The organism is Rhodococcus sp. ARC_M6, assembly GCF_022810305.1.
Classification (GTDB): domain Bacteria; phylum Actinomycetota; class Actinomycetes; order Mycobacteriales; family Mycobacteriaceae; genus Rhodococcus_F.
This window is the reverse complement of record NZ_JALGQH010000004.1, coordinates 230686-288356: the sequence shown is the minus strand read 5'-3', so window position 1 is coordinate 288356 and position 57671 is coordinate 230686. Positions and strand designations below refer to the sequence as shown.

Below are 57671 nucleotides of genomic sequence, written 5' to 3'. Positions count from 1 at the left end.
ATACTGCAGGGCCGCCTTCAAGACGGCTCGTTGGGTAGAGAGCGCCGGGTCGTTGGGGCGAGGCCTCGAGATGCCGATCGGCAGCGCCAAAGCGTCGTCGCTCGGTTCCGCGATAACTTGACGACGCTTGGGTGCGGGCGACGAACCACGCATGGCTGCCCGCTTGCGAGCTTCGTCACGTACGCGTCGGCGCACGGATGGAAGATCGTCCCAACCGACCCACCCGCACAGGAGGTTCGCGTAGCTGTCTCGCAGTGTCGATTCCTTGATCTGCGCGACGACGGGAACAGTCCGACGCAAGGCCTCGACGCGACCTTCGGCGGTCTCGAGATCGTGTTCGGTGAGGATGGATTTGACGACGAATTCGAACATCGGGGTGCGGCGCGCTACAAGGTCACGGACGGCCGCGTCGCCGGATGCAAGACGGAGATCGCACGGATCCATTCCGTCCGGGGCGACGGCGACAAAGGTCTGCCCGGCCATCTTCTGGTCGCCCTCGAAGGCCTTCATCGCAGCAGCTTGTCCCGCGGCGTCGCCGTCGAAGGTGTAGATGATCTCGCCACGAAAGTAGCTGTCGTCCATCAGGAGTCGGCGCAGCATCGCAAGATGCTCCTCACCGAATGCGGTGCCGCAGGATGCGACGGCGGTCTTGACGCCGGCCAGATGCATCGCCATCACATCGGTGTATCCCTCGACGACGACCGCCTGGTGGCCCTTGGCGATATCACGTTTGGCTAGATCGAGACCGAATAGGACCTGAGACTTCTTGTACAGGATGGTTTCCGGGGTGTTGACGTATTTGCCCGGCATGGTGTCGTCGTCAAATAGTTTGCGCGCACCGAAGCCGATGACGTCGCCGGCGACACTGCGGATAGGCCACAGCAGACGACGATGGAATCGGTCGATCGGGCCGCGTCGACCTTCCTTGGACAACCCGGCAGCTTCGAGCTCTTTGAACTCGAATCCCTTGGCCATCAAGTGTTTTGTAAGAATATCCCAGCCGTCGGGCGCGTAACCGCAGCCGAATTGCAGGGCAGCCGCACCGTCGAAATTTCGCTCGGTCAGGTAATCGCGCGCAGCTTGCGCGTCGGGTTCCTTCAACCTGGCAGCGTAGAACTCCTGAGCGGCCGCATTGGCTGCGATCAATCGTGCCCGCGTCCCGCGATCGCGCTGAACCGAGGGACCGCCGCCCTCGTAGGAAATCGAGTAGTTCAGTCGGTCGGCCAACTGTTCGACGGCCTCGACGAAACTGATGTGATCCATCTTCTGAAGGAACGAGTAGACGTCGCCGCCCTCACCGCAGCCGAAGCAGTGGTAGAGCCCGTGGTTGGGACGCACGTGGAACGACGGGGACTTCTCGTCGTGGAACGGGCACAGACCTTTGATGGAATCGCCACCAGCGCGCTTGAGCGAGACGTACTCACCGACGATGTCTTCGATTCGTGTGCGTTCGCGAATGGCCGCGATGTCTCTGTCAGAAATTCGGCCCGCCACGCCACCAGTCTAGGTGGTCCGGCGATACCGCCGGACAACGATATGTTGAATGCTCATTCCGAACGGGAGCGATGAGACCGACAATGACACAGAGTGGCGACAACTCCCCTGACAACCGTGTGGGCACGCACTTCGGAGTGTACGAACTACGCCGGCTACTGGGCCGCGGCCGTACCAGCGAGGTCTACGAGGCTTACGACACATCCAAGAGTCGGGTGGTCGCACTCAAACTCCTGAACGGGCAGGCCGCCGACAATCCGGAAATTGTCGAGCGATTTCTCGCTTCGGCCCGATCGAGCGCCGGCGTGAGCGACCCGCACGTCATCCCGGTCCACGAATCCGGGACCGTCAGCGGTGTCCCTTTCATGGATATGCGTCTGATCGAGGGGCACACTCTGAGCAGCGAGTTGGCCACGAACGGCCGAATCGAACCTGCCCGCGCCGTGCACATCGTTTCCCAACTCGCCGAAGCATTGGATGCGGCACGCGCGGCTGGTCTCATCCATCGGACCGTCACACCGCACGACGTCATCATCACGTCGACGGATTTCGTGTATCTCGCTGATTTCGGTATCCCCGATTCGACCGGGGAGAACATCGCCCACGTCACCGCACTGGCTGCAGTCTTGAACGAATCGCTGACCGGAACGACATTTTCGGAAGAATCGCCACCGAGTTCCGTTATTCGCTCGCTCCCACGGCATTTCGACACAGTCGTCGCCCGAGGAATGTCCGTCGACCCCACCCGACGCTATTCGTCGGCTCGCGAGTTCACTCAGGACGCGACTCGGGCGCTCTCGATGCCCGATGCTCCGGAGCAATTGGTGCCGATAGCTCCACGCCCGATGCAACCCCCGCCGCCGGCGCCTCCTCGCGAGCCTGTTCGATTCACCACCCTTCCCCCGCCGCCACCGGTAGCGCCGGCAACCCGGCGCACAGTGCCGATCATTCTCGGCGCTGCCGCGGCTGCTGTCCTACTGGCCGCCGGAGGCACCGCGATCTGGCTGATGTCGCGATCCTCCGAGGAAGCTCCGACTGCTGTTGCCGCGGTGGCAACAACCACCACGCCGGCAACTACAACCACCCCAGCACCGACTACAAGCCGAGTAACAACACCGAGAGCCACCGCCGCACCGCTCACCACCACCGCACCGCTCACCACCACGGTGGCCGCAGTCGCCCGGTTCGGGGACCTCGGATTGAGTGAGTTGATGACGGTTCCGTCGTGCAACGGTTCCGGAATTGTCGTGCTGGCCAATGCCACTGATCCAGCAACGTATGCGAATGACATCCAGCGTTATCTCGACATGTTTCCGGGTTCGCAGTACCTGCGCACCGACCAGTCCTGCTCGTCGTTGCGCCAGGTTTCGGACTCCGGCACAGCAATCTATGCAGTCTTTCGCCCCTCGGGAACCACACGTGCTGAGATCTGCGCCGACGTTCAGGCCGCCGACGGCGATGCCTACGGCAAGTGGCTGGACCGCTCGACCGATCCGAGCAGCTTCATCACCTGCTGAAGCGTCAGCCCCAGCTTGCTTGGGCGCCGAGGCTGGCTTTGTCGACGCGCTCGAGGCGACTTTCCGTGTACGACGCGATCTGATCCACGACCACTCGGGTGCGGGCGCTGTCGCTGTCGGCGTGTTCCCAGGCCGGAACCAGGATCGGGTCCAATCCCGCCGGCGCAGTTGCCAGTAGCCATTCCGCGACTCGGTGTACTCGGTCACGTTGACGGTCTTGGCGTGCTTTGTGCCCGGCGTCGGACATGACGTAATACAGCGCAACGGTTTTGAGGAGCGCGACTTCGGAGGCAACGGCTTCGGGAACGTCGAGATCTGCTTGGTAGCGAGTGAGCGGACGATCCCCGTTGGTCAACCGAGTCTCGGCGATGGCCGCCGTTGCGAAGCGTCCAACCAGTTCGCTGGTCAAGTTCTTCAGTGCGACGGAACTGTGCAGGGTCCCGTCGTAGCTTCCGACGCCTTGGACTACAGGCAGTTCCGACAGGCGTTGCGCCGCTTCGATCAGATCATCGACGACGAGGCCCCGAAACTCCGACGCACCCAATTCGGCGAGAGCCCGCTGTTCAATCGGGTCGGCGAGTGAACGCAGGTCGATACGGCCGGCAATAACGCCGTCTTCGACGTCGTGCACTGAATAGGCGACATCGTCTGCCCAGTCCATGACCTGCGCTTCCAGTGCTTGCCGACGCTCGGGGGCGCCTTCGCGTACCCAGGCCAACACGTCGGCGTCGTCGTCGTAGGCACCGAATTTGGCGCCGGGTTCGGGCCTCGTCCATGGATATTTGATCGCGGCGTCGAGGGCCGCGCGGGTGAGGTTGAGGCCGGCGCTGAACCCGTCGGGTCGCAGAATCTTGGGTTCGAGGCGGGTGAGAATGCGCAGGTTCTGGGCGTTGCCTTCGAAACCGCCGCAACTGTGAGCGACTTCGTCGAGCGCCTTCTCACCGTTGTGTCCGTATGGCGGATGCCCGATGTCGTGTGCCAGACCCGCAAGGTCGACGAGGTCAGGATCGCAGCCGAGTCCATCGGCGATCCCGCGGCCGATCTGGGCAACTTCCATCGAGTGTGTGAGTCGGGTGCGTGGGGTGTCGCCGTCGCGAGGTCCGACGACCTGCGTCTTGTCGGCGAGGCGTCGTAGCGCTGCGGAGTGCTGCACGCGGGCGCGGTCGCGCGAGAAGTCCGAACGGTGTTGCGCCGCAGCGATCTGCGAGCCCGGTAGCCCCGCTCGTTTCGGAGTTTCGACGACGCGACGTTCCAGATCGTGCTCGGAGTAGGTTCCGCCGCCGTAGGTGGTGTGTGCCGTCATGATGGATGCTCCTATTGCCCTGCCGTGTAGGGGAAGTCAGCGGAGAAATGTGTGAGCTGGTACCAGAGCAGCGCGCCGGTTTCGCGGGCGATTCCGTGCAGCTGAGATTCGCGGGTGAATACAGCGGGGCCTTGCCTGGTGGGAGCTGTCCAGGCCTCGAGGCCGGTGTCGCGGGCCATCGTTCGGGTGCGTAGCGAATGCCAGGGGTCACTGACCAGAACTGCGGAATTGATTCCCTGTGAAGACATTTCGGCACTGACGGCGTCGATACTGAGCAGGGTATCGGAACCCGTTTCGACTGCGGTGATCGCGCTGGACGGTATCCCCCGGTCGCTCAGATACATCTTGCCCGAGGCAGCTTCGGTGTACTCGTCACCTTCCTGCTTGCCGCCGACGGTGATGATCTGGGGAGCGACGCCTCGCTTGTACAGCTTGTACGCCTGCTCGAGCCTGGCTTCGAATACCGACGACGGAGTTCCCGAATACTGGGCCGCCCCGAGAACGACAATCGCGTCGGCGGGGGTGGTGTCGTCGATTCGTGCAACCTGCCACACCCGCGCCGCCGTCCCACCGATCAGAACAAACGTCATGAGGATGGCCCCGACGATGAACCGTCGGGTCCATCGCGCCAAACCCTCACCGAAGCCGCCACCGGCCCGTGAGGACGTGGAGTTGCGGGATCGGTTGCCGAAAGCTGGTTTCACTCCCGCAATTGTGCCAGTTCGCATCGGTCACCTGCGCTGCCGACTCGCCACAACGGTTAGATTTGCGTCATGGCCTTCGCAGCACACATCGAGCAGTCGTCCCCGACGGATCGCGGCCGGGCGTATCTCCGTCCGATTCGGCGCTGGGGCGCTATGTCAGCAGTCGCGGCGCTCTTCGCCATTCTCGCGCTGATTTTCAGCCCGGCGGCCGCGTCGGCAGATCCGCCGTTGGTGCTTCCCAACCAGATCACCGATACGTCCGGCGTGTTGAACAGTGGTCAGAAGAACGACATCCAGACTGCAATCGACCAACTCAGCGAAGACCATCAAATCGATCTGTGGGTCGCATTCGTTCCCGATTTCAACGAGATGGGCGGTCAGGCCTGGGCGGAGCAGACAGCCACCAAGTCGACTCTTCGCAACAATGCCGTACTGCTCGCAGTCGCAACAACGGAACGCGCCTACTACCTCGATGTTCCACCGGGATTGAAGAACATCACACAGTCCGACATCGACTCCATCACGGGTGACGCCTTGGAACCCGCTCTCGCCGACGGCGATTGGGCCGGCGCAGCGATCGCCACCGCCGGCGCCCTCGGTGACGCGAACTCCAAGAGCGGCGGCATGTCCGCGAGCACACTCCTCATCGCCGGTGGTGCGGTAATCGTTGGAACCGGCGGCGTGGTTCTGTACTCACGCAAACGCAAGTCCGATCACAACAAGGCAAGCCTCGAGGCCGCCAAGCACATCGCGCCCGACGACATTGCCGGACTGAATGCACTTCCCTTGCCGACGCTCGACGACCGGGCCAAGGCGATTCTCGTCGAGACCGACAATGCGATCTCGGCTAGCCAGGAAGAACTCGAACTTGCACGGAGCGAATTCGGTGACGCCGCCGTCGCACCTTTTGCCCAGGCGTTCGACAAAGCCAGGTCGACGCTCGCCGGGGCCTTCGGGATCAGGCAGAAGCTTGACGACGCCATCCCGGAGTCACCGGAGCAGCGGCGTCAGATGCTGATCGACATCATTTCTTCCTGTGGTCGTGCCGACCAAGAATTGGAAGCGCGGGTCGAAGAGTTCGACGCAATGCGTGACCTCCTTATCAATGCGCCCGCGAGGTTGGACGCTCTGACACAAAGCGTCGTAGCACTCAGTGTCCGTCTGCCTGAGTCCGAGGCAGTCCTGACAACTCTCAAGAGCCAATTCCCCGCTCCGACGCTGGCGCCGGTGGTCGGCAACGTGACGATGGCCGGTGAACGGTTGACTCTTGCCGAACAATCCATCGAGGCTGGTCGCGACGCCGTCGCCTTGCCGGCCGGCAAGCAGGGCGGCGCTGTCACAGCGATTCGGACTGCTGAAGCCGCACTGGATCAGGCGCGCAAGCTGCTCGACGGTGTGGATCACGCGGCCGACGACATCCGCAATGCCATCGCAACCTTGCCTGCCGCCATGGAAGATGTGCAGCAGGGAATCACGGCGGCGGATTCGTATCTGGCCCAGGGCGGGGAGCAGTTGGCCTCAGCGAAGGCCGCGGCGCAGGCAGCGCTGGCTCATGCCCAGGCGTCGAAGGACTCCGACCCGCTCGGGGCCTTCAACCAGGTCGTGGCGGCAGACGCACAGTTGGACGCACTTCTCGCAGCAGCCCAGGAACAGAAACAGCAACTCGAACGTGCGCAGCAGCGGCTCGCGCAGGACATGTTGGCTGCGCAGGCCCAGATCACCGCTGCCGGCGACTTCCTCAATACCCGTCGCGGTGCGATCGGCGCCGAGGCACGTACTCGTTACGCCGAGGCTCAGCGCCACCTGCAAGCGGCTCAGCAGTTGCAGGCCTCCGATCCGTCGACGGCCCTGCAACATGCGCAGGCGGCTACCACGCTGGCTACACATGCTTTGCGTGCCGCTCAGAACGACGTCAGCGCCTGGGAAGCGAGCCAGCGCCCCCGCGGCGGGGGTGGCGGCAACAACGCTGCCGGCGCGATCCTCGGCGGAATTCTGATCAACAGTGTTCTGCGCGGTGGCGGCGGCGGTCCGCGGTCGTACGGTGGCCCGAGCAGTAGCGGTCGAGGCGGCGGATTCGGCGGCGGCGGGGGCGGCGGACGGGGCAGTCGCGGGGGCGGCGGCGGCGGCCGGTTCTGAGGCCAGCACTCGAGGTAGTAAAATTCTGACTTTGTTCGCGACCGACCTCGTCGTACGCTCCATCCGGCAAGTCGGGATCACAGATCATACGAAGGTGTTATGAACAGCGTTGCCCCGCAGATAACCGTGGTTGTACCGACGTACAACGAGCGTGAGAACCTGCCCAAGCTCGTCGATCGCCTTGCCGCGTTGAAGATCCCGAACCTGCATGTCCTCGTGGTGGACGACAACTCTCCCGATGGAACGGGTGACGTTGCGGACAAATTGGGCATCGATGGACCCATCCCGGTAGGTGTTCTGCATCGCACCGTCAAGGACGGACTCGGCCGCGCCTACGTCGCCGGAATGACCCGCGCTCTCGCCGAGAACGCGGACATCGTCATTCAGATGGACGCCGATCTCTCGCATCCGTCCGAGGTAATCCCCTCGATGATCGAGATCCTCACCACAACGGACGCTGCTGTCGTGCTCGGGTCACGCTACGTCGAGGGCGGCGCAGTGGCCGGAGACTGGCCGTGGCACCGCAAGGCACTTTCGGCGTGGGCCAACTTCTACGTCAACGCGATCCTGCGACTGCACGTCAAGGACGCGACTGCCGGATTCAAGGCATGGCATGCAAAGACTTTGCGTGCCATCGACGTGGAATCGGTACAGAGCAACGGCTACGCATTCCAGGTCGAAATGAACTACCGAGTTGTGCAGCGCGGCATGAAGATCGCCGAAACTCCGATTCGTTTCGAGGAGCGCACCGAGGGTGTCTCCAAGATGAGCCTGAGCGTTCAGATCGAGTCGGCACTGGTTCCGTGGAAGCTGAAGTTCGGCAAGAAGTCCCGGTAGATCTAACCGACAGATCTGAAGAACTCTGCGGTCGCGGGATCCGAGGGATAGAAAGACTCGATCGCGATCTCGGCCAAGGTGACGTCGCGCGGCGTACCGAACACGGTGGTGGTACTGAACATCGCCAGTTCGGTATCGCCGGCGCGAATCCGCAACGGCACCAGCAGTGAACTCATCTCGTCTTCATGCCATTCGCCCCCGCTGGGGTAGGTCCGTAGTTCTTCGAGCAACCCGCCCAGTTGCGCGTCCGCCGTCACCTCGACTTCGCGTCGTAGCCTGGCAATCACATGGGTTCGCCATTGCGCCAAGTTCACAATGCGCGGCGCCATCCCCTCGGGATGCAAGCTCAGACGCAGCACATTCACCGGTGGTTCCAGGAGAAACGGCGCCGACCCCTCGGTCAGGATGCCGACTGCACGATTGCCGGCGATCAAATCCCAATGGTGATCGACCACGACGGCAGGAAATGGGTCGTGCGCGTCGATAATGCGATTGATGGCATCGCTGACCGCAGCCATCGGCGCCTCGGCCAATGCGCTCTGCGAGTATGCCGGCGCATGACCGCCGGCCAATAGCAACGAATTTCTTTGACGTAGTGGCACATCCAGACATTCGGACAGATGAATGATCATGTCCTTACTGGGCTTCGATCGGCCGGTTTCGATGAAACTCAGATGCCTCGTCGAAACGCCGGCCGCCGACGAAAGCCCCAACTGGGTAAGTCTCCGCCTCTCGCGCCACGCTTTGAGTTGCGTTCCCACATCTACTTTCTGCGTCATGTACCCAACATATCGACCGGCGGTACTGCCCGGCCATGACCTCTGAGGTAATCGACTGGCTCTGATTCCAGCTGCACAGTTGTCTCAGCCGGAAACAACACCGGACACCTCAGAGACAGGATTTAATCATGAGCGACTTCGACGCCATCGCCTCTGCCTACATCGATCTGTGGAACGAGACGGACTCCAACGCGCGCAAGAGTCGGATCGAGCAACTGTTCACCGTCGACGGCCGCTACACCGATCCCCTCGCCGACGTATCAGGCCACGACCAGATCGACGCGATGATCAATGCTGTGCAGCAACAGTTTCCGGGAATGGTCTTCACGCTCGCAGGCCCCGTCGATGCACACCATCAGCAGGCTCGATTCGGCTGGACACTGGGACCGGCCGGGTCCGAATCCCTGATCGACGGTTTCGATGTGGTCGAGCGTAACGACGACGGCCGGGTAACCCTCGTTCTCGGCTTCCTCGATAAAGTTCCGTCTGCGTGAACGATGCCGCACCGGCGGCGCCTTGCCGGGGCGCTGTCGGTGGCGTGTGCAATGATTTTTGTCGATGAACGCACACGAATGCACTTGGTCCACACCGGTTCCTGAACCCGAGGGTGCGGAATACGGCGCGCATACCCTGACAGTCAACGGGGCGAGCGCGGTGTTTCGAATCGCTAAAACCACGCCCACCAAGCTCGGCCAGTTCGTGACACTGTGGCGTCGTTCCGACGCCGGGCCCATCCGCCCGTTCGATACCAGCGACGGCGTCGAGATATTCATCGTACGGGTCAGCGACGGAGAACAGTTCGGGCACTTCATCTTTCCCGTCGGCTCTCTCGTGAAGCACGGCGTGGTGTCCACAAATTTTGTGGGCGGTAAGCGTGCCATCCGCGTGTACCCGCCGTGGGTCACCACTACCAGCGCCCAAGCATCAAGAACGCAAAAATGGCAGGTCGAGCACTTCACACCAGCTGATACGTCGCGATGATGACTCCCGTTGTGGTGGAGACACTTTCGGTCAGGGTGAACTGAGCCAGGGCTGACCCGTCGGGAAACAACTTTCGTCCCGTCCCGAGCACCAACGGATGAATGAGCAGTATGTAGGTGTCGATGAGGCGGCGGCGCGCCAACGCCGAAATCAGTTCCCCACTACCGAGAATCACCACATTCGGGCCGGGAGCTTCCTTCAAAGCCGCGACCGTATCGCCCGCGTCGCCGTACAGGAGGGTGGAGTTCTTCCACGGCAACGGTTCCGTCAAGGTGCGTGACGCAACGTACTTACGGGTGTTGTCGAGTACCTCGGTAAACGGATTGTCGTTCTGGAACGGCCAATACGATGCAAACTGCTCGTAGGTGCGACGCCCGAAAAGCAGATCCGATTTCGCGGCGATACCCTCCCCCATTTTTCGGGCCATCACCAGATCGCTGAACGGCGCTGCCCAGCCGCCATGTTCGAAGCCGCAGCGACGGTCCTCTTCGGGTCCGCCGGGCGCTTGCATCACGCCGTCGAGAGTCACGCTGTTGGTCACAGACAGATTTCTCATACTTCGATCCTGCGCCACCTCGACCCGCCGCGCCAGGAAACGGAAACGGGCGGCCTCCCTCGGCAAGAGGAAGGCCGCCCGGATTACACCTACGGCTAGGAGCCGATCAGACGTGCTGCCAGGTAGCTTTCGACCTGATCGAGTGCGACGCGTTCCTGTGCCATGGAATCGCGCTCACGCACGGTGACGGCATGGTCTTCGAGGGTGTCGAAGTCGACCGTGATGCAGAACGGCGTACCGATCTCGTCCTGGCGACGGTAACGACGACCGATAGCACCGGCGTCGTCGAATTCGACGTTCCAGTTCTGACGCAGCTGCGCCGCAAGGTCTTTCGCCTTCGGCGTGAGGTCAGCGTTACGCGAGAGCGGCAACACTGCAGCCTTGACCGGAGCCAGACGGCGGTCCAGACGCAGCACGGTGCGCTTGTCGACGCCGCCCTTGGCGTTGGGTGCCTCGTCCTCGGTGTACGCGTCGACCAGGAAGGCCATCAGCGAACGGGTGAGGCCGGCTGCGGGCTCGATGACGTACGGCGTGTAGCGCTCGCCGGTCGTCTGGTCGTAGTAGTTCAGATCCGTGCCCGAGTGCTTGGAGTGCGTCGAGAGATCGAAGTCGGTGCGGTTGGCAATGCCTTCGAGTTCGCCCCATTCGCTGCCCTGGAAGTGGAAGCGGTACTCGATGTCGGTTGTGCCCTTGGAGTAGTGCGAAAGCTTCTCCTGCGCATGCTTGTACAGACGCAGGTTCTCCGGGTTGATGCCCAGGCCGGTGTACCAGTCCATGCGGTAGTCGATCCAGTACTGGTGCCATTCGTCGTCTTCACCGGGCTTGACGAAGAATTCCATCTCCATCTGCTCGAACTCGCGGGTGCGGAAGATGAAGTTGCCGGGCGTGATCTCGTTGCGGAAGCTCTTGCCGATCTGGCCGATGCCGAAAGGCGGCTTCTTGCGCGACGTGGTCAGTACGTTTGCGAAGTTCACGAAGATGCCCTGCGCGGTTTCGGGACGCAGGTAATGCATGCCCTCTTCCGTCTCGACGGGGCCGAGGTGCGTCTTGAGCATCATGTTGAAGTCACGCGGTTCGGTCCACTGACCGATGGTGCCGCAATCGGGACAACCGACGAGGTCCATCGTGACGTCGTCCGGGTTGTCCATCTTCTTCTTTGCCGCGTACGCCTCCTGCAGGTGATCCTGACGGTGACGCTTGTGGCAGTTCAGGCACTCGACCAGCGGGTCGTTGAAGACACCGACGTGACCGGAAGCGACCCACACCTCGCGGGGCAGGATGACGGAGGAGTCGAGGCCGACGACGTCTTCGCGGCTGGTGACCATGTTGCGCCACCACTGACGCTTGATGTTGTCCTTGAGCTCGACACCCAATGGGCCGTAGTCCCATGCGGACTTTGTACCGCCGTAGATCTCACCGCACGGGTAGACCAGGCCCCGCCGCTTGGCGAGATTGACGACGGCTTCGATCTTGGACTTCGGTGCCACTGGATTGCTCTCCATCTGGGTAATAGATGCACGGTTTTCCTGCGCTTTTTGCCTACCTAGACTAACTGGCCGCAGAACTGGCCCTCGCGCCACGGTTGACATGCGTACTTATGCATATCAAAATGAATGTGATTTGCAATAGTGTGGTCTGATGGCCACACCGGAACGTCGTGACAGATCCCTCGAAGGAGCCTCGCTGTGAGCATTGCGGATACCGGCGATCTCCACAACACCAAGGATCATCCCGATCTCGGACACCCACACAGTCCCTTCGACGCCATCCCGCCGGCGGTAGTCCCCCCGAAGGAAACCCTGGCTGCAGCAGGCGAGATCCTGCGCGCCCTCGCCGCCCCCGTGCGCATCGCCATCGTGCTCCAGCTCCAGGAATCGCAGCGCTGTGTTCATGAACTCGTAGGCGCACTCGGCGTTACTCAACCGCTCATCAGTCAGCATCTCCGCGTCCTCAAAGCTGCCGGAGTAGTCCGCGGCGAGCGGCATGGCCGTGAAGTTCTCTACCGACTAGCCGACGACCACCTTGCTCACATCGTCGTCGATGCCGTCGCTCACGCAGAAGAAGGATGATCACCACCACCATGACCAACATCGGACCGACAGCAGTCAAGCGCAGCTCTGCCACCGTCGGCATTCGCTCCACCAAGCAGCGCAGCGCGATCTCCGCTCTGCTCGACGACATCGACGAGTTCAAGTCGGCCCAGGAGCTTCACGACGAACTGCGTAAGCGCGGTGAGGGCATCGGACTGACCACCGTCTACCGAACTCTGCAAGCCCTTTCCGACGCCGGAACCATCGACGTTTTGCGTACCGACAGCGGTGAATCCGTTTATCGCCGTTGCTCTTCCGGCCATCACCACCATTTGGTCTGCCGCACCTGCGGGTTCACCGTGGAGGTCGAGGGCCCGATCGTCGAGCAGTGGTCACAGACCATCGCCGACGACAACGGTTTCACCGACGTCAGTCACACAGTCGAGATTTTCGGTACCTGCCGCGACTGCGCTGCTGCCCTTTAAGGAAGTAGTCCCTGCCGGGCTGTGTCGGCTCCGGTGAGCGCCAACAGCAGCATCGTGGTGAGTGCCTCGTCGGCCAACCCGGCTGCCGGAAAGGTATAGCGCAGAATCACATCGGCCAGGCTGCCATGCGCGAAGACGGCAATCGAACCGAACTGGATGGTGCGATTGCGCTCGGCCACCTTGCGATGCAGCGCAGCGCTGACGGGGCGATCCCACGCCAGTACACAGGTCATCGACAAAACATCGAGGCCTTCGGAAAGATTCATCGCCTGGACGGAGCACAAGGCACCGGAGTACTGGAAACCCAGTGAGCCGTCGTCGGCTACGTCGACGGTCACAAAATGCGACAGCGCTTCGGCAGCACGTTCTTGTAATCGCGCGGCATTGTCGGTTGTCTCGGTCATGTCTTCACCTGTCATTTCACGCTCTGTCATTTCACGCCACCGAATCGGCGGTCGCGGGATGCGTATTCAACACACGCAGCCCAGAGGTCACGGCGGTCGAAATCCGGGAAGAGCTTGTCCTGGTACACCATTTCGGCGTAAGCGGACTGCCAGATCAAGAAGTTCGACGTCCGCTGCTCCCCCGACGGACGCAGGAACAAATCGACGTCGGGCATGTCGGGTTCGTCGAGATACTTGGCAACTGTTGCCTCGGTGATCTTTTCGGGATTAATCTGTCCGGCGGCGACGCGTCGAGCGATTTCCTTGACTGCATCGGCGATTTCGGCTCGTCCGCCGTAGTTGACGCACATCGTCAGGTTCATCACCGTGTTGTTTTTGGTGAGTTCTTCGGCGATTTCGAGTTCCTTGATGACGCTCGCCCACAACCGCGGCTTCCGGCCGGCCCAGCGGACCCGCACGCCCATCTCGTTCATCTCATCGCGTCGGCGACGGATGACGTCACGGTTGAAGCCCATGAGGAAACGCACCTCGTCGGGGCTTCGCTTCCAGTTCTCGGTGGAGAAGGCGTATGCGGAGAGCCACTCGACGCCCATTTCGATGCACCCGTTGACGGAGTCCATCAGGACGGCTTCACCGCGCTCGTGACCGGCGGTTCGCGGTAGTCCGCGTTCTTGCGCCCAGCGCCCGTTGCCGTCCATCACCAGCGCGATGTGGCGCGGGATCAGTTCGGTTTGCAGGATCGGCGGTGTGGCTCCGGAGGGATGGGGGTCCGGGGGCCGGATCACCCGATCTGCGGAGGAGTCAGGCAGAGTGCGCGGTTCGCGTCGTCGAATCACGCGTTCCATCCTGCCCCACTGCCGCGGCAACCTCGACTGCCGCATGCGGCCTGGATCGTTCGATGAGCGGTAACGTGCGCAATTGCCGCTCGAGATGCCATTGCAAATGCGCTGCGACAAGGCCACTGGCCTGGGTTCGCAGCGACATCGGGGCCTCGTCGGTCCCCTCCCATTCACCGCGTACGAGCGCGTCCATGAGATCAAGAACACCGGGCGACGGCGTCGCCGAACCTGGTGGTCGGCAGTACGTGCAGACTGCTCCACCGGCCGCGACGTGGAACGCACGGTGCGGACCCGGAGCCGAACACTTGGCACATTCTTCGAGGGCGGGCGCCCACCCGGCGTAGCCCATGGCTCGGAGTAAGAAAGCATCGAGAACAAACTCGACGGGACGACCCTGCTCGGCTATCGCCCGCAAGGCGCCGACAGTAAGTCGCTGAAGTTGAGGCGCCGGCGCACGTTCTTCGCCGGCCAACCGCTCCGCAGTCTCGAGGATCGCGCATGCCGTGGTGTAGCGGCTGTAATCGTCGACGATGTCGGTGGCAAAAGCGTCGACCGTCTGTACCTGCGTGATGATGTCCAGGTTTCTACCCGGCAATAGTTGGACGTCGACGTGGGCAAAGGGCTCGAGCCTGGCACCGAACTTGGAGGTGGTTCTACGGACACCTTTTGCCACGGCACGCACCAACCCGAACTGGTTGGTGAGCAACGTGACGATGTGGTCAGCTTCGCCCAGCTTATGCAGGCGTAGCACCACCGCTGTGTCTCGATACAACCTCACCGAACCAGTGTCCCACGTTGCACCGACGCGGCGTCGCAAACTTAGCTGCGCGCATGCCTGCAGCTGTGCCGCTGGCCGGCCGCGAAAATTTGGACCGACAGGTCCGCGCCTATTTGCTGACACAAAATCGCGAGCAGTGCGCGTGACACGCGAAGTGGTGGGGGCCGAGCGGCCCTCACACTTCGGTGAATCCGGGGTCAGGACTTGCTGGACCGGGACCTACTGCACCGTCCCGATCACAGATCGGGCAAACTGCCGAGGTCGACGCTGATCAGCAGGATGCCGGGCAGGATGTCCATCGAGCCGAGGAGGACGTGGATCTGGGGTTGCAAGGCGTCGATAATGTTGGTGATCGATCCCATCGAAAGCTCCTTCGTATAGGTTCTCCTTATCGGCGAACCTTGTGCGGTGGCGCATAGCGTCACGCGAAAGATATCAACACGAGGGCCGCGACGGGGGTGAATCACTATCAACTACCTGGCCCTGAAGGGCCAGGTTGACTGCTCAAGGGACACATCACAAGCAGCGCTTGCGACACGATCTCCGTAGTTGCAGCGCCGCCACCTGTCCCCCTAGGCGACTCGCACCTTCTCCGAGCGCCTCGGTTCGCCGCGATACCGGGCCATGTCGCCGGCAATACCCAGCTTTCTCCACGCCCGCCTCGACACAGGATTCATCAATCCGAGTTCGTCTGCCAGCGTGCGCATTTCACCAAAGTAGTTACCCAGAATTCGACGCGACTGCGGACTGCTCCAGAACGCTTCTCTTATCACCGACTCGGGAATGTCGAACTTCTTCGCGAATTCCTTTGGCGGTGACATTATTTCGCCGGACAGCCACCGCATGGCACCGGGAAAGGCAACGGACGTCATCGCTCGACCGAACGGACTCAGCGCTGGAACACGCTGGCGCAGAAAATCGTGAGCAAAGGAGATGTGCCGCGCCTCTTCGGCAATGTGAATCTCCATGGTGCGCAGCATGACCGGCACCGTATCCTTACCTTCACGGATAAGGTCTTTCTGAAAATGGTCGATAGGCTCTTCACCGGCAAGGATGCCAATAAAGAAGATGACCGGGAACTTGGCGCCAAGCAACCCCACAAACGGTGACAAACGCCGGAATAACGGACGCATCCCCGGCACGTCGACGTCCACCCGATTCACGAATTCCTGGAACATCTGGATGTGATTGCACTCTTCGGTCATCTCGTGAAGGCAGTACCGAAACTCGGGAGATTGGTTGGGTAGTGCCATGATGTACTGCAGCATCCCGCGGATCAGGATGCTCTCGAATGCCGAGCCCACCTTGGTTACATTCGCCTGGCGCCACTTTCCCATCGCGATACGACGTTCCAGCGGTTGATCCTGATACCAACGGGTGGCGCCGAGTGGATCCGACACCGCCGAGAGCACCCAGCGCGGATCATTCGGGTCTATCGCGAATTCCGTTGAATCCCAGTCAATATCGAGGTAGGGATCGAACCGCTTGTGAACGGAACCATCGGAGAGTGTTGCGAGCAACTCGCGGTAAGGCTGATCCATTTCAATAGACGTTGACCGAACCATCGGTGTCTCCTCAAGGCGCCTGTTCGTCGATCGCGATCAACGAACTCGATTGCGCCTAAACTTAGTGTGACACCGCGTCTCATGCAACCCCTGTAGTCAACTTAGTTCGACCCGGCACCGTCAAGCCCTGTCGCTGTGTGCGCTTCGTGGTTCGGCGGGACGTTGTACAGAGCGGCACCGGCTGTCACGCCGGCTCCCACTGTTACAAGAATTATCCGTGTTCCCGCAGACCGTCGGGGTTCGTCCCTCTCCAAACCTGCGATCAGTGCAGCGGTATGTATGTGCTCGTCTTCGGCAACGGTGACGCCTGAGCTTGGTATCCCCAGCTTTGTTGCCAATGCCGAACGAAAGCCTGGGCAGGCGGGAGCGGCCACGATGGAATCGACCGCCGCCAGATCGAGTTCCGCCTGCTTCAGACAGGCAGCTACTGCTTCGTAGCCTGCTGCGGCGTAGTCGTCGTCGAGTGAATTGGACTCGTTGAAACGCAGAATGTTTCGGTTGTCGGCTTGGCTGACCGTTGCCCGGAAAGAATCACCACCGTCGAGATTATTCAGCCACTGCACTGGGCCGAGCCCGTACTCATCGTCGGTCCAACGACACAACGCGGCTCCCCCGACTGCCGAAAACGGAAACCGCTCACTTAGCCGATGTCCCGGGTCCGCATCACTGGCAACGACGAGGGCACGTTCGATCACGTGAGAGCGAAGGAATCCGTCGACAATCTGCAGTGCGGTCAGGACACCACAGGTACCGTTCGCAATATCGAAGGAGAACGTGCCGTGCTCGCCGGTGTGCGGGTCCTCCGGATGCGCCCCGATGTCGTCTTGGATCAGCGCAGCGAGGGCCGGCTCACCAAGGTTGCGGTCACGATACAGGCCGGCGTTCAGGAGCAGATCCAAGTCGTCCGGGCGGCATCCGGCCTGTTCGAGGCAAGACTTCGCCGCCGCTACCGCAAGGTGAAGTGCACTGTGCCGACTCAGCCATCCAGCCCGAGTGACGTACAGCTGCTCAATGATCGTTCCCATAGCGCGCCACCAGTTCTTCGTCGATTTCCACCAGGACTACCCCGATCTCCAACCCGGAGGCCAAAGAGATCAACGCAACGGTCTCTCCCGGCTTGATATGGCCTGCCTCGAGTTCTTCGACCAACGCCACCGTGTGGGTTGTCGAAGCCGTGTTCCCGTATCGATCGACGGTTATGACCGCGTCGTGCCGCGGACTATCGCCGAACGACGCCTCCATCTGCGCCATACCCTTCTTGATTGCCCGCGCCGAAGTTTGATGGGTGATCACATGGTCAATGTCGTGGATCGACAGCCCGAGCGTGTCGAGTACCTCGTGCAACAGCAACGGAGTGTCGGCGATAGCGGCCTTCTGAATGGCTCGCGAATTGGTGAACATGCGAGCACCCGGCGCATTGCCCTTCGGGTAAGCCAGGCACAACCGGCTGTAGTCGGCGACAGTCGTAAATCCCGCGAGCCGGATCCCCGCCGCACCGGCGGGCGCACGTTCGAGGACGAGCGCCGCGCCCGCATCGCCCAAGGTGAGGGAAGCTAACTCTTTGCTCATGATGTTGTGAATATGCTTCGCGGCATTCTGACCGAGCTGCGAGATGTACTCACCGCTGACGACCAGCGCCCGCTCGATCAAGCCCTGACGAATCCAGTTGTTGGCCACCATCACACCGGTGAGCATCCCAGCGCAAGCATTCGACAAATCGAAAGTCATAGCCTTGTCGGCCCCGAGAGCCTGCGCAACGCCACTACTCATTGTCGGCTCGAGCCACTGAGTGAGGCCGCCACGAAACTTGGTGATGCTGCAGCTGATCACCACGTTTATCGACTCGGCGGCACAACCCGACCGTCGCAATGCATCCTGCGCGGCTGCAATCCCAAGTGTGTAGGAATCCTCGTCGCCCACACTGACCCGACGCTCGTGGATTCCAGTCAGTCGTTCGAGGTCGACATGAGTTTCGTGGCGTGTTGTTGCCATCAAATCCTCGGTCGTGAGTCGTGTGACGGGAAAATGCCGACCTGCCCCGGCCACCCGCGTTCGATACGGCTCTCGTGTGTCGTCGCATTCCGCGTCCGTCACCAGCCAGCGTTTGACCATTTCACTCGATTCCTCACTCTGGGAATTAGTTCATTCGCGGCGAATTAGTCAGGGGGACGGCTCTGTTCGTAAAACAGTCAGGCGGCTCCTGTACTCGGCCTCGTCGATCTCCCCACGCGCGTAACGCTCAGCAAGAAGTTGCTCGGCGCTGTGATGCGGCGGCGGAAAACTTGCCGACGGACTGCTTCCGGACGACCTACTTCCAGACTCCGCGGGTCCGTGTCCGGCATAGCGAATCAGCAGAAAAATCCCCAAGATCAGCAGGCCCCAGAACAGGGCCATACCAACGAACATCAGTACGTAACCCCAACCCCAACTACCGGAATAATGGTCGTACATCACAACGGGCCTCCAAGTTCTCCATGCGGCCGTGCGCACTCCCTCGAAGGGGCGTCTCACGCGTCTTCCCTCAGGATGCGCTGTTCCCCGACACATCCACAGGGTCTTTCTGCTCGACTTCCACGAGCAAAAAAGTGTCATCCGTCCTGCCGCAAGTCCTTGTCTTAGGGCACTTCTGCTCCATCTGCCCCAATAGCCCCAACCGTGGAATCCTGCCGGTTTCCGGAGTGTTTCAGAGAAGTAACAGGGTGGTAATCAGCGACCCCCGGTTGAATGAGAAGTGCACATTATGACGAATCTCCCCGAGTTCGAGGGGTTGCTTCCGACCGACCTTCCACCGACGGTCCGTCGCGATGTTTCGACGGTCCGTCGCGACGCTTCAGCCGTGATTCCCACTGTTTCCACGCCACGTGTCATGCTGGTCGACCCGCGGTTCGGGCAGCTGGCCGGGCAATTCTTTCGCCTCTTCGAACGCCCTTCCAGCGGCGGTGGAGCATTGGCGGTCTATCTCGGCGGGGAGCCCGTCGTCGATATCTGGGCAGGGTGGTCGACTCGGGATACCCGCTGGCTACCCGACACCGTGTCTGTGTCCTTCTCCACCGGAAAGGGTGTTGCCAGTACGGTTTTGCACCGTGTCGTGGAACGTGGGCTGATCGATTACGACACACCGGTCGCCGAGTATTGGCCGGAGTTCGCAAGTGCAGGCAAGGAAACTGTGACGGTGCGGCAACTGTTGACCCACCAGGCCGGGTTGCATCGTGTACGCGGCCTGGTTCCGGGCCGATTGGCGCTGCTCGATCACGACAGCATCGTCGGCGCCCTCGCATTGGCCACACCGGACCGTCGCCGCCTCACCACACCCGGTTATCACGCAGTCACATTCGGTTCGCTGGTCGCCGAACTGACAACTCGCGCAACTGGTTCATCGTTTACCGACCTGGTCCGTACAGAGATCGCGGATCCTCTCGGAATTCCGGAATTCTGGTTCCAGGTGCCCGAGGACGAACGCCATCGCATCGCAAAGTTGTTCCCCCGCATCAATCAGTTCAAGGTTCCGTGGGACACCGCTTCCTTCGCGTTGACCCGGTTGCCTGCGCTCAGGAATATCGCGGATGCCGGCATGCCGACGGGGTTCGACCAGTTGGTCCGCAATCCCTCGATCCACGATTACGTCATGCCCGGCTGGAACGGCGTTTTCAGTGCTCGCGCCCTTGCCCGAATGTACGCAGCACTTGCCAACCAGGGAATGGTGGGAGGAAACAGATTCCTGAGTGAAGAGACCCTGGAACAGATGGGCGAGGTACAGACCACGGCGCGCGACTATGTGCTCGGAATCCGCATGAACTGGCGACTCGGCTATCACTCGGCCTTTGTTGCCAGCCGAAATTCGTCGCTGCAGGCCTTCGGACACTACGGGCTTGGTGGATCCGGGGCATTCGCGGACCCTGAGACCTGCTTGTCGGTGGCATTCGTGACCAACCGAATGGGCGGTGCCCTCACTCCGTTTGCCGACCTGAGGTTGGCCAAATTGGGCGCCCAGGCGGAATCGATCGCCCGCAGACTGTGAACGTGCAAGGCTGAACAAGCAACGGAAGGTGAGCGGTTGGCCCCCACCAACCCTGTGCCAAAGGTGAACGGCCATTTAGCGTAGTCAGTACGCACAGCTTTGCCACAGACTCCACGAACTAGGAGTAGCAATGAGCGTGATCATCGAAGTTCACAAGTTGGTGAAGACGTTCGGACGAACTCGGGCGTTGGACGAGCTCGAACTCACCGTCGACGAAGGGCAGGTACACGGATTCCTCGGGCCTAACGGTGCTGGTAAATCGACCACACTCCGTGTCTTGCTCGGCAGCCTGCATCCGGACAGCGGCGAGGCCACCGTTTTCGGACGCAACCCGTGGCGAGATGCCGTCGAACTGCACCGCGACATGGCTTATGTCCCCGGCGACGTGACACTGTGGCCGTCGTTGTCGGGTGGGGAAACAATCGATCTCCTGGCGCGAATGCGAGGCGGGTTGGACAGCGCCCGCAAGAAAGAGCTGATCGAGCGTTTCGACCTTGATCCGCGCAAGAAGGGCCGCGCGTATTCCAAGGGCAATCGCCAGAAGGTCACGCTGATCTCGGCGCTCTCCTCGAATGCCCGACTGCTCCTCCTCGACGAACCGACTTCCGGCCTGGACCCTTTGATGGAAAAGGTCTTTCGCGAGTGCGTCGTCGAAGCCAGCAGTCGCGGCGTGACGGTCTTGCTGTCCAGCCACATACTGTCCGAAGTGGAGGCGCTCTGCGAACGCGTCACCATCATCCGGTCGGGGCGAACTATCGAATCCGGAACACTCGAGTCGATGAGACATCTCAGTCGCACCTCCATCACAGCCGAACTCCTTGGTGACCCTGGCGATCTCAGCCGAATCAACGGCGTGGAAGACATCCAACTCGATGGATCGATGCTGCATTGTCAGGTCGACAGCGAGAATCTCGGAACACTGATCCGTGTTCTCGGAGATACCGGTGTTCGCAGTCTCATCAGTGCGCCGCCCACTCTCGAGGAACTCTTCCTGCGCCACTACGGGATCAACGACGCGACGTCGACGTCACCCGACCGAGTGGAGGAGGTGAAGGCATGAGCACCCCCACGATCTCTCGCCCACAGTTCAGCGAGCACGAGCCAGTCTCGAACTCGAATTTCACAGGAACCCTTCACTTCTTGCGCTTGTACCTCCGCCGAGATCGAATTGCACTCCCCCTGTGGATTCTGATCTTCGCGTCTGCGCCCGGACTGTACGTTGCCAGCATCTCCGGCATCTATACTTCCCCAGAACAACTCGCCATGTTCGCGGCAACAACCGCGGCAAGTCCGGCCGAGATCGCGATGTACGGCCCGATCTTCAACTCCAGCCTGGGCTCTGTCGGAGTCTGGAAGGCCGGAATCTACTCCACACTGATCGCAATTGCAGTGATCCTCACGGTCATTCGTCATACACGCGCCGAAGAGGAGAACGGCCGAACCGAACTTCTCGATTCCACCTCCGTCGGACGATACTCGAGCCTGACTGCCGCACTGATTGTCGCCGGCACCGCGTCTATTGTCACCGGAATCCTCTGTACTGCATCACTTCTCACTCACAATCTCCCAAGCGCAGGATCCATTGCATTCGGCGCCGCACTCGCCGGTTCCGGCCTGGTTTTCACTGGTGTTGCAGCCGTCGCGGCGCAACTGAGTCCCAGCGCCCGAGTCGCTCGTGGAATCGCGATGTCGGTACTCGGCCTCGCCTTCGCACTGCGGGCCATCGGCGACGCGGGATCGGGAACACTCTCATGGTTCTCACCGTTGGGCTGGGCCCTGCAGATCCGCGCCTATGCCGACGAACGTTGGTGGGTCCTGGTACCCACAGTCGTCACAGCCGTCGCGCTTACCTGGGTTGCCTACTTACTCCTGCGCCGACGCGACGTCGGCAGTGGACTGATTGCCGAACGAGAAGGTCCGGCGGTCGCATCAGCCGGTCTCACAGGAACTCTCGGCCTGGCGTGGCGCATGCACCGCGGCACACTTGCGGCCTGGACGATCGGACTGGGGTTCTACGGCCTACTCATCGGCAGCGCCGCCAAGAGCGTCAGCGGACAGATCGGAGACAGCCAGGCCATCCGCGACATCATCATACGTATGGGTGGATCTCAATCGCTCGAGAAATCGTTCATCGGCTACGCATTTGTCATGCTCGGGATAGCTGCTGCGGCCTTCACCGTCTCGGCGTCGATGCGCCTGTACTCCGAAGAAACCGCCCAGCGTCTCGAACCCGTGACAGCCGGCACGGTAAGCCGAATCCGCTGGGCTTCCAGTCACATCGTGTTTGCGCTGCTCGGCCCCGCGATCGCGCTCTTGGTCGCCGGAGTCGCGGCGGGAGTGACCTACGGAATCGCCATCGGCGATGTGGGAAGCGCTTTGCCCTCTGCGCTCGGTGCTGCGGTTGTTCAACTGCCGGCAGTCTGGGTTCTCACCGGTGTCACTGTCCTGCTGTTCGGGATGATCCCCAGATTCACGCCCGTCGCGTGGGGAGTTCTCGTGGGATTCCTCTTCATCTTCATGGTCGGCTCACTCGCGCAACTTCCCCAGTGGGTACTCGACCTCGAACCGTTCACTCACGCCCCGAAACTCCCCGGCGCACCATTCGAGGCCATGCCGCTCGTGTGGTTGACACTCATCGCAGCGGCACTGATTGCGACAGGTCTAACCGCTTTCCGACGGCGGGACCTGCGCTGACGAGTCAGCATGCCACCGTCACTGCGACGTCGATTCCCGGCGGACCTACGGCCAACACTGCACGGAATCCATCGGAAACCGATGCGATCAGCGCCGGCAGATCGGGAACTGCACCCGCATCGGCGTTGATTCCGACACACACATGCGTGGTGTACGACATCAACGTCACGTTGAATGCTGAACCGAGAGTAGGACTGAACGCCCACTGCCGGGTGATCTCCGCGCCGGCAAGATACAGCGGAGTCGTGGAACCGACCACGTCCGAGGCGACAAAATCCATGTGCTTGAGCATGTTGCCCGTCACCGCAACCGGCAGCAGATTCAGCATCGCGGCCAGGTGGGGCGAAAGCGGAATTGCAGGTTCATTCCGCCAGCTCTCTACGGTGGCGTGGACCCGGTGCATCAGCGGATCCGGATCCGAGATATCGAGCGGTAGCGCAAATCTTGCCAACGAAATGCGGTTGCCGCCCAACGGGTCTCGATCGGTGCGCAAACTTATCGGCAAGGTCACCATCAGCTCCGGCGGTACAGCACCGCAGCGTCGATGGTACTCAGCCATTCCGAGAAGAACAGCAGCCAAGAACGCATCGTTGATCGAGCACTGTGTAGCTGTCGCGGCAGCGGCAAGGGCCGCAACCGGAAGTTCGAGCACGCCGAAACTACGACGCGCACTACGCTCAGTCATCACCGGCGACAATGTGGTTGTCGCCGGTCGCACCATACGTGATGTCGAACCCAGGATTCGGGCGGCGCCGCGGACGGTATCGACAGGATGGCGCAATGTACGCGCACCCGCTCGGACAGCAGACCCCGCGGCAGACCCAACCGAGTGTGCCACAGCATTCGCGCCCGTCAGACGATCGATAGGCGTCACCGCGGTCGGCGCGGACAGACTCGATGTGCCGACTCTTGACATGCCTTCCCTTGTCTCGTCAGTGATTTCACGTGTCAGTTGCATTCCACCGACACCGTCGGTCAGAGAGTGATGGACCTTGACCACCAGCGCCGCGGCGCCGTCGGCCAGTCCGTCGAGCACTGTGAACTCCCAGAGCGGACGATCCTTGTCGAAGGCGGCCATCCCGGTGATGCGAGCGAATTCCAGAACCTCGTTCCAAGTACCTGGCTCCGGCAGTGTCATCCGACGCAGGTGCCAACTGAGGTCGAAGTCGCGATCGTCCACCCATCGAGGCGGAGTCCAAGGAAACGAACTCGCAACGGCTCGACACTTGAACATCGGTACCGCGTCGATGGCGCGGTGCATGACATCGACCAATCGACCTTGGTCAGGAACCTTGTCCAACAGCACAATTGAGACGATTGTCGAGCGAAGGATCGGATCCTCCTCCATCCGCCACGACATCAGATCCGTCTGCGTCATCGATCGCACGTCCACTGCGCTCATCACCACTCGATTCCCTTGTCGCCACCCACCCTCAGGGCTGTAGCCGTATCTCGTCCACTCCCGGCACCGACGATGCAAGTGCAATGACAACTCCTCGCTGTGGGTCATCCTCGGACACACCGCTGATAGTGAGTGTTCCATCGGCAAACTCCACCGCCCACAGATCCGGCCCACCGTAGAGGTCAAGTCGATGCCGTACTTCGTCGACAATGCGATCAGGGTCCAGCGCCAAGACCCCGATCAGGTCCTGGCGCGTCACGATTCCGATGACATCCCCCTCATGGACGATCGGCACCGCGCGCAAGCCGGAGCGGAGCATCGCGGAGGCGACAGCGTTGATCTCCGCATCTGCAGTCATCGCAATCACAGGCTTGGTCATGACATCCGCGACCGAGTCGACGCCGGAAGCGGGCTGATCATTCTGCGACAAGTCTTGAAACCTACTCCGGAGAAGGTCACCCTCCGAAACGATCCCGACAAGGTGCTTCTGTTCGTCGATCACGGGAAGCACCGAAAATCCCGACCGTGAAATCACCAGTAGACATTCGTCGGTACCGGTCGCCTGATCGATCGTCGTCACAGGACTACTCATGATGTGTCGTGCAAGCATGCCGATTCTCCTTTGGCTGCCCGGTTGAGGCAGCCGACATCGAAGGACTGATGTATCCAGCGTGACAAACTCCTATCCCGCGACGGAAGGGCCATGGGCACCGTGCGTGTACCGGTAATCGACCCCGAGTGCAGTGACTTCCGCCTCTGTCGACTCGACACGCATCAGAGTTCGCTGAACACTGTCGGCCGCGATCCGGTGAGCGGCCCCACTCGGATCGGGAGAGCCCATGAAGACGAGTCGTTCAACCGCCACGCATCCAGTCGCCGCATACCGGTGGGTTGTACCGATCGATGCCGTCGGACCCGACGATGCACCCACTATCGGCGGCAAAGCCGCCAACCTCGGCGAGTTGATTCGGTCGAAATTCCCGGTTCCGCCGGCATTCGTGATCAACACTGCGGGCTATCTCGATGCAATGGATGCTTCCGGACTTCGAGAAACGCTGAAAAAGGGACCTCTGCCACGCACCGACAGCACCGAGGACGCAGTCTGCGCCGCCGTCGTCCCCGACGCGATGCGCGCGGAGATTATCGACGCTTATCGTGAACTGGGGCCTTCGACCACACGCGTCGCCGTCCGTTCGTCCGCGCCGGCCGAAGACGCGGCCGACACGTCGTATGCCGGCATTCACGAGAGCTTCACAAACGTCTCCGGAGACGAGAATCTGATCGATGCGGTCCGAAAGTGCTGGGCATCGCTGTGGTCGGATCGGGCGTTGACATACCGCAGTCTCCAAGGGGTACACGAAGAACCGTCGTTGGCAGTTGTTGTCCAATGCATGGTCGAGGCCAACCAGTCGGGTGTCGTGTTCACGGCCGACCCCCGCACCGGCGCGAGGGATCGCATCGTGATCGAAGCTGCGACCGGCCTGGGTGAAGTGGTCGTGGGAGGACAGGTGGAACCAGACACATACGTGGTGTCGAAACCGGATTTGTCGGTACTCGATGTGCATATCGGTTCACAATCCTTCGCGATCACACTGTCCGACGGTACTGAGCAATCGTCGGAAATCCCTCTGCTGCAACGCGAACAACAGATCCTGACCGAAGATCAGATCCACCGACTCGCGGTACTCGCTGCAGCGGTAGAAGAGCACTATCAGCGGCCTCAGGACCTCGAATTCGCCTACAGCGGAGAGCAACTGTGGCTTGTCCAAACACGCCCGATCACTACGCTCGGACAGCACGCAGAAACAGAACCGCCTGACTCGCAATCAGATGGTTCGAGTGCACAGATCCTGGCGCACGGATTGGGCGCCGGACCGGGAAAAGCCACCGGCAGGGTACGGGTCCTACGTTCAGTAGCGGACGGCCGCAATCTCGTTGACGGTGAAATTCTCGTGGCACCGATGACCCGACCGGACTGGCTGCCAGTTCTCCGGCGCGCTGCCGCAATTGTCACCGACGGCGGCGGCATCACGTGCCACGCCGCCATCGTCGGCCGCGAGCTCGGTCGACCCGTTATCGTCGGAACGCGCACGGCAACAACAGATCTTGTCGACGGAATGCTGATCACTGTCGACGGCACCGCGGGAACGGTCAGGGAAGCGGATGCGGCGACTGCCGTCACTACGAGCGCACCGACGACCCCAACTGCACCTTCGGCGGCGTCGACCCGCGGACCGACCACGGCAACATCCGTCTACGTCAACCTGGCAACACCGGAAGCTGCAGAAAGAGTGGCCGCCACGGAGGTCGACGGTGTCGGTCTACTTCGGGCGGAGTTCCTGATCATGGACGCCCTCGAAGGCCTACATCCCCACACGATGATTGCGCGTGGCCTGCATGAGAAGTACGTAACCGAAATGTCTTCGGCTCTCTCGCGCATCGCGGCCGCGTTCGGCTCACGGCCCGTTATTTATCGCGCAATTGACCTACGTACCAACGAATTTGCGCACCTCGAAGGAGGCGAAGTCGAACCACACGAAGACAATCCGATGATCGGCTACCGCGGATGTTTCCGCTACATCCGGGAACCTGAATTGTTTGCACTCGATCTCGATGTCATCGCCGAAACCCGAAAGCGCTACCCCAACGTGCATCTCATGATTCCGTTCGTTCGGACCGGCTGGGAACTGTCCCAGTGCCTGGCACAGTTGGATGCCCATCCCCTCGGGTCAGATCATCGGATGCTGCGATGGGTCATGGCCGAGATACCTTCGGTGGCGTATTGGATTCCCCGTTACGCGGCAATGGGAATCGACGGAGTATCCATCGGCACCAATGACCTCACGCAATTGGTTCTCGGCGTAGACCGAGATTCGGAGATCTGCAAGGACCTCTTCGACACCATGGATCCTGCGGTCCTCGACGCCATCGACACGATCATCGAACGTGCCACCGCTGCCGGTATGACTACCTCACTCTGCGGCCAAGCGGTATCCACGGATCCTGCACTGGCGGAACACCTTGTGAGACAAGGGATCACGTCTGTCTCCGTCACTCCCGATGCGGCCGATACGACTCGGCGCGCAATTGCGGTAGCCGAGCGACGAATTCTTCTCGGTCAGGCTCGCGCCGGGTAAACGTGCCGCCCAGAAACCGCCGTCATGCCAGTACCTCTTGAGGGCACTTGTCGAACGCTGTTTTCATTGCCGCACCAAAGCGTTCTGGATCGTCGATCAGCCAACTGTGGGCTCCCGGAACCGTGATCACGGGCGAATCCGTCAACACCGATCGCATCGATTGGAAACTGGCCGCAGGAATGATCCGATCGTCGAGGCCCCAGAGCAGTGCGATCGGCACCCTCCGCAGCACGAGTTGCTCGAGTTCAGCGGTGAAATCAGCGGTCCGCGCCAGATGGCCGACACGCCAGAACGCACCGGGATTGCCGAGAACGTTGGATATGGCGCAGTCTGCAATGGTCGCTGTCATCCCCAGGACCGACCGGACAGCGAACGCCTCACCGACGGCGGCGGCGCCCCATTTCCACAACGGTCGCTCGTGTATCGGTCGTGCAACGTTGTCATCGGTCGACCAGGCACCGCCGCCCACTGCATTGACCAGCACGAGCTGCGACACTCGGCTCGAGAACTCGTGTGCGGCCGCGATCGCGACACCACCACCGAACGAATGCCCGACGATGGTGACCGGCTCGTGGATGCCGACCGAATCGAGGTAACGCTCCAGCCAGTGCGCGTAGCCGACAAAATTCCGCTCGCCCGGTGGTAGTTCGGCGGTACCGCCGAATCCGGGAAGCGCCGGCGCGAATACCCGCCTGCCATGCGTCGCCAGTTGACGCAGCGCGTGATCATAGGACCGTGGAGTCAAACCCCATCCATGAAGGAACACCACCGGAGGACCCTGCCCAACCGCACCGTAGGACACGGTTCCGACTCCGGTAACCACCTGATGCCACGCAACGCGGCCGGCTCGGCGAAGATCGTGTTCTGACATAGGTGGGCATTCCTCGAAATAGCAGTGACTGGACTGAGTCACAGCCTTTCGCAGATACCGGCGCGAGACGACGGCCGAACTACCTGGGACATACCTGTTTTTCGGCTCACAGAGTTGGAATGACCCGGGTCAGGACGGGAATACTCCCAGGTCAGGCAGTTCTTGTATCCGTGCGTAGTACATCTCGACGTCGGCAGGTTTACATGCCGCAGTACCCGGCGTCTGCAGCATTGCAGCCCCCGCCGCAATACCGAACTGCACCGCTTCCACCAGCGAACGGTTGTGCACGAGCGAATACACGATGCCCGCAACCATGCTGTCACCGGCGCCGACCCCACTGATCGACGCAATATCCACCGATGGGATGTATTCGCAGATGTCAGCCGTGACCACTAGTGCGCCGTCGGCACCGAGCGAGACGACCACCACTTCGGACACGCCGCGTTCGACGATGCTTCTCGCCGCAGCCGCTTGTTCCGACTTCGTCTCGAGAGGCCGGTCAACCCATTCACGGAGCTCTCGGATACTCGGTTTGACGAGGTAGACGCCTCGCTGCAACGCGCGCAGCGCACCGCCGGAGGTGTCCACAACCAGTTGCGCCCCGGTGTCGGTGAGCAGGTCGGCGAGCCGCTGACAGAAATCGCAACCGACTCCTGGTGGCAGGCTGCCACTCACGACGATAAAGCGGGATCCTGTTGCGAATTCGCTCACCCGTGCGAGACACGAATCCACCTCGGCATCCGTCAGCGTCGGCCCCGGCAGTACAAAACGGTATTGCTGACCCGTCGAGATGTCGTCGACGGTAAAACTCTCGCGGGTAGAGCCGGAAATCGGCTCGGCAGAAAATCGCACCTGTTCGCCACTGAGCAGATCCGCTATCGCCCGTCCGCAGTGTCCACCCGATGGAAAGACCGCTGTCGCGTCTTCCCCGAGCGAATGCAGAACTCGGGCGACGTTCAATCCGCCGCCTCCAGGGTCACGACGGGGAGCAGTGCAGCGCATCTTGTCTGTCGCACGCACCGCGGGCGCACTGGTCGAGATATCGAGCGCCGGATTCATCGTCACCGTCACAACACGAGAGCTATTCTGCCACATGTAGTTTCACCTCGAGGTGAAGTGTGGATCCGTCACGACGGAGTGAATGTGCCCAGCCTCGTTCACGAATGACCTGAAGCATAGGTGCGTTCTCCCCCATCACCTCGGCCACCATACATCGCGCACCGAATCGGTAAGCCTGAGCCTCGAGCCGATCCAAGATCAAGGTACCGATTCCGTGCAACCGCTCGTCTTGCGCTACTACGAGGGCGAACTCCACGGTGGTCGGTGAAACCCCGTCCAACACGGCGAAGCTTCCGACACCCACCAATTCTTCGCCGATGAACGCGCCCAGAGCGCATCGCCGATCGTTGCACTCGCATAACTGGCCGGAAAAGGCGGTGAGCTGTTTCGGCTGCGGCCCGAACCACCGCATGTACGAATCGTGCTGGTCGAGGCGCGCATGCAGCCGCTGCACCGCATCGGCGTCTCTTGCTCCGAGGCACCGAACTGTTGTCGTGCCGATTCCGCTGCCCGTCACGGCCATCGATCATCACCTGATTCGGCTGGAGGGATACCTCCCGATTGAACCGTGGCATCGCCGGTAGTGGGCAGAGCCTTTTGTCATCGAATATCATCCTTCGCCCCTACCCCGCCGGCAGCTCATGCGCGAAGCTGGATCGTGGAGGAATACGGATGTCGCCCGCAAGGAGGATCCATGACCGGTGCCGGATTACCCACCGACCTCACGCACGATCACGTTGTCATAGACCGAGCCGGGCTCGACAATCTGATCTCGGTGTTGTGTGCCGAGGGCTATCGCGTCATCGGCCCGACTGTCCGCGACAGCGCGATCGTCCTGGACACTCTCGAGTCCGGTGACCAATTGCCGGCGGGATGGGGTGTCGATACCGGCCCGGGCCGGTATCGACTGAGTAAGAGAGCAGATTCTGCCGTCTTCGGTCACTCCGCCGGGCCGCAATCCTGGAAGCAGTACCTCCACCCGTCGCGTCAACAACTCTGGAGCGAATCCAAGGACGGCACATTCCACGCACCGCCGACCGAACCGGTGAAATACGCATTTCTCGGCGTACGTGCATGCGACCTCGCAGCGATCGGAATACTCGAGACAGTGCTTTCCGCAGGTGGAAAGTCCGCGACAAGTCTTTTCGAGAATCTGTTCGTGATCGCAGCAAATTGCACGGAACCCGGCGGGGTGTGTTTCTGTGCGTCGATGAATACCGGCCCGGAGGCAAAAACCGGGTACGACCTGTGTCTGACCGAAAGAATCGACAACGACGGCCACCGATTCGTCACCGGAGTGGGCACCGCGGAAGGATCCCGGATACTCGCACTGGTCCGTCCCAGACAAGCGACGGACGAGGAAACTGCCGAGGCAGCCCACGCTGTCGCCGAAGCAGCACACCATATGGGCCGCGAAATGCCCGACGTCGATCTTCGCGGCATGCTCCGCGACGCACGGGACGCCGATGTCTGGGAGGATGTCGCATCACGGTGCTTGACGTGCGGAAACTGCACGATGGTGTGCCCGACGTGCTTCTGCACAACTACCGAGGACGTCTCCGATCTCACGGGTGACAATGTCGAGCGCTGGCAGCACTGGTCGTCATGTTTCGACCTGGACTACTCACAACTGCACGGTGGTGCGGTGCGTGTCAGTGGCGAGAGCCGGTATCGACAGTGGATTTCTCACAAGCTGGGCACCTGGCACGACCAATTCGGCTCGTCCGGCTGCGTCGGTTGCGGTCGATGCATCGACTGGTGTCCGGTGGGTATCGACATCACGGCGGAAGCGGCCCGCCTCACTGGTGCCTTGAATGTAGAACCCGACATCGATGCTGGTGGTCACTGATGAACGATCACGCCGGCGAGCACTGTCCGAGAGAAATCGAAGCTCTGGCCGACGATCAACGCCATAGACTCGCGGCCATCTCGCACGAGGTTCAGTTCGCGACCGGTACCGTGATGTTCCGCGAAGGCGAACACGCTGACAGGTGTTGGTTTCTTCGGTCGGGCAGGATTGCGCTCACCACCAGGATTCCCGGACGCGGTGAGGAAACTGTCGAAACACTTTCTGTCGGTGAGATTCTGGGCGTTTCCTGGTTCCGCCCACCTCGACAGTGGCAGTGGACAGCGACTGCGGTCACTTCCGTGACAGCAGCCGAGGTCGATGCCACCATGTTGCAGTCCGTCGCCGAGAACGATCCGGATCTCGGACGGGCGATCTACTCGACCCTGGCGAACACACTCCTCCATCGATTGCAGGCTACGCGCGCACGCCTGCTCGATCTCTATTCACGCGAACATGTTCCGTGATCGACTCGTCCCGACGCCGTGCAAGGTTGTCGCCCGCCGGGACGAGAACAGCGATACCTCGACCCTGACCCTCGCCGCACCGGCGCAGTGGTTTCCCGGGTTCCGCTCCGGCCAGTTCATGATGGTCTATGCGCGGGGAGTGGGCGAGATTCCACTCTCGATCAGTGGAGACTCGGCTCACGCCGATCACACTGTGGTCCATACCGTTCGGGCTGTCGGTGCCGTCAGCCGCGCGTTGCGCGATGCCTCTGTCGGAGACGTAGTCGGTGTACGAGGACCTTTCGGAAAGGGATGGGATCTGGATTCCGCGAAGGACGATCTGATCGTCGTCGCGGGAGGCGTCGGCTTGGCGGCAGTACGTTCCGCAGTCCTGGAGGCACAGTCCTGCGGTCGATTTCGTCGAGTTGTCCTCAGCGTGGGCGCTCGCCGACCGTCCGATCTCCTGTACCGCCCCGATCTCGACGCATGGAGTCAGGGAGACCTGGTCGACCTCGAGTTATCCGTCGACGTGGCGGAACCTGACTGGCCGGGCCATGTCGGCTTTGTCACGCAGTCCCTAAACCGCCTCGTTGTCGAGCCCGGACGCACGACGGTACTGCTGTGCGGCCCCGAGCTGATGATGCGGATGTCAGCTCGTACCATGCTCGGCAAAGGCGTTGAGCGCGAGAATATTCGAGTCTCGCTGGAACGGAACATGCAGTGTGGGACCGGGCTCTGCGGGCATTGCCAACTCGGCGAACTTCTACTCTGTCGGGACGGTCCGGTAGTCGACTACGGCGTGGCCGAGCCACTCCTCGCAGTGAAGGAGTTGTGATGAGCACACTCACCCTGGCGGTCTGGAAGTTCGCATCCTGCGACGGATGTCAGCTGACGCTGCTCGACTGTGAGGACGAATTACTCACTTTGGCCGACGCCGTTCACATCTCGCATTTCCTCGAGATGTCGAGCGCGGTGGAAAGTGGGCCCTACGACCTCTCTCTGGTCGAGGGGTCGATCACCACCGCTGCCGATGTCGAACGCATACACATGATCCGGGACAACTCCCGGTACCTGGTGACGATCGGCGCCTGCGCGACTTCTGGTGGGATACAGGCTCTCCGGAACTTCGCGGACATTTCCGAGTTCATGTCCGTGGTCTACGCAAGTCCCGAATACATCGATACTCTCGCTACGTCCACACCGATTGCCGCCCATGTCCCGGTCGATTTCGAACTCCGAGGCTGCCCGATCGATCGTCGGCAACTCCTCGAGGTGATCTCGTCGTACCTGGTGGGACGCAAGCCGAACATCCCGGACACCAGCGTCTGCGCCGAATGCAAGCGACGTGGTCTCACCTGCGTCATGGTCGCTGACGGCACACCCTGCTTGGGGCCGGTTACCCATTCCGGCTGCGGCGCACTGTGTCCCGCACATTCGCGGGGTTGCTACGGATGCTTCGGCCCGTCGTCCGATCCGAATTTGACTGCAATGTCCGGGTGGCTGCGAACCTGCGGGATGACCGACGAGGGTATCGAGCGGGTCTTCTCGACGTTCAACGTCGCCTCCCCCGAGTTCGACGGGATCAGGCGAGATGGACAGTGAAACCACCCGGCTGACACTGGGTTCCCTCGCCCGTGTCGAAGGGGAAGGCCGTCTGGCATTCACTGTCCGACACGGCCGCGTCGAAGCCGCAGAGTTGAACATCTACGAACCCCCACGGTTCTTCGAATCATTTCTCCGGGGCCGCGATTTCCGCGAGCCTCCCGACATCACCTCCAGGATTTGCGGAATCTGTCCTGTCGCTTATCAAGTCAGCGCCTGCAACGCGATCGAGCAGGCCTGCGGCGCGCACCTCACCCAACCGATTCTCGATCTGCGACGACTCCTCTATTGCGGCGAGTGGATCGCCAGTCACACCCTGCATATCTACCTGCTGCATGCGCCTGATTTCCTGGGAGCCGCCGATGCCATCGAACTCGCCCGAATCGCGCGTCCCGACGTCGAACGTGGGCTCGCCTTGAAGAAGGCGGGAAACGCGATTCTCGAATTGATCGGTGGCCGATCGATTCACCCGGTCAACGTTCGCCTCGGCGGCTTCTATCGAGCGCCGACGCCGACTGAACTGGAGCCCCTCGCCGAACAATTGCGCACGGCGCTCGACGACGCTCTCGCGACGGTGCGGTGGGTGTCTCACTTCGAATTCCCCGATGCCCAGATAGATTCCGAACTACTCGCACTAGCTCTGGCTCAGCCGGGACGCTACGCGATCGAAAACGGCATGTTGACAACCACATCCGGATTGTCTTTCACACCCGAGGAATTCTCCGATCACGTCGAGGAACGTCAGGTTCCCTATTCGACCGCGCTGCACGCGCACCTCGACGGTCATGCCTATCTCACCGGGCCATTGGCGCGGTACAGCCTCCACTCCGCCGAACTGTCGGACACCGCTCGTCAAGCTGCCACCGAGGCGGGCTTGGGAACAGTGTGCCGCAACCCGTTTCAGAGCATTGTGGTGCGTGCCGTCGAAACAGTTTTCGCGGTGGACGAGGCGCTACGCCTGATACGCGAGTACCAACACCCGGATCGCCCGTACGTCGACACCTCGCCCCGTGCCGCAACCGGGTACGGCGTCAGTGAAGCCCCGCGAGGCATGCTGTACCACCGCTACCAACTCGATTCCGAAGGCCGAATCCTACGCGCGACAATCATTCCGCCCACCTCCCAGAACCAGGCAGCAATCGAGAACGACCTCCGCAGCACCCTCTCCGCGAACCTGAGACTGACAGACACTGAGCTGACAGGACTGTGCGAACGGACCATCCGGAACTACGACCCCTGCATCTCCTGTGCCACTCATTTTCTCGACCTGACAATCGACCGCGGATGACTGTCACGGTGGTCGGAACCGGGAATGAATTCCGCCAAGACGACGGCGTCGGACCCGTTGTGACACAAGCAATACAACTCAGGAACCCGGCCGGCATGAACGTGGTGATCCAGAACGGCGAGGCTTCGACACTACTGGATACGTGGGCGGGGTCGGAGTTGGTGATCATCGTCGATGCTGTTGTCCGGAATCCGTCCGCCGGTACGGCACATCCTGGGAAGATCCACCGAATCACAGACCGGTCGGTAGAAAACTTCGGAAAACTCACCAGCTCACATGGACTGGGCATCATGGAGGCGCTGGCCCTGGCTGCAGCACTCGGCCGACAACCACGCCACCTGGTGATCTACACGGTCGAGGCGCAAGACACCGGCTACGGTGTCGGACTGTCACCCACCGTTGCAGCTTCCGTCCCCCTTGTCGTCTCCGCGATCCTGGCCGACGTCAGGGACTTTTGTCATCGAATACCTCCCTTTGCCTCTACTCCTGGACACCTGATCCGCGGAGAATGAAACAGGAAGGACGCCAGGGCTCACGTGACATCGTGCGGCCGTTGATGTCGGCAGGAGCGAGATGTTTCCGAATCACGACCCGATCCATTCCTCGATAGATACAACAAGATCCAGTGGAAGCGACGTGGTGACGACGGCCCGAGGGATCTTGGCCACCGGCCGTGGATACAACCAGCGCCAAGCCTTCGACGAGTTGATGGACGTCGCCAAACGTCAGCACGTGTCGGTTGTCTCGGCCGCGCGGCAATTGATCGACGCGGTCCAGGGCACGACGGACTACGTGCCGACCGAATGGGTCGAACTGGTCCACCGGGTACAGACTGCGCCGTAGTTCGCCGCTCCGCACACGAAAAACCGAGAATGAGGAGTCGACTCATGAACGAGAAGCACTGGTCGGTGGACATCACCATCGACGAGCACACTTCAGAGACCGGTAACCGAACTCGCGCCATCGCGCGCCTACATTCGCGGGACGACACGCACTTCGCCGGAGCAGGTTTTGCACGCTGCAACCCGTCCGACCGCGATGTACCCGAGATCGGGGACGAACTCGCCGTCGCGCGTGCACTCGCCGACCTTTCCCGTCAATTGATCGAAGCCACCACTACAGATCTCGCGAGCATGACAAACGAACCTATTCGGCTGACGTCCTGACCCGTTTCGCCCGGCCAGTGTGAAGCCGGCCAGTGTGAAGAAGGTGAGAAGTCGATGTCGGACAGGTTGACTCCGCTCGATGCCGGGTTCCTCGAACTCGAGGACTCGGATGCGCACGCAAGTCTCGCGATCGGCGCATTGGTGGTTGCCGAGGGCCCAGTGCCGAGCGATCGCGAGTACCTCGAACGATTGACCTCACGGATAAGATTCATCCCGCACGGCACAGACCTCCTTCACACAGTTCCTGTCGATCTGGCCGCACCCACGTGGACGCCCGATCCGAATTTCGACCCGGCACGTCATGTCATGAGGGTCGCAGTTCCGTCACCGGGTCAACTGAGGGATGTCTCGGAGACTGTCGCGTGGATAATGTCCGAACGACTCGATCGAGATCGTCCGCTCTGGCAATGCTGGCTGATAGAAGGCCTCGAACACGACCAGTGGGCAGTACTCACGAAAGTGCATCACTCGCTACTGGACGGCGTGAGCGGTGCCCGGTTGTTCAACCTGTTGTTCGACATGCCAACAGAATCCGAGCCGATTTCCGAACACACCACTACCGCCGGAATTACTGCACCGGAACAGTCGAAATCCCTGATCGACATGGTCATCGGGGTTTCCGCGTCCATTCTCGGAGCACCTCTCCGTTTAACGCACCGGGTACTGCGCCGGGCAGAGGGTTTCGCGCACTTGATTGGTGATGTGCTCACCCCGAGCACACGCACGAGTTTGATCGGACCGATCGGCCGCCAGCGAAGATACACCACTGCCACCATGCGAATGCACGATGTCCAAACGATCTGTTCGACCTTCGAGGTGACCGTCAACGACGTGGCACTGGCTTGTGTGACCAGCGCCCTACGTTCACTTCTCCTGCACCGCAACGAAAAACCCGACGAAAATGCTGTACGTTGCCTTGTGCCTGTGTCAGTTCGAACGTCGGATGATGACACATCACCACATAACGAAGTTTCGCTTCTGCTCCCGTTTCTTCCTGTCGAAGTGCCAGATCCCGTCGACCGTCTGCAGTTGATTCACAAGAGGCTCTCACGGTACAAGCGAGGAGGAGAATCTCGCAGTGGCCACTTTGTCACGACGCTCGCTCAGTATGTGCCGTTCATATCGTCTGCGTGGTTCGTTCGACTAGCTGCGCGGGTTCCACAACAAAGCATTGTCACGGTTGTCACCGACATCCCGGGTCCGGCTTCAGAATGTCGACTGATGGGCCGAGACATCGTGAGCATCTATCCGTTCGTACCCATTGCGGTGCGACTGAGACTCGGATTCGCAATTCTCAGTTACAACGATCAGCTAGCGTTCGGAATCACAGCCGACTACGACTCTGTCTCCGAAATCGATCTTCTACCAACATGGTTGGAGAGTGAGCTGAGGGTGCTATTGATGAGCGCCCAAAGGAAAAGCGCACGAGAGACCAGCGACCAGCGCGCTGCCGAGCAGCCGTAGTTTCGACTGGACTCCGGCTACGACGGAACCTCGGCACGGGACTGCTCCGATCGACGCCGACGCATCCACCGCCACACTTCGTCGCATCCCCACACCAGGATAGGCAACGGCAGCAACCACAAAACCTGATACCACTCTAGGGTGACGGTCCCGAATACACGCTGCATCGGCGGCACCGTCACGACGACTGCGGCGAAGGTGACTTCGAATGCAATTCCCCACAGCAACAGTCGATTCGAGAACAGCCCGATCTGCCGCAAGGACGCATGCTCGGTGCGAGCGGCAACTGCCGTACCGATCTGACACGACACGATTCCGAGGAAACTCATTGTCGTCGCCAACTTCCAGGTGTGTTCGAGAGAACCCGTCGACACATCCGCACCGAAGGTCCAGCCGCCAGAGACGAGCGTTGCCATGAACAGAACCATGACTGCCAGCGCCGACACCCCGCCGAGTAGCCCCCAGGATCGAATCAGCATCGCCCTGTCCACGACGTTCTGCGTCGCCTTTCGCGGCCTGCGATCCATAAGCCCGGGTTCCGCCCTTTCGCGGCCGAGCGCCAGCGCGGGCAACGTCTCCGTACCCAAATCTATTGCCAGGATCTGCATCACCGTCAACGGAAGTGGAATCTGACCACCGGACAACGCGTAGACGAGGAAGGGCACCACTTCCGGTGTTGCGTGCGCAAAAATGTAGACGATGAACTTCCGCACGTTGTCGTACACCCTGCGTCCGGCTTGGACTGCTTCTACGATGGTGGCAAAATTGTCATCGGTCAGCACCATAGTCGCCGCCTCGCGAGCGACGTCGGTACCGGATCTGCCCATTGCCACTCCGATATCCGATCTTCGCAGTGCGGGTGCATCATTGACGCCGTCGCCCGTCATGGCGACTACATAGCCGCCGGCGCGCAGCGCGTCCGTGATCCGCAGCTTGTCCTCGGGCGAACTACGAGCGAAGATGATTTCGTCGTCGGTATAGAGGAGTGCGTCGAGATCCTTCTCGGACATAGCTTCGAGTTCAGCGCCGGTAACCACCTGCAGCCCTAGTTTCCCGATTCCGACGCTCTCTGCGATTCCGCGGGCGGTGAGTCCGTGATCGCCTGTCACGACGATGATTCGTATTCCAGCCGTATGGCATTTCGCGACGGCATCCTTGACCTCGGGTCGCGGTGGATCGATCATGGCTGCGATGCCCAGCAATGTCATCTCTCGCTCGGTATCTCGACGAACGAGCGGTTCCCCACCGTCAACGGCTACCGAGCGCTCTGCCACTGCGATCAGTCGCAATCCCACGCACGCCCAGTCATGCACCAGCGCAGCGATGTCGGAGCGCTCCGCGGACGTCAGGCGGTGCTGAGTTCCTTCGGGTTCCGCAATGTGGGAGCACAGGGACAAGATCTCTTCCGGCGCACCCTTCGCATGGATCTCGAACCGACTGCCGACTCGATCCACCGTCGACATCCGTCGCAGTTCGGGATCGAACGGAAAGGTGATGTCATGGTCTTTCCGTGCCGCGGATACGGGCTCGCCGATCAGGTCCGCAGCGCGCAACATCGCCAACTCGGTGGGATCCCCGGTCCCCTCGCTCTCCCCGGCCTTCGTCGCATCACGTAGTTCGGCAGAGCAACAGGATGTGACGGCATGCGCCATCCGACGCGGCAGGGATCCCGAAGGCTGTGGTTGTTTGTCTCCGTCGAAGGTGAGAACTCCGGACGGCGTCCAGATTTTGATCGTGCGCATACGATTCACGGTCAGCGTCCCGGTCTTGTCGGTGCAGATCACACTGGTGGAACCGAGCGTCTCCACCGCCGAAATTCGTTTGACCAGAGCACCTTTCCGGGCAAGAGTTCGGACTCCGACTGCCAAGGCCAGCGTAATAGTGGGCAGTAGGCCTTCCGGAACGTTGGCTACCAGTAGTCCGATTGCAAAATTGACCGAATCACCCCAGGACAGCCCCGCAATCAGGCTCCCGAGCGGTATGAATGCGGCGCCCATCACGACCGCCACGCAGGCGATCAACCAAGCCACTTTCTTCACCTGCTTTTCGAGCGGGCTCTCGTCGCGCCCGACCCGTTCGGACAGAGCTGCGATACGTCCGATCTCCGTACGCATACCGGTCGCAAAGACCAATCCGATTGCCTTGCCACCCAACACGTCTGTCCCACTGAAGACGATGTCGCGAGCTGCCACCAGAGGGCCCGTGCCACCACCCGCATCGGCAGAAACGGAAACGGGTACGGACTCTCCGGTCAGTGCCGACAGATCAACCTGAACGGAACCGGAAACCAACCGTGCATCTGCCGATACCCGGCCACCTTCGTCGAGAACGATGACATCGCCCGGAACGAGGGTCCGTGCATCAACCACCTGTTCGATGCGGTCCCGTAGCACCGTCGCCTGGGCAGGAAGGAATGCAGACAGCGCCTCCACCGCCTGCTCCGCGTGCAGTTCCTGGACAAATGCGAATACCGCATTGACAAGAATCACGAAGACAATGGCCACACCCAGTGGAGACGCTCCGCTGACAACAGCGAGCGCCGCGGCCATCCATAGAAGCAGTGCGAGTGGATGAGTCAACTGTCGAAGCACCTGACCTGGCCACTCTCGGCCACGCCGACGCTGGAGTTCGTTGGATCCGTGGACGATTGATCGACGTTCGGCTTCCCTCGATGCGAGTCCTTGCCGCCCCGACCTCAGATCCCGAAACATCCGCTCCATGGATTCACGAGGATTGACTGCGTCTGATTCCGAATCAGCAACCGTCTCGGACACGCGCACCTCCCACCTCGATCGAAAATCCGCGAACAACTACTACGTTCGAGGTTTCTCCGTGCGAGAGCGCTATACCAGGGTCATCGGTCGCCAACTCTTGCCCGATGGCGTGCTTGATCGAAAATCGGGGTCACCGGCCGTCCAGCTAGTGACATTCGGCCATGTAGACGACCAGTGCGTGGGGGCAAAGCTGGACGGTAGACGGGCATCCGAACCTTCAGCAAGTAAGGAGCGTCGGTAGGCCGTTCCGCACAGAATCGAGAATCACCATGAACGTAACCATCATCGCCGTCGTGGTCGTGGTCGTCGTATTGCTAATTTTCGCAATGGCAATACGAGTCGTCACCCAGTACGAGCGTGGAGTTCACTTCCGGCTCGGAAGGATCATCGCGGTGCGCGATCCTGGTCTGACGCTCATCATTCCTGCGATCGACAGGATGACCAAAGTCTCCATGCGTATCGTCACGATGCCGATCCAGTCGCAGGGAATCATCACACGCGACAACGTCAGCGTCGACATCGCGGCAGTCGCCTACTACCGCGTCATCGACGCCGAAAAGTCGGTGGTGACAATCGAGAATGTCAGTTCCGCAATCAATCAGATCGCGCAGACCACGCTCCGCAATGTAGTAGGTCAGCATTCTCTCGACGAGGTCCTGTCGGAAACAGCGGTGATCAACACCAGCATTCGTCAGATACTCGACACCACCACGCTGGACTGGGGCGTGGAGGTAACGCTGGTAGAACTCAAGGACATTCAGCTGCCCGAGAGCATGAAGCGAGCGATGGCACGCGAAGCCGAGGCCGAGCGCGAGAAGAGGGCAAAGATCATTGCGGCCGAAGGTGAAGCCCGTGCCGCTGCCGGCCTCGGCGAGGCATCGGACACCATGATGGCGCACCCGTTGGCGCTCCAACTGCGCAACCTGCAGACCCTTGCCGAACTCGGTGTCGAGAAGAACACCACCGTCGTATTTCCCGCGCCTCTGATGAGCGCAATCGGCGAACTGGGTTCGTTCCTCCAACGGGAGGGTATCTCTGCCGGAAAGCTCTCCAGCCACAGCTCGAATGAAAACACGGTCAAGGAAACAACATTCGACGAAAGTACCCTCAGCGTCAGCCGCTCGTGAAGTTTCCCTGCAACCACGCCGCTCCGGAAGGCGGACCACCATGCGGAACCACCCGGTTCGCACGATCTCTCGGCCCAGTCATTGGTGGCGGCAAGCGCCGTGGTCCTCCAATCGATTGATGCGCCCATCGGACCGACTCCTGTCCGCCTTGATCATTGCCGCCATCGCTGTAGTGGCTCTCGCGATACCGGTCTCGGCAACAATCGGAACGTCCGTCTATTCATCCGACCGAGCTCGAATCGAACAGGAGCACAGCACGTACCAAGAGTGGAACGGCACGGTCGTGAGCACCCCGCCGGCGCCACCGGCGACTCCGGATATCAAGGCGATAAAGGACGTCGGCCCCGCACCCAAGGCCGTGACGTGGACGATGAACGGAGCGCCGCGCACCGAACCGTTGATTGCCCACTACGGTGCGAAAATCGGTGACACGATCACAGTCTGGACGAATGACAACGGTGATCAAGTTCAGCCACCCACCGAAACGTCGATAGCAGCTGTCGACGGCGTCGCAGCTGCCGTCGTGCTGTGCGGCGCGATCACCCTGGCGATGCACCTCATGGTCGCGGTGGCCCGCAATCTGATCGGTCGGCACAATGCCCGAATGTGGGACGCGGAGTGGAAGAAAAAGTTTCAGCAACACTCGTGAACGCTGAACGAAACTGTTGTCGGATCACTCTCGTGAATCCACGCCTTCGGTCTCCGACTGGTCGGCTAGTACGAAATAGCTTTGCTCCTCTTGGCGGAAGTGCAGCGTCAGAACGGCATACAAGCCGTACAGGCAGGCAAGGAGATCTTGTACCTGCTCCGCTTCCACCCCACCATTGCGATCGGCAGTTCTCACATGGTGTTCCAATCTCCGACAGAGTCGCTCGATTTCGGCGTGCGCACCGGCCATTGTCGCAATCGAATCGGCGCCGCCCAGCGAATGTTCCAGCGCTGGATAGAGATTCGCCCCCTCCATACGCTCGTGTGGAAGAATCACTTCTTGGAGGAATCTATCGGTTTCGTGAAGTCGACGCAGTGCCGACGCACGATTTCCACTCACCATTGTCTCTGCGGTGATGCGGATGATTTCCAGTTCGTCCCGCATCTTCCGATGGTCGGCGGAAAACCCTCGGAGCATCGTCAACAGCCTCGGATCGAGTGCCGGAACCGTGGATTTTCCGCCGTTCAATGCACGCAACGCATTAAGTATCACGGCAACGTCGATCAACTCCTGCAACAGCGCGCCCACTGCGGGAATCAGGAATCCGAAGGCAGCAAAAATCATCGCGACGAGCGACAGTGCGGTTCCGAGTATCGCGCTCTGCAACGCGATCCGACGGGATCGACGTGCAATGTCCATCGCGTCGGCAACCCTCGACAGCCGATCGGTTGTCAGAACGACGTCGGACGCCTCCGAAGACGCGCTCGCGCCCCGCGCCCCCATTGCGACTCCGACCGACGCTGCCGCCAAGGCCGGCGCGTCGTTGATCCCGTCGCCTACCATCATCGTCACTGCCTGCGCCGATTCTTCACGGACTCGCGCAACCTTGTCGTCCGGTTCTTGTTCCGCCTGAACGGAATCCAGCCCCAACGCACATCCGACCTCGACTGCCGGCTCCGGCCGGTCACCCGTCAGCATGACAATCTTTCGTATCCCGGCGGAACGCAGTCGTCGTATAGTCCAGGGCGCGTCCGTCCGCATCGGGTCGACCAGGAGAATTGCGCCACTGAGAATCCCGTCGATACCTACCCAGGCGATCACGGCGCCGTCGAGACGCGCACGATTCTCCACCGAGGCAACCCACTCGGAACGAGCGACGGTCCTGTCGATCCTGCCGACGGTGACGGTGCGTCCGTCCACCGTGGCAACAACTCCGTAGCCAGGTCGCTCGGTCACCATGTCGGGCGTGCTGAGGGACAATCCACGCGCTCGGGCGCTACGAACGATCGCTTCGGCCAGGATGTGCGACGAGACCTGATCGGCCGACGCCGCCAAACGAAGTATCGTCGCACTGTCGTCCCCGCCGCCGCACACGACATCCGATTGTGTCGGCCGTCCGGTGGTCAAGGTGCCGGTCTTGTCGATCACCAGAGTCTGTGCACTTCCAAGCTTCTCGAGCGCTCCACCCGACCGAACGATCACCCCGATGCGCGACGCACGCGAAAGGCCGGAAACGATCGCCACGGGAGCGGCCAACAACAATGGACACGGCGTCGCGACAACCAGTACGGCGACAGCCCGTGTGAGGGTATCGCTCAGCGCCCACGCAGAACCGGCAACAATCAACGTCGCCGGAAGAAACCAAGCTGCCACTCGATCGGCCAGGCGTACGACAGGGGCGCTCTCGGCTGCGGCTTCCCTCGCCAACCGAACGATTCCCGCGTAGGTACTCGACTCCGCATCTCGACTCGCCTCGATGCGGCAGGCCCCGCCCGCATTCACCGCACCGCTCCGAACGTCATCGCCGACGGGCCTTTCCACAACGGTGGACTCACCGGTCAGGGCTGATTCGTCCAACACCGCAGACCCACCGACGACCCACCCGTCAGTGGGCACCACCGAGCCGGGTCCGACGAATATCAGGTCGCCGGGGCCGATCTCGTCGAGCGCCACCGTCTCGAGTTGTCCGTCTCGGTCCCGTTGTGCGGTGCCGGGGACGTGTTCGCGGAGAGAACGCAGATCACGTGTCGCTCGACGGTTGGCTGCCGCGTCGAGAGTGCGCCCGGTCGCCAGCATGACGGCGATCAACGCTCCAGCGAGATACTCCCCGATCCAGAGTGTTCCGAGCAACGACAGGATAGCGATGATGTCGACACCGACCCGCCCCCGCCGCAACCCGTCGACGACCCACCACGTCGCGGGGATCAATGCCACGATGGTCCCCGCTGCCCACAGGGTCGCCGCTGCCGAATCCCGGTCGAGCAGCCAGGCGAGAGCACCAGCGGTCAACGAAGTCACCGTGACAGCGAGAAGAATCGACTCGGCGTTGGATACGAAGCGCCGGAGCAGGTCTCGAATCAGCGGCATTCTTCCAGCGTGACAACGCCGATCGAACAACCGATAGTGCCGTAATGCCCGGTTCGATCATCGGAATACCCCGTGACAGCGGGCCCGAGATCCGAACACACTTGAGGACGAGGCACACAAGTTACCCCAAGCCCGTCTCAGCACACCGTGTCTCAGCACACGGTCTCGACAAGTCGAGGAGCGAATTCAGGTGGACACCCAGGACTCCTACGTCGATGTACGCGAGACGACTACCGGCGTCGTCATCCTTGCGCGTGACCGCGCCTACAAGATCAAGAAGGCCGTATCGACTGCTTACCTGGATTTCGGAAGCCCGGCGCAACGTGAGGCTGCGCTGCTCCGCGAACTCGACTTGAATCGGAGGATGTGCCCGGACGTGTATCTGGGCGTGACTCACCTGAACGATCCGCTCGACGAGTCGAGCGAGCCGATTCTGGTGATGGCCCGCATGCCTGACGATCGACGACTGTCGTCGATGATCACGTCGGGGCAGGATGTCACAGACGAATTACACGACATCGCTTCTGCAGTGTCCGAGTTTCACCACCGTGCGGCCCGTGGCACTCGGATCGACGAACATGCAACAGCCGGGAGTGTCGGCGCGCGATGGAAGACCAACCTTGCCGAACTACGAGAGATATGCGCGGGAACCGTGCCCGGTGACACCGTCGACGAACTCGACCAACTGGCCGAGACGTTCATACTCGGACGAACAGCATTGTTCGACAAGAGAATTGCCGCGGGGCACATCGTCGACGGACACGGCGATCTGCTGTCCGACGACATCTTCGTTCTCCCCGACGGTCCCAGAATCCTCGACTGCCTCGACTTCGACGATCGACTCAGATTCGTCGATACCGTAGACGACGCGAGTTTCCTCGCCATGGATCTGGAATTTCTCGGGCGCGAGGACCTGGCAGGCGAATTTCTCACGGCGATGGCGGCGGTGTCGCAGGACCATCCACCGCGAGCGCTACTCGACCACTACATCGCCTATCGAGCGACTGTCCGCGCAAAAGTCGACGCATTGCGTATGCGTCAAGGCGGCACGGGCAGTGTCGCCCGACTCGGACGCCATCTCACTCTTGCGTATTCCCACCTTCGACGTGCCGAGGTGCGGTTGTGCCTCGTCGGCGGACTCCCGGGGTCGGGTAAGTCGACTCTGTCGGCAGCACTCGCCGAACATACCGGCGCAATTGTCATTTCGACTGACCGAGTGCGCCGCGAGTTGGTCGACGCCGGCACACTCACCGGCAGCGTGCGGGAGTACCGGGAAGGCCTGTACTCCCCCGCTGCCATGGATACGGTCTACTCCGAGATGCTCACTCGGGCTCACGAGCAATTGAACCTGGGACAATCTGTGATCCTGGACGCGACGTGGTCTGATTCAAGGCATCGACGTGAAGCAGGTACACTGACGGCGTCCACTTTCTCTGCGTTGATCGAAATCTGCTGCAGTGCAACGCTACCGGTTGCAGTGCAACGAATAGCGATGCGCACGGAATCGCTCTCCGACGCTACCGCTGCAACTGCGACGGCCATCGAGCGAGAGCACGATCCGTGGCCGGCGGCCGTCTCCGTCGATACCGATGTCGCGGTCGACGTAAGCGTCGATGCTGCTCTGGACGTGTGGAACTCGGGTGCGAAATGGCCGTAAGGTTCAGTGCACGATCGTGAGAACATCCTCGATCGCGCGGCGTCCCGAGGCAACCGGTTCGTCGGCACCGGAGTCCGCGTCCTCCATTTCCGTCTCCTTACTGTGCGGCAGCAGTCCGATCCGGATCATGACCTGTGGATTCTGAAATGTCTCACCGGACCTCGATGCGACGTCGCGCACGATCTCGCGACTCGCCTCCACCTCTGTCAAATGTGTCAGCGGACAGCTCGCCAGGTGCGATGCCGTTGCGTGCAGCAACACCGAGGACAGCGCCAGTCCCGCATTCAACCAGTCGATCGGCGCGTCCGAAGGCGTGCTGAGCAGAACCAGCGCAGCGTGGTCCCGAGCATCACGTTCGATCTTCAGATGCCCGGAAGGGAACGCTCGGGCAGAGGCAGACTCGTGCGACGACAGCGCATCAGGCAGTGCATCCCGCGGAATTCCCTCGTCGGATCCGGCTGAACGAATCCACTCCTCGAGCTCATTCCAATATTGGGGATCATTGCGATGTTCTTGCGCAGTGATAGCCGACGCGTGCTCCATCATGGATCCGTACTGCCGCGCCAGGGTGGTCATCGACGTGCCGAATTCCTTCGCGCCGTGTGAGAGTGCGCCCATTGATCCGACCGGAGGCGCATCGAACGGACGCCGGTCGGTCCGTCGACGCTCCAAGGACGAGAACAGGGCAGCACTGGATCCTTCCGGATGCGCCCGCCCCCGGAACGTGATCGATGCCAACAAATCCGGTTCGGAGTGGTCCGGAAGTATCGTGACGATCGGTTCGAGGAGATTGTGTTCCAGGGCAATTCTCAAGTGATGGAGTGCGCCCCCACAACTGATGATCAATTGCCGACCGTCCGGGTCCTCGACCGGAATCGAGCGTCGACGATCGACGTACAGGTTGAGTTGACCGCGTTGTAGTCGCCACGACCACGGCTGGACATTGTGAACGGACGGTGCCGCGCAAGCGGACTCGACTGCACTGGTGATCGTTTCGGGACATGCGCTTGCGTAGTGCGCCATTGCAGACCACTCTCATCGGAAATCTTCCGCAGGCAGGCCTGTCGCGATATCTCAGGCAGGCCTCCCTCAGATGCCTCTCTTGATTCTGCAATGACGGCCCGCGTGCTCGCTACGGTCCTTGGTCATCACGGAGCCACCAACTCAAGTCGAATCGGAGACTCCAGTGCGAAGTTGCCCGACAATAGCGTCGGCCCACATCTCGATGTCCGACCAGTCTCGGGCGTCACCGTATCTACCGCCCATGAGCGCGAAGACAATTCGACCGAACAGTGGCCAATCTCCGTGTTTCAGGACGCCCGCGAACTGCCGGTGATCGCGTAAGTCGGCAGTGGTCCGCAGGAACGCGACGGTTTTTGGTTCCGTAGTGGTCCGCCGGATTCGGCGAGTAAGCCGGCGAGCAAGAAGAGTGGAGGTCGCACCCCACGTGGATACGGAGAACGCCCACACCGGCGGTACCCGTCCGGACGATCCCAGCCGATCGACAACTTTGTGCGCTGACGGCAACCAGTCCCTATTGTGAACAGCGCTGCCCAGTATCAGAGCGTCGAATTGTTCGAAGTCCAGATCTTTTTCTGTCGAAACGATTTTCGTCTCGATTCCGGCGGCAGCGCAACGCTCTCCGATCCTGCGGGCGACGCCTTCCGTCGACCCCTTGGCGCTCGCGTATCCAATCAGAATCCGTGTCATCGTCACTCGGTCCCTTCCGGGAGCGGAACCGACCAGGCCAGGGTGGTGCCTGTTCCGGCGGTGGTTCGCAGTTCGAATGTTCCGCCGAGTTCGGACGCCCGATCGGCCAAATTATTCAATCCTCGACGGCGAATTCCCAGTGGAATACCGACTCCGTCGTCCGACACTGTGAGCGTCAAATCGTCCTGCACGTCTACGGTGACAGTTACCGACGACGCCTCCGCATGTCGCACCACGTTACTGAGCGCTTCCCGCAGTACAGCCTCGACATGATCCGCCATCTGCGAATCGACCACGGAGAGTGGTCCTTTCACTTGCAAAGTCACCTTCAGTTCCGCGTCAGCGGTGACTGTGGCGATAACGCTGTGGAGGCGACTACGGAGAGTGGGCACTTCGTCGTCGGAGGCATGAAGATCGAAGATAGTTCGACGGATGTCCTGAATGATGTCCTGCAAGTCGTCGATCGTCCCTTTGAGCCTTCGTTGAACTTCTGGCGAACGCGCCCGTTGTAGTGTGCCTTGCACTGACAGTCCTACGGCAAACACGCGCTGGATGACGTGATCGTGAAGGTCTCGGGCGATTCGATCACGATCGGAGAGTACATCGAGTTCGCGCATCCGGCGTTGATTGCCCGCCAGGCGGAGCGCGACCGCACCTTGATCTGCAAACGCTGACATCAAGGTCACTTGATCGGGCCGATACAGCTGGGCTCCGCACGACTTCAGAACTGCCAGCACGCCCATGACCTGTTGACCGTCTCGCAATGGCAAGACAATTGCCGGACCGTACTTCTGTTCGTCACTGAACCCAGGATCGAACTCCAGTGCGTCGGCGGTGATCGGCTTCTTCAGCCGGTATGCCTGCCCGGATGTCGAACTGGCCAGGGGAATGCCGCGCCCGACGAGAATATCGGAGCCGGGACCGCTCGCCACCGTGATGACCAACTCGGTCAGGTCCGCGGAGGTCAGTTCGGGATCCGGCGGAACCGCCAGAAACGCGCAATCGGATTGTGTGAGCGACAAAGATCTGTCCGATATCAACTGCAGAACCTGCAGCGCGTCGACACCTGCCAGCAATGCGGTCGCCACCTCACTTGTCGCGCGCTGCCATTCTTGTTTGATCTGGGCCTGCGCGTACAGCTGCGAGTTGTCGATCGCTATTCCCGCTGCCGACGCTAGCGCTCGAACGATCGTCTCGTCGTGCACCGTGAAGGACCGACCGTTCGACTTCTCTGTCAGGTAAAGATTGCCGAACACGGTGCCCCTGGTTTGAATGGGGACCCCGAGAAAGGTGCGCATCGGCGGGTGGTGCTCGGGAAATCCGACAGACGCCTCGTGCTGCGACAGATCTTCCAGACGAAGGACTTTCGGATTCGAGATCAAGACTCCGAGTACACCACGACCACGTGGAAGATCCCCGATCAGTTCGCGGGTCGCTTCGCCAATTCCCTCGTACACAAATTGCTCCAACTCGTCGCCCTCCCCACGAACACCCAGAGCGCCGAACTTCGCGTCGACCAAGGCAATTGCAGATTTGACGATCGTGCGTAGCGTGACATCCAGGTCGAGTCCCGCGGAGACTGCAAGCAACGCTTCCAGGAGTCCGTCGATACGAGCTCCACTGTCCGGCTGGACACCCGCTCCGAGCCGAGTCGGTTCGAAAAGTACTTCGGAACTTGGTTTTTCGTCAGTCATGTCCGCGGCAAATGCTCATGCATCTTGGTTGCGAGAATCGCAGCTTGTGTACGGCGTTCGACGCCCAACTTGCTCAGTAATCGCGATACGTAGTTCTTCACGGTTTTCTCCGCCAAGAACATCCTGGCCGCGATCTGTCGGTTGGTCAGCCCCTCGCCCAGCAACCCCAGCAAAACACGCTCTTGGTCGGTCAGTTCCTCGAATGGCCCGTTCTTGTCAGCGGCATCGGTACGCAACTTCGCCATCAACGCCGCGGCAGCACGGTTGTCGAGCAGAGACTTTCCTGATCCGACGTCACGGACTGCCCGGGTCAGATCCAAACCCCGGATGTCCTTGACGACGTACCCACTGGCGCCCGCCAGGATCGCATCCAACATCGCCTGATCGTCTTCGAACGACGTGAGAATCAGGCAACGCAGTCCGGGCAGTTTCGACAGCAGTTCCCGACACAGTTCGATGCCGTTTCCATCGGGCAGTCGAACGTCGAGAACGGCTACGTCTGGCTTGAGAGCCGGAATTCGCGCAATCGCGTGCGCATAGTTCGACGCTTCACCGACGACACGGAGTTCTGGATCGTCGTCGAGCAACTCGGCCAGACCACGGCGCACAACTTCATGGTCGTCGACGAGAAATACATCAATCATCAAGACATCCGTTCTCGACGCAGATATGCGCGAATACCCACACTCCACGACTACCCATCGCCGGACGAACCAATCAACTACTGGAAAAGACTTCGGCCACCGACCTACGGGTCGTCAATACCGGCGGCGTACCGGTCGGGGCACGCCCGATGCGGAGCAGCATCTGCGGAACCCCGATCTCGGGCACAATCCGGTGAATCACCGAACGACTCCTCGGCACCTCGGTCACGTGCGATAGCGGGCAGGTCGCCGCCCCTTGCACCGTAGCTTCGAGCAAGACAGCAGAAAGCGCCCGCCCGCAGTGCAGCCAATCGGTTCGCGTGTCCGTGGGCGTTCCGAATGCCAGCACAGTCGACTCGTCAATCGAACCGGATTCTTCCGGAGGCGCATTCTGCCGCGAGGGGAATGTGCGACCGATCGGAACTCCGGCCGCACCCGAAACGAGCGACGTCTCCGGAATACCCCCTGTTGCTAGGGAATGACCGGCCCACCAATGCAACTCGGCCTGGTACTCCGGATCGTAGCGCCGTGCCGACGCGGTCGATTCAGTTGCCTCGAGAAGCCCTTCCCGCTGGAGCGAGTCCAATGCGACAACACTGACCCCCAGTTCCCGGGCCTGACCGACAGCACTCTCGACCAGAGCGTGGATACCCTCGAAGGCCCCGAACGCCCGACGGTCCGTCCGTCTGCGACGGATAGCGGTGAGCATGTCGAAATCATGTGAGCGCGGACGGGCATCACGCCGAAAACTGATCGTGGCAAGCAGGTTCGGGGACACCGAACGCTCTTCGTATCGAATGTCGGTGCTCCAGCGCAGTCCCAGCAGTCCCACACTCAAGTGGTGTAGCGCTGCGCCGCAGCTGATGTGAAGCTGTCGACCGGTCGGGTCTGTCGCCGGCAAAAGCCTGGTGTGGTCACCGAGAAGCTGTAGTTGACCGTCGACGTACTTCCATCGCCACGGCTGGCTGTTGTGCAACGAGGGGGCTCGGCACGCCAAATCAACGGCGAGTTGTAGAACGCTCGAGTCGGGTCGGGTGAGGTCCATTTCTACTCCGGTATCGACAGATGAACGGCCTGGATGCGGCTGTCAATTGAAGCGTCGCAGTACTGGGCCATTCACAGAAGTGCCGATTGTCACCGCCTCAGAGGTATGTGGAATCGAAATCCTGCACGGACATGAAGGTGACGACTGAAAGGACCTTTTCCTCTGCTAGTACCGCCATCACTGTCCGACGATTCAAGGACAGTCCCAACACTCGTGTCTCGAATACCGAAGGAGAACAGTCGTGAGAATCAATCCACCGGTAGTCGTCGGATTCGACGGATCGGCGCAATCGCGCGACGCCGTGTGGTGGGGTGCACGTGACGCCGCCCTTCGCGGCGCGCCACTGCTCCTGGTCACGACGATATTCACGCCGACCACCTATGGCGTTCCGATCGGTATGCCCGCAACCTACTTCGACGAGCAGGAAGGGGCGGCGAAGAAGCGATTGACGGAAGCCAGCGAACTCGCCAAATCTGCCATCGGCAAACGCGAACTCGAGATCGACGTCGAACTCGCCGAAGATCCACCAATTTCTGTACTTCGACAGATCTCCAAGACCGCTCGGACGGTCGTCGTCGGAACCCGCGGGCACGGTGAATACACGGGCGGGCTGGTGGGTTCGGTGAGCTCGTCCCTGGCAGTGCACGCACTGTGCCCGGTCATCGTCGTTCGTGGTATCTCTGATGACGGACTCGAAGATGACACACGCCCTGTTGTCGTCGGTGTCGACGGAACCGTTCACAGTCAACCTGCCATTGCTGCAGCCTTCGAGGAGGCCTCCCTGCGGGGCGTCGATCTCATTGCAGTCCACGCATGGTCGGATGTTGTTCTCGAAGTGGTCTTCTCGAAGTTCGAGAATGTCGATTGGCAAGCGCGGCAGGACACCGAACGCGCACTGCTGGCAGAGAGTCTGGCCGGATTCGGCGACCGATATCCGGACGTGAGTGTGAACACCACTGTGGTCAAGGACAAGCCCGGCCAGAATCTGATCGACCATTCCGGACGGGCTCAATTGATCGTTCTCGGCCGGCGCGGACGCGGCGGCTTCAGCGGCATGCTTCTCGGAAGTACGTGCCGGGAAGTTCTTCACGGCGCGCAGTGTCCGCTCATGGTCGTCAACAGTCATCGGTGACCGTGGTGCACACAGACACACCATCGCGGGCCTCCATCATGATCGGCGGCAAGGTCTTTCGTGCGGTTCTGTTCGACATGGACGGCGTGGTCACCGACACCGCGCGTCTCCACCTCTCGGCGTGGCGTCGTCTGTTCCAGGACCTGACCGAGCACAGCGACATGGGAAACGTAGAACTCAGTGACGACGATTACCGGCGATACATCGACGGAAAGGACCGGCGGCGCGGCCTGATGTCCTACCTCGATTCGCGGCACGCAGTTGTACCGCCCGGAACTCCTGACGACTCCCCGAATGCCATGACGATCCGTAACCTCCTTCGCCGCAAGAACACTTACTTTCTGGACGAACTCGGTCGCAGTGGCGTCGAGGTGATCGCTCCCACGGTCCGGTGGATTCAGCAGTTGCGTTCGATGGGCGTTCGCACGGCTGTTGTGTCGGCAAGCAAAAATGCGCGATATGTACTCGATCGAGCGGGACTCACCGACTACTTCGATACTCGGGTAGACGGAATCGACACCGCGAAATTGGGCCTGCGAGGTAAACCGGACCCCGATACCTACGCGGAAGCTGCACGAAGACTGTCGATGTCGCCATCCGAATGCGTTGTTGTCGAAGACGCAACCGCCGGAATCCGCGCTGCCCGTTCCGGAGGCTTCGGACTATGCGTCGGCTTGGGTCCAGCGGAGAATTTTGCGGCCTTGACCGAGAGCGGTGCAGACGTGGCGGTATCCGATATCAGCCAGATCGACTGCCCACGAACATGATCGCTAGGTCAGTCGGACTGTGGCGCCCGGATGGAGTTGCACAACCTGACCACGGCACTCGATCTCGATCGACGGCTGGTTTCCCACCCCGGCGCTGACCTGCACTACCTTGCCGTTGATGCACAGACGCAGACGGTGTCCCCGGTAGAAAATGGGAAACTCCAAGGTACCGAGCGGTTCTGGCCAGTGCGGGGAAAAGATCAGGCGGTCACCTCGCGTCTCGAGCCCGGTAAAGCATCTTTGCAATAGGTCGACGCTGCCGGCCATGGCTGCCAAGTGAATTCCCTCCGCGGTGGTGCCACCCTGAATATCGGCAATGTCGGATTTGAGCGCCAGGTCGAAAAATTCCATCGCCCGGTCGCGGTTAGCCCTGGCCAGCACCCAGGAATGAACGATGCCACTGAGCGTCGAACCATGCGAAGTGCGCGCCATGTAATAGTCGATGGTTGCGGGTATTGCATCGCCCTCAAACTCATACCCCAAACCTTCGAGGATGCACCGCAACTCGTCAGCAGACAGCAGGTAGAACAGCATCACGACGTCAGCCTGCTTCGAAGCCTTGTAACAGTTGACGTCGTCGCTCTCCGCCTCGAGAAGTCGATCGAGGCGTTGGATGTCGCCGTAACGCCGGCGATACTCATCCCAATCCAGTTCCGGAAGGTCCGCGTATCCCTCGAACTGGCTGATGACTTGATCGTGAAACGGGACGAACATTCTGCGAGTGATATCCTGCCAACGCTCGATCTCCTCCTTGGACAGGCCGAGTGTCTGAGTGAGGTCCGAACGGATCTGAAGCGGGACCGCGTCGAGCGCCTCGAGTGCCCGCAGAATCACCCAGACCGACATGACATTGGTGTAGGCATTGTTGTCAATCCCGCCATACGGAGCGTTCGGATATCCGGAGTGGAACTCGTCAGGGCCGATGACGCCCCGGATGACGTAGCGGCCGCGTGCCTGATCGAAGGAGGCGAGGTCCGCGTAGAAACGAGCGATTTCCACCAACATCTCAGCGCCGCAATCGATCAGGTACTCCAGATCTCCGGTCACCTGGTAGTACTGCCAGACGTTGTACGCGATCGCGATGCCGATGTGGTGCTGGCGCCGGCTCGGATCCGGGTTCCAGCGACCGGATCTAGGATTGAGATGCAGTTGCTGGCTCTCCTCCCGTCCGTCGCTACCCGACTGCCACGGGAACATCGCACCCCGGTGGCCGGCTTCGCTCGCGGCCCGGCAGGCCTCCCCCAATCGGCGATACCGATACCGCAGCAACGATCGGGTCAGCGTGGGTAGCCGCAGGTTCAGCACTGAAAAAACGAACAACTCGTCCCAGAAGATGTGGCCGCGGTACGCCTCACCGTGCAATCCACGTGCCGGCACGCCTGCGTCCCGGTCGGCAGTGTTCGGTGAAACTGTCTGCAACAGATGAAGAATGTGGAACCGGATGACACGCAACGCGTGACCATGGCCCTCGAGGTCAATGCCCATGCGGTCCCACAGACCTACCAGTGCGAGCACATGATGGTCGAGCACTACATCGAAACGGCCCAGCCGAGAGAGCCAGCGCTCGGCTTCGTCGGCCGGCTCGGACACAGCGTGATCGCGCCCGGTGAACAGAGTCACCATCTTCTCCAGAGTCACCGAGCAGCCCGCTTCGAGATGCAGAGTGATGTCGTGCCCGATCCGGCCGTCACCTTCGACCAACCGGAACTCGCTGGGAAAGGGCTCTCCATCGCGCCACACCGAATTCCGTGCCGCCATCGCCACCGGTATTCGGGAGCGGTTGGTCTGCACCGTAAGCAGCACCGTGCTCTCGGACAGCGCAGTTGCCTGCAACAGCTCGAGGTGATGACCGCCAAGTTCGCGATAGCGCTCGACCAGCGCGTTGTGGACAGTGCCGTCCAATTGCGAGCGGAACTCGAGTCGGCCCGACCAGTCTTCGGCCACGATCCTCATCTCGAGCGCACAGGCATGCGCGAGATGCATGGCAACAAATCTCCGCTGGACAACCGAGGTGGTGCGGCCCTCGTTGTCGCGTATTCGGAACCTGCGAGTCAGAACGCCCCGACGAAGATCGACGTACTGGCTGTACTCGAGAACCTCCGCGACGTCGATATCAAACCACGGCCCGCCCTCGATCCGAAACGTCACCGGCAACCAGTTCGGAAGGTTCACCATGCTCTCATTGTCGACAGTAATCCCGGATACTTCGTCCTGCAGGCGGTTGAAGATGCCGGCAGCGTACGTACCCGGGTAGTGGACGACCCCAGCGCGGGACTCCGGTGCGCAACCGCGAGTGGCGAAAGCCCCGTTGCCTACCGTGCAGAGCGCCTCCCTCAACCTCTCGGCGCTCGGGTCGTATCCATCGAAGAACACCGTCCAGGGATCACCGGGCGGCGGCACGTCTTCCGGGTCGCTGCCCAGCAGATCTGCCAGCCATTCCAACAGAGTGCACACCTGGTCGGGGCTGTCGACCGCCAGACGAGCAGCCGACCGCCGATCTCCGTCCTCGAAGTGGCGCACCACAATCCCGATCCCTCGATCGGCCAGCGCGACAAAGGCGTCCTCGTCGGTGAGGTCGTCGCCGATATAGATCGGCAGCACGTTGTCGGCATGCGCGAGGTGATCGAGAATCGAGTCCAGTGTCCGGCCCTTGTCCCAGTCGACGTCGGGGCGAAGCTCGGTGACCTTGCGTCCGCTGGTGACACGGAGCCCGGCTAGATCCGCAACCTCATGGACCGTGGCGACAACCTCGTCAACCCTGTCGACATCGACGTTCCGGTGATGAACAGCAACAGCAAAATGCTTGTGCTCCACCATAACCCCCGGCACGCCGGACAAACGGCTCCGAAGCACATCTGCGGCACGCTCGAGGTCCGGCACCGAGGCCAAGGCCGCATCATTTCGGTCGTGTTGGCCGTCCGGTCCGACCACTTCGAAACCGTGACTCCCCGCGTACCAGATCCCGGTCATGCCAACTCGGGTTTGTACATCTGCCAGATCGCGGCCACTGATCACGCCTACCGGACAACTGCGAGCCAGCCTGGCAAGTTCTTCTGCTACGCCGTCGACGAGGGTGGCAGCTGTCGGGTCGTTCACGATGTTCGAGAGGGTGCCGTCGAAGTCCAGAAAGACTGCGGGTCGCCGGGAACGCAAGAAAACGGTCCACTGTTCTCGCGACGTCAAAGCTTCCGGTATTTCGGACATTCGGCGGTCGTTACGGCGAGGGTCGATCGCAGCTCTAGTCATGAACTCAACTCCGGTGATCCACGTTCATCGACACTTTCGCCGCCGGGCCGTCTGACAATCACCAGCGGGCACGGAGTTCTATGCAACAGGGCTGAACCTGTTGAGCCGAGGGTCATCCCGGCGAAGCCGCCCCGTCCACGGTTTCCCACCACCACCAGCTGGGCATCACCCGCTAACGCGAGAAGGTGGTGCACCGGCCGGTCCCGAACAAGATTCTGCCGCACCCCGACGTCAGGGAACCGCTTCCACCACCGGGACACACTTTCCGCCAGCACCAACCGTCCTGCCGCTTCCACCGCGGCGCGGACCTCGGCCCCTGCATCGACCTGCGGCGATGACAGATCTTGGTCGAAACAAGCGTGCAGCACAATCAGTGCCGCTCCGTGAAGAGCACATTCCTCGAAGGCAAGGCCGATGGCCGGTTCACTGTTCATCGACCCGTCAACGCCGACCACGACGGGGTCCGTACTGTCCTTGCCCCTTGACCAACCGTCGATCACGACCACCGGGCAATGCGCTTGACGAGCCACCGCCGAGCTCACCGAGCCGACAAGCCGACCGGAGAACTCGCCAAGCCCACGGCGTCCGAGCACGATCATCACTGCCCCCTCGGAGCGATCGATCAGAGCTCCTGGCGCGTACTGGAGCGATACCTCTGTCTGGATCTCGATCGGTTCGCCAGCCGTCGCAGCTCTAGCCACCTCGAGTGCCGCAGCAAGCACTCGATCTGCCCGAGCGTGTAACTCTCTGACGAGGTGCGGACCATCATCCGTTCGACGATACGTGGTGCAGCACAACAGAAGTAATGGGACCGCACGCAGAGTTGCCTCGCGTGCGGCCCACCGCAACGCGTCCAGCGAATGCTGGGATCCGTCTATTCCCACAATGATCGGAGATCTGACCATGGCGACCTCCACAGCAATCGATGTCGGCGTCCAGCGGCAACAAGTGCTTCACCATTGCTCCATCGACGTCCGTCCCCTCGGGATGGCTCAGGGAGCGGGTCCCACTGCAAAGCCTGCATTCGCAAGATCTCCAAACTCCGGGTCCGCACGTGAACCGTCGGCGTGGACCTCGACGTATCGGGCCGAATAACCCCGAGGGTCCGCAACACTTCCGACCACCGGTTGCCGCTCGAGCACAATGGCCCCAGGCCACCGTGCATGCACAGCATTGATCAACAGCGCTCCGTCGACATCACCCGTCGAAATGGGGCCACCCTCACCGACTACGGCGACACGTCGACCGTCCGTCAACATCCACACTCCAACAGGAAAGGACCGAACGTCACCATCTCCGGCGATTGCCACAGTCTCCCCCACCGCGCTCACAAGATGTGCAGACTCCCGAGGTTCCATTGTGCCTCCCTGAGTTAGGGTCACCGAGTTACCGTCACCGATCCCACGGCGAGTGTCACTCTCTACGTTAGACGGACTCTCCGCAGCTGACCCGTGCCGT

54 protein-coding genes (1 of these 54 running past the window's edge) are annotated in these 57671 nt (G+C 61.1%); 25 read left to right on the top strand and 29 right to left on the bottom strand.

What is annotated here, in order from left to right:
- A protein-coding gene (dnaG, locus tag MTX36_RS08015; protein WP_243619186.1) for a DNA primase crosses the window boundary here: on the bottom strand, positions 1-1494 show its 5' portion. The gene continues 438 nt to the left of window position 1, outside the view; only the first 1494 of its 1932 coding nucleotides appear in the window; the start codon lies at positions 1492-1494; its stop codon lies beyond the left edge, outside the window.
- An 83-nt stretch (positions 1495-1577) separates the two neighbouring features.
- Here dnaG and MTX36_RS29800 point away from each other — a divergent pair, with 83 nt between their 5' ends.
- Positions 1578-3011 carry a serine/threonine-protein kinase gene (locus MTX36_RS29800; protein WP_279394303.1) on the top strand — a complete coding sequence of 478 codons (1434 nt, stop codon included), beginning with the start codon at positions 1578-1580 and terminating at the stop codon, positions 3009-3011.
- Positions 3012-3015: 4 nt separating this feature from the next.
- Here MTX36_RS29800 and MTX36_RS08005 read toward each other — a convergent pair whose 3' ends face one another.
- Both MTX36_RS08005 and MTX36_RS08000 read right to left on the bottom strand, forming a co-directional pair.
- On the bottom strand, positions 3016-4314 hold the full coding sequence (locus tag MTX36_RS08005) for a deoxyguanosinetriphosphate triphosphohydrolase (RefSeq protein WP_243619185.1): 1299 nt from the start codon (positions 4312-4314) through the stop codon (positions 3016-3018).
- Positions 4315-4325: 11 nt separating this feature from the next.
- Positions 4326-4904 carry a YdcF family protein gene (locus MTX36_RS08000; RefSeq protein ID WP_243619238.1) on the bottom strand — a complete coding sequence of 193 codons (579 nt, stop codon included), beginning with the start codon at positions 4902-4904 and terminating at the stop codon, positions 4326-4328.
- 183 nt (positions 4905-5087) lie between these two features.
- Here MTX36_RS08000 and MTX36_RS07995 point away from each other — a divergent pair, with 183 nt between their 5' ends.
- Complete coding sequence (locus MTX36_RS07995) at positions 5088-7154, top strand: YgcG family protein (protein ID WP_243619184.1); 2067 nt, start codon at positions 5088-5090, stop codon at positions 7152-7154.
- A gap of 99 nt (positions 7155-7253) precedes the next feature.
- Positions 7254-7991 (top strand): polyprenol monophosphomannose synthase, encoded by a 738-nt coding sequence (locus MTX36_RS07990; RefSeq protein ID WP_243619183.1) that lies wholly within the window; start codon positions 7254-7256, stop codon positions 7989-7991.
- A gap of 2 nt (positions 7992-7993) precedes the next feature.
- Here MTX36_RS07990 and MTX36_RS07985 read toward each other — a convergent pair whose 3' ends face one another.
- A complete protein-coding gene (locus MTX36_RS07985; RefSeq protein WP_243619182.1) occupies positions 7994-8770 on the bottom strand; it encodes a helix-turn-helix domain-containing protein in 777 nt (258 codons plus the stop codon).
- A gap of 128 nt (positions 8771-8898) precedes the next feature.
- On the opposite strand from MTX36_RS07985, the gene MTX36_RS07980 reads away from it, so the two are divergent.
- A complete protein-coding gene (locus tag MTX36_RS07980) occupies positions 8899-9264 on the top strand; it encodes a nuclear transport factor 2 family protein (RefSeq protein WP_243619181.1) in 366 nt (121 codons plus the stop codon).
- A gap of 64 nt (positions 9265-9328) precedes the next feature.
- Positions 9329-9751: a MepB family protein gene (locus MTX36_RS07975; protein ID WP_243619180.1), complete on the top strand. Its 423-nt coding sequence runs from the start codon at positions 9329-9331 to the stop codon at positions 9749-9751.
- On the opposite strand, the gene MTX36_RS07970 is transcribed toward MTX36_RS07975, so the two are convergent.
- A complete protein-coding gene (locus tag MTX36_RS07970; RefSeq protein ID WP_243619179.1) occupies positions 9726-10307 on the bottom strand; it encodes a dihydrofolate reductase family protein in 582 nt (193 codons plus the stop codon). The two genes, MTX36_RS07975 and MTX36_RS07970, sit on opposite strands and share 26 nt — an antisense overlap.
- A gap of 95 nt (positions 10308-10402) precedes the next feature.
- Positions 10403-11794, bottom strand: a complete 1392-nt coding sequence (locus MTX36_RS07965) for a glycine--tRNA ligase (RefSeq protein ID WP_094275123.1) — start codon at positions 11792-11794, stop codon at positions 10403-10405.
- A 198-nt stretch (positions 11795-11992) separates the two neighbouring features.
- Between MTX36_RS07965 and MTX36_RS07960 the strand changes: the two genes are divergently transcribed.
- On the top strand, positions 11993-12376 hold the full coding sequence (locus tag MTX36_RS07960; RefSeq protein ID WP_094273811.1) for a helix-turn-helix transcriptional regulator: 384 nt from the start codon (positions 11993-11995) through the stop codon (positions 12374-12376).
- Complete coding sequence (locus MTX36_RS07955; protein ID WP_279394302.1) at positions 12373-12822, top strand: Fur family transcriptional regulator; 450 nt, start codon at positions 12373-12375, stop codon at positions 12820-12822. The genes MTX36_RS07960 and MTX36_RS07955 overlap by 4 nt, the downstream gene beginning before the upstream one ends.
- Here MTX36_RS07955 and MTX36_RS07950 read toward each other — a convergent pair.
- From MTX36_RS07950 to MTX36_RS07920, 8 genes are all read right to left on the bottom strand, one after another.
- On the bottom strand, positions 12819-13241 hold the full coding sequence (locus tag MTX36_RS07950) for a YbjN domain-containing protein (protein WP_243619235.1): 423 nt from the start codon (positions 13239-13241) through the stop codon (positions 12819-12821). The genes MTX36_RS07955 and MTX36_RS07950 overlap by 4 nt on opposite strands.
- An 11-nt stretch (positions 13242-13252) precedes the next feature.
- Positions 13253-14071, bottom strand: coding sequence for an isoprenyl transferase (locus MTX36_RS07945; protein ID WP_243619178.1), 819 nt, complete (start codon positions 14069-14071; stop codon positions 13253-13255).
- Complete coding sequence (recO, locus tag MTX36_RS07940) at positions 14028-14843, bottom strand: DNA repair protein RecO (RefSeq protein ID WP_243619177.1); 816 nt, start codon at positions 14841-14843, stop codon at positions 14028-14030. Before recO ends, MTX36_RS07945 begins: the two co-directional genes overlap by 44 nt.
- Positions 14844-15079: 236 nt before the next feature.
- Complete coding sequence (locus MTX36_RS29795; RefSeq protein WP_279394300.1) at positions 15080-15205, bottom strand: hypothetical protein; 126 nt, start codon at positions 15203-15205, stop codon at positions 15080-15082.
- Between the two features lie 210 nt (positions 15206-15415).
- Positions 15416-16408 (bottom strand): diiron oxygenase, encoded by a 993-nt coding sequence (locus MTX36_RS07935; RefSeq protein WP_243619176.1) that lies wholly within the window; start codon positions 16406-16408, stop codon positions 15416-15418.
- 101 nt (positions 16409-16509) lie between these two features.
- Positions 16510-17433, bottom strand: a complete 924-nt coding sequence (locus MTX36_RS07930; RefSeq protein ID WP_243619175.1) for a 3-oxoacyl-ACP synthase — start codon at positions 17431-17433, stop codon at positions 16510-16512.
- On the bottom strand, positions 17417-18520 hold the full coding sequence (locus MTX36_RS07925; RefSeq protein WP_243619174.1) for a 3-oxoacyl-ACP synthase III family protein: 1104 nt from the start codon (positions 18518-18520) through the stop codon (positions 17417-17419). The genes MTX36_RS07930 and MTX36_RS07925 overlap by 17 nt, the downstream gene beginning before the upstream one ends.
- A 48-nt stretch (positions 18521-18568) precedes the next feature.
- Positions 18569-18859 carry an SHOCT domain-containing protein gene (locus tag MTX36_RS07920; RefSeq protein ID WP_094273842.1) on the bottom strand — a complete coding sequence of 97 codons (291 nt, stop codon included), beginning with the start codon at positions 18857-18859 and terminating at the stop codon, positions 18569-18571.
- A gap of 415 nt (positions 18860-19274) precedes the next feature.
- Here MTX36_RS07920 and MTX36_RS07915 point away from each other — a divergent pair, with 415 nt between their 5' ends.
- From MTX36_RS07915 to MTX36_RS07905, 3 genes are all read left to right on the top strand, one after another.
- Complete coding sequence (locus MTX36_RS07915; RefSeq protein WP_243619234.1) at positions 19275-20426, top strand: serine hydrolase domain-containing protein; 1152 nt, start codon at positions 19275-19277, stop codon at positions 20424-20426.
- A gap of 130 nt (positions 20427-20556) precedes the next feature.
- Positions 20557-21486 carry an ABC transporter ATP-binding protein gene (locus MTX36_RS07910; protein ID WP_243619173.1) on the top strand — a complete coding sequence of 310 codons (930 nt, stop codon included), beginning with the start codon at positions 20557-20559 and terminating at the stop codon, positions 21484-21486.
- Positions 21483-23120 carry an ABC transporter permease gene (locus tag MTX36_RS07905; protein ID WP_243619172.1) on the top strand — a complete coding sequence of 546 codons (1638 nt, stop codon included), beginning with the start codon at positions 21483-21485 and terminating at the stop codon, positions 23118-23120. The genes MTX36_RS07910 and MTX36_RS07905 overlap by 4 nt, the downstream gene beginning before the upstream one ends.
- A gap of 4 nt (positions 23121-23124) precedes the next feature.
- On the opposite strand, the gene MTX36_RS07900 is transcribed toward MTX36_RS07905, so the two are convergent.
- Together MTX36_RS07900 and MTX36_RS07895 are read right to left on the bottom strand one after the other, a co-directional pair.
- On the bottom strand, positions 23125-24522 hold the full coding sequence (locus MTX36_RS07900; protein ID WP_243619171.1) for a wax ester/triacylglycerol synthase domain-containing protein: 1398 nt from the start codon (positions 24520-24522) through the stop codon (positions 23125-23127).
- 31 nt (positions 24523-24553) lie between these two features.
- On the bottom strand, positions 24554-25132 hold the full coding sequence (locus MTX36_RS07895; RefSeq protein ID WP_243619170.1) for an HPP family protein: 579 nt from the start codon (positions 25130-25132) through the stop codon (positions 24554-24556).
- Positions 25133-25361: 229 nt separating this feature from the next.
- Between MTX36_RS07895 and ppsA the strand changes: the two genes are divergently transcribed.
- Positions 25362-27659: a phosphoenolpyruvate synthase gene (gene ppsA, locus MTX36_RS07890; protein WP_243619169.1), complete on the top strand. Its 2298-nt coding sequence runs from the start codon at positions 25362-25364 to the stop codon at positions 27657-27659.
- 22 nt (positions 27660-27681) lie between these two features.
- Here ppsA and MTX36_RS07885 read toward each other — a convergent pair whose 3' ends face one another.
- The 3 genes from MTX36_RS07885 to MTX36_RS07875 all read right to left on the bottom strand — a co-directional run bounded on the left by MTX36_RS07885 (position 27682) and on the right by MTX36_RS07875 (position 30112).
- Positions 27682-28530 (bottom strand): alpha/beta fold hydrolase, encoded by an 849-nt coding sequence (locus MTX36_RS07885; RefSeq protein WP_243619168.1) that lies wholly within the window; start codon positions 28528-28530, stop codon positions 27682-27684.
- A 129-nt stretch (positions 28531-28659) separates the two neighbouring features.
- Positions 28660-29625, bottom strand: coding sequence for a 1-phosphofructokinase family hexose kinase (locus MTX36_RS07880; protein WP_243619167.1), 966 nt, complete (start codon positions 29623-29625; stop codon positions 28660-28662).
- Positions 29612-30112, bottom strand: coding sequence for a GNAT family N-acetyltransferase (locus MTX36_RS07875; RefSeq protein ID WP_243619166.1), 501 nt, complete (start codon positions 30110-30112; stop codon positions 29612-29614). Before MTX36_RS07875 ends, MTX36_RS07880 begins: the two co-directional genes overlap by 14 nt.
- A gap of 171 nt (positions 30113-30283) precedes the next feature.
- Between MTX36_RS07875 and MTX36_RS07870 the strand changes: the two genes are divergently transcribed.
- The 9 genes from MTX36_RS07870 to MTX36_RS07830 all read left to right on the top strand — a co-directional run bounded on the left by MTX36_RS07870 (position 30284) and on the right by MTX36_RS07830 (position 37401).
- Complete coding sequence (locus tag MTX36_RS07870) at positions 30284-31438, top strand: 4Fe-4S dicluster domain-containing protein (RefSeq protein WP_243619165.1); 1155 nt, start codon at positions 30284-30286, stop codon at positions 31436-31438.
- Positions 31438-31902, top strand: coding sequence for a Crp/Fnr family transcriptional regulator (locus tag MTX36_RS07865; protein ID WP_243619164.1), 465 nt, complete (start codon positions 31438-31440; stop codon positions 31900-31902). The genes MTX36_RS07870 and MTX36_RS07865 overlap by 1 nt, the downstream gene beginning before the upstream one ends.
- Positions 31892-32716, top strand: a complete 825-nt coding sequence (locus MTX36_RS07860; protein ID WP_243619163.1) for an FAD/NAD(P)-binding protein — start codon at positions 31892-31894, stop codon at positions 32714-32716. Before MTX36_RS07865 ends, MTX36_RS07860 begins: the two co-directional genes overlap by 11 nt.
- Positions 32716-33483 (top strand): oxidoreductase, encoded by a 768-nt coding sequence (locus tag MTX36_RS07855; protein WP_243619162.1) that lies wholly within the window; start codon positions 32716-32718, stop codon positions 33481-33483. The genes MTX36_RS07860 and MTX36_RS07855 overlap by 1 nt, the downstream gene beginning before the upstream one ends.
- Positions 33473-34771 (top strand): Ni/Fe hydrogenase subunit alpha, encoded by a 1299-nt coding sequence (locus tag MTX36_RS07850; RefSeq protein ID WP_243619161.1) that lies wholly within the window; start codon positions 33473-33475, stop codon positions 34769-34771. The genes MTX36_RS07855 and MTX36_RS07850 overlap by 11 nt, the downstream gene beginning before the upstream one ends.
- Complete coding sequence (locus MTX36_RS07845; RefSeq protein ID WP_243619160.1) at positions 34768-35283, top strand: hydrogenase maturation protease; 516 nt, start codon at positions 34768-34770, stop codon at positions 35281-35283. Before MTX36_RS07850 ends, MTX36_RS07845 begins: the two co-directional genes overlap by 4 nt.
- Positions 35284-35410: 127 nt before the next feature.
- Complete coding sequence (locus MTX36_RS07840) at positions 35411-35614, top strand: ANTAR domain-containing protein (protein WP_243619159.1); 204 nt, start codon at positions 35411-35413, stop codon at positions 35612-35614.
- A gap of 44 nt (positions 35615-35658) precedes the next feature.
- Complete coding sequence (locus tag MTX36_RS07835; RefSeq protein WP_094273857.1) at positions 35659-35937, top strand: DUF1876 domain-containing protein; 279 nt, start codon at positions 35659-35661, stop codon at positions 35935-35937.
- Positions 35938-35991: 54 nt separating this feature from the next.
- Positions 35992-37401: a wax ester/triacylglycerol synthase family O-acyltransferase gene (locus MTX36_RS07830; RefSeq protein WP_243619158.1), complete on the top strand. Its 1410-nt coding sequence runs from the start codon at positions 35992-35994 to the stop codon at positions 37399-37401.
- A 17-nt stretch (positions 37402-37418) separates the two neighbouring features.
- On the opposite strand, the gene MTX36_RS07825 is transcribed toward MTX36_RS07830, so the two are convergent.
- Positions 37419-40175 (bottom strand): cation-transporting P-type ATPase, encoded by a 2757-nt coding sequence (locus tag MTX36_RS07825; RefSeq protein WP_308198204.1) that lies wholly within the window; start codon positions 40173-40175, stop codon positions 37419-37421.
- Between the two features lie 269 nt (positions 40176-40444).
- Between MTX36_RS07825 and MTX36_RS07820 the strand changes: the two genes are divergently transcribed.
- Together MTX36_RS07820 and MTX36_RS07815 are read left to right on the top strand one after the other, a co-directional pair.
- Positions 40445-41302 carry a slipin family protein gene (locus MTX36_RS07820; RefSeq protein ID WP_243619157.1) on the top strand — a complete coding sequence of 286 codons (858 nt, stop codon included), beginning with the start codon at positions 40445-40447 and terminating at the stop codon, positions 41300-41302.
- Between the two features lie 118 nt (positions 41303-41420).
- Entirely contained in the window at positions 41421-41951 is a 531-nt protein-coding gene (locus MTX36_RS07815) for a hypothetical protein (RefSeq protein ID WP_243619156.1), read from the top strand.
- Between the two features lie 24 nt (positions 41952-41975).
- Here the strand turns inward: MTX36_RS07815 and MTX36_RS07810 are convergent, their stop codons facing one another.
- Positions 41976-44318, bottom strand: coding sequence for a heavy metal translocating P-type ATPase (locus MTX36_RS07810; RefSeq protein WP_243619155.1), 2343 nt, complete (start codon positions 44316-44318; stop codon positions 41976-41978).
- 190 nt (positions 44319-44508) lie between these two features.
- On the opposite strand from MTX36_RS07810, the gene MTX36_RS30220 reads away from it, so the two are divergent.
- Positions 44509-45975 (top strand): AAA family ATPase, encoded by a 1467-nt coding sequence (locus tag MTX36_RS30220; protein WP_243619154.1) that lies wholly within the window; start codon positions 44509-44511, stop codon positions 45973-45975.
- A gap of 3 nt (positions 45976-45978) precedes the next feature.
- Here the strand turns inward: MTX36_RS30220 and MTX36_RS07800 are convergent, their stop codons facing one another.
- The 5 genes from MTX36_RS07800 to MTX36_RS07780 all read right to left on the bottom strand — a co-directional run bounded on the left by MTX36_RS07800 (position 45979) and on the right by MTX36_RS07780 (position 51068).
- Positions 45979-46998, bottom strand: coding sequence for a hypothetical protein (locus MTX36_RS07800; RefSeq protein ID WP_243619153.1), 1020 nt, complete (start codon positions 46996-46998; stop codon positions 45979-45981).
- 141 nt (positions 46999-47139) lie between these two features.
- Positions 47140-47685 (bottom strand): flavodoxin domain-containing protein, encoded by a 546-nt coding sequence (locus tag MTX36_RS07795; RefSeq protein ID WP_243619152.1) that lies wholly within the window; start codon positions 47683-47685, stop codon positions 47140-47142.
- Positions 47686-47687: 2 nt separating this feature from the next.
- A complete protein-coding gene (locus MTX36_RS07790) occupies positions 47688-49379 on the bottom strand; it encodes a GAF domain-containing sensor histidine kinase (protein WP_243619151.1) in 1692 nt (563 codons plus the stop codon).
- Positions 49376-50023: a response regulator transcription factor gene (locus MTX36_RS07785; RefSeq protein WP_243619150.1), complete on the bottom strand. Its 648-nt coding sequence runs from the start codon at positions 50021-50023 to the stop codon at positions 49376-49378. Before MTX36_RS07785 ends, MTX36_RS07790 begins: the two co-directional genes overlap by 4 nt.
- A gap of 73 nt (positions 50024-50096) precedes the next feature.
- The gene (locus MTX36_RS07780) at positions 50097-51068 is read right to left on the bottom strand and encodes a hypothetical protein (RefSeq protein WP_243619149.1); all 972 of its coding nucleotides are present in this window, start codon (positions 51066-51068) and stop codon (positions 50097-50099) included.
- Between the two features lie 241 nt (positions 51069-51309).
- Between MTX36_RS07780 and MTX36_RS30215 the strand changes: the two genes are divergently transcribed.
- Entirely contained in the window at positions 51310-52200 is an 891-nt protein-coding gene (locus MTX36_RS30215; RefSeq protein WP_243619148.1) for a universal stress protein, read from the top strand.
- Positions 52201-52205: 5 nt separating this feature from the next.
- On the top strand, positions 52206-52967 hold the full coding sequence (locus MTX36_RS07770; RefSeq protein WP_243619147.1) for an HAD family phosphatase: 762 nt from the start codon (positions 52206-52208) through the stop codon (positions 52965-52967).
- Positions 52968-52970: 3 nt separating this feature from the next.
- Here the strand turns inward: MTX36_RS07770 and otsB are convergent, their stop codons facing one another.
- From otsB to MTX36_RS07755, 3 genes are all read right to left on the bottom strand, one after another.
- Positions 52971-56213 carry a trehalose-phosphatase gene (gene otsB / locus MTX36_RS07765; protein ID WP_243619146.1) on the bottom strand — a complete coding sequence of 1081 codons (3243 nt, stop codon included), beginning with the start codon at positions 56211-56213 and terminating at the stop codon, positions 52971-52973.
- On the bottom strand, positions 56210-57118 hold the full coding sequence (locus MTX36_RS07760) for a universal stress protein (RefSeq protein WP_243619145.1): 909 nt from the start codon (positions 57116-57118) through the stop codon (positions 56210-56212). The genes otsB and MTX36_RS07760 overlap by 4 nt, the downstream gene beginning before the upstream one ends.
- Positions 57119-57205: 87 nt before the next feature.
- Positions 57206-57571, bottom strand: a complete 366-nt coding sequence (locus tag MTX36_RS07755; RefSeq protein ID WP_243619144.1) for a hypothetical protein — start codon at positions 57569-57571, stop codon at positions 57206-57208.
- Between the last annotated feature and the right edge of the window lie 100 nt (positions 57572-57671).

Coding starts and splice junctions, on each gene's coding strand:
- MTX36_RS07900 (WP_243619171.1), bottom strand. CDS start 24,522: ATGAGCGCAGTGGACGTGCGATCGATGACGCAGACGGATCTGATGTCG.
- MTX36_RS07755 (WP_243619144.1), bottom strand. CDS start 57,571: ATGGAACCTCGGGAGTCTGCACATCTTGTGAGCGCGGTGGGGGAGACT.
- MTX36_RS07945 (WP_243619178.1), bottom strand. CDS start 14,071: ATGGAACGCGTGATTCGACGACGCGAACCGCGCACTCTGCCTGACTCC.
- MTX36_RS07980 (WP_243619181.1), top strand. CDS start 8,899: ATGAGCGACTTCGACGCCATCGCCTCTGCCTACATCGATCTGTGGAAC.
- MTX36_RS07955 (WP_279394302.1), top strand. CDS start 12,373: ATGATCACCACCACCATGACCAACATCGGACCGACAGCAGTCAAGCGC.
- MTX36_RS07855 (WP_243619162.1), top strand. CDS start 32,716: ATGAGCACACTCACCCTGGCGGTCTGGAAGTTCGCATCCTGCGACGGA.
- MTX36_RS07790 (WP_243619151.1), bottom strand. CDS start 49,379: ATGACTGACGAAAAACCAAGTTCCGAAGTACTTTTCGAACCGACTCGG.
- MTX36_RS07875 (WP_243619166.1), bottom strand. CDS start 30,112: ATGGCCGTGACGGGCAGCGGAATCGGCACGACAACAGTTCGGTGCCTC.
- MTX36_RS07905 (WP_243619172.1), top strand. CDS start 21,483: ATGAGCACCCCCACGATCTCTCGCCCACAGTTCAGCGAGCACGAGCCA.
- MTX36_RS07925 (WP_243619174.1), bottom strand. CDS start 18,520: ATGGTCAAACGCTGGCTGGTGACGGACGCGGAATGCGACGACACACGA.
- MTX36_RS07860 (WP_243619163.1), top strand. CDS start 31,892: ATGTTCCGTGATCGACTCGTCCCGACGCCGTGCAAGGTTGTCGCCCGC.
- MTX36_RS07865 (WP_243619164.1), top strand. CDS start 31,438: ATGAACGATCACGCCGGCGAGCACTGTCCGAGAGAAATCGAAGCTCTG.
- MTX36_RS07970 (WP_243619179.1), bottom strand. CDS start 10,307: ATGAGAAATCTGTCTGTGACCAACAGCGTGACTCTCGACGGCGTGATG.
- MTX36_RS08000 (WP_243619238.1), bottom strand. CDS start 4,904: ATGACGTTTGTTCTGATCGGTGGGACGGCGGCGCGGGTGTGGCAGGTT.
- MTX36_RS07995 (WP_243619184.1), top strand. CDS start 5,088: ATGGCCTTCGCAGCACACATCGAGCAGTCGTCCCCGACGGATCGCGGC.
- MTX36_RS29800 (WP_279394303.1), top strand. CDS start 1,578: ATGACACAGAGTGGCGACAACTCCCCTGACAACCGTGTGGGCACGCAC.
- MTX36_RS07950 (WP_243619235.1), bottom strand. CDS start 13,241: ATGACAGGTGAAGACATGACCGAGACAACCGACAATGCCGCGCGATTA.
- MTX36_RS07910 (WP_243619173.1), top strand. CDS start 20,557: ATGAGCGTGATCATCGAAGTTCACAAGTTGGTGAAGACGTTCGGACGA.
- MTX36_RS29795 (WP_279394300.1), bottom strand. CDS start 15,205: ATGGGATCGATCACCAACATTATCGACGCCTTGCAACCCCAGATCCAC.
- MTX36_RS07915 (WP_243619234.1), top strand. CDS start 19,275: ATGCTGGTCGACCCGCGGTTCGGGCAGCTGGCCGGGCAATTCTTTCGC.
- MTX36_RS07850 (WP_243619161.1), top strand. CDS start 33,473: ATGGACAGTGAAACCACCCGGCTGACACTGGGTTCCCTCGCCCGTGTC.
- MTX36_RS07835 (WP_094273857.1), top strand. CDS start 35,659: ATGAACGAGAAGCACTGGTCGGTGGACATCACCATCGACGAGCACACT.
- MTX36_RS07880 (WP_243619167.1), bottom strand. CDS start 29,625: ATGTGGCAGAATAGCTCTCGTGTTGTGACGGTGACGATGAATCCGGCG.
- MTX36_RS07795 (WP_243619152.1), bottom strand. CDS start 47,685: ATGACACGGATTCTGATTGGATACGCGAGCGCCAAGGGGTCGACGGAA.
- MTX36_RS07810 (WP_243619155.1), bottom strand. CDS start 44,318: ATGCCGCTGATTCGAGACCTGCTCCGGCGCTTCGTATCCAACGCCGAG.
- MTX36_RS07885 (WP_243619168.1), bottom strand. CDS start 28,530: ATGTCAGAACACGATCTTCGCCGAGCCGGCCGCGTTGCGTGGCATCAG.
- MTX36_RS07895 (WP_243619170.1), bottom strand. CDS start 25,132: ATGCTTGCACGACACATCATGAGTAGTCCTGTGACGACGATCGATCAG.
- otsB (WP_243619146.1), bottom strand. CDS start 56,213: ATGACTAGAGCTGCGATCGACCCTCGCCGTAACGACCGCCGAATGTCC.
- MTX36_RS07920 (WP_094273842.1), bottom strand. CDS start 18,859: ATGTACGACCATTATTCCGGTAGTTGGGGTTGGGGTTACGTACTGATG.
- MTX36_RS07830 (WP_243619158.1), top strand. CDS start 35,992: ATGTCGGACAGGTTGACTCCGCTCGATGCCGGGTTCCTCGAACTCGAG.
- MTX36_RS07800 (WP_243619153.1), bottom strand. CDS start 46,998: ATGGCGCACTACGCAAGCGCATGTCCCGAAACGATCACCAGTGCAGTC.
- MTX36_RS07780 (WP_243619149.1), bottom strand. CDS start 51,068: ATGGACCTCACCCGACCCGACTCGAGCGTTCTACAACTCGCCGTTGAT.
- MTX36_RS07870 (WP_243619165.1), top strand. CDS start 30,284: ATGACCGGTGCCGGATTACCCACCGACCTCACGCACGATCACGTTGTC.
- MTX36_RS07845 (WP_243619160.1), top strand. CDS start 34,768: ATGACTGTCACGGTGGTCGGAACCGGGAATGAATTCCGCCAAGACGAC.
- MTX36_RS07785 (WP_243619150.1), bottom strand. CDS start 50,023: ATGATTGATGTATTTCTCGTCGACGACCATGAAGTTGTGCGCCGTGGT.
- MTX36_RS07985 (WP_243619182.1), bottom strand. CDS start 8,770: ATGACGCAGAAAGTAGATGTGGGAACGCAACTCAAAGCGTGGCGCGAG.
- MTX36_RS07820 (WP_243619157.1), top strand. CDS start 40,445: ATGAACGTAACCATCATCGCCGTCGTGGTCGTGGTCGTCGTATTGCTA.
- MTX36_RS07975 (WP_243619180.1), top strand. CDS start 9,329: ATGAACGCACACGAATGCACTTGGTCCACACCGGTTCCTGAACCCGAG.
- MTX36_RS07815 (WP_243619156.1), top strand. CDS start 41,421: ATGCGCCCATCGGACCGACTCCTGTCCGCCTTGATCATTGCCGCCATC.
- MTX36_RS07935 (WP_243619176.1), bottom strand. CDS start 16,408: ATGGTTCGGTCAACGTCTATTGAAATGGATCAGCCTTACCGCGAGTTG.
- MTX36_RS08005 (WP_243619185.1), bottom strand. CDS start 4,314: ATGACGGCACACACCACCTACGGCGGCGGAACCTACTCCGAGCACGAT.
- ppsA (WP_243619169.1), top strand. CDS start 25,362: ATGAAGACGAGTCGTTCAACCGCCACGCATCCAGTCGCCGCATACCGG.
- MTX36_RS07930 (WP_243619175.1), bottom strand. CDS start 17,433: ATGGGAACGATCATTGAGCAGCTGTACGTCACTCGGGCTGGATGGCTG.
- MTX36_RS07760 (WP_243619145.1), bottom strand. CDS start 57,118: ATGGTCAGATCTCCGATCATTGTGGGAATAGACGGATCCCAGCATTCG.
- MTX36_RS07990 (WP_243619183.1), top strand. CDS start 7,254: ATGAACAGCGTTGCCCCGCAGATAACCGTGGTTGTACCGACGTACAAC.